The 55,205-nt window shown below is 41.7% G+C and carries 67 protein-coding genes, 4 tRNA genes and 1 pseudogene (1 of these 72 running past the window's edge); 52 read left to right on the top strand and 20 right to left on the bottom strand.

Translation table 11 applies throughout. The annotated features are described in order from the left end of the window. The 29 genes and pseudogenes from rplC to B9T33_RS06460 form a co-directional block, all read left to right on the top strand. Positions 1-297, top strand: the 3' end of a protein-coding gene (gene rplC, locus B9T33_RS06600; protein WP_086178148.1) for a 50S ribosomal protein L3. The gene continues 342 nt to the left of window position 1, outside the view; the window shows 297 of its 639 coding nt (coding positions 343-639); its start codon lies off the left edge, out of view; its stop codon occupies positions 295-297. Positions 298-308: 11 nt separating this feature from the next. Further along, the gene (gene rplD / locus B9T33_RS06595; protein ID WP_078189279.1) at positions 309-911 is read left to right on the top strand and encodes a 50S ribosomal protein L4; all 603 of its coding nucleotides are present in this window, start codon (positions 309-311) and stop codon (positions 909-911) included. After that, positions 908-1,228 carry a 50S ribosomal protein L23 gene (gene rplW, locus B9T33_RS06590; protein WP_067762916.1) on the top strand — a complete coding sequence of 107 codons (321 nt, stop codon included), beginning with the start codon at positions 908-910 and terminating at the stop codon, positions 1,226-1,228. The genes rplD and rplW overlap by 4 nt, the downstream gene beginning before the upstream one ends. A gap of 11 nt (positions 1,229-1,239) precedes the next feature. Next, complete coding sequence (gene rplB / locus B9T33_RS06585) at positions 1,240-2,064, top strand: 50S ribosomal protein L2 (protein ID WP_086178147.1); 825 nt, start codon at positions 1,240-1,242, stop codon at positions 2,062-2,064. Positions 2,065-2,083: 19 nt separating this feature from the next. Further along, on the top strand, positions 2,084-2,359 hold the full coding sequence (rpsS, locus tag B9T33_RS06580; RefSeq protein WP_004281508.1) for a 30S ribosomal protein S19: 276 nt from the start codon (positions 2,084-2,086) through the stop codon (positions 2,357-2,359). Positions 2,360-2,370: 11 nt separating this feature from the next. Continuing rightward, positions 2,371-2,700, top strand: a complete 330-nt coding sequence (gene rplV, locus B9T33_RS06575; protein WP_067762914.1) for a 50S ribosomal protein L22 — start codon at positions 2,371-2,373, stop codon at positions 2,698-2,700. A 1-nt stretch (position 2,701) separates the two neighbouring features. Further along, positions 2,702-3,518 (top strand): annotated as a pseudogene (gene rpsC, locus B9T33_RS06570) (30S ribosomal protein S3). Further along, complete coding sequence (rplP, locus tag B9T33_RS06565) at positions 3,458-3,871, top strand: 50S ribosomal protein L16 (protein WP_078189276.1); 414 nt, start codon at positions 3,458-3,460, stop codon at positions 3,869-3,871. Before rpsC ends, rplP begins: the two are co-directional and overlap by 61 nt. Then, positions 3,871-4,068 (top strand): 50S ribosomal protein L29, encoded by a 198-nt coding sequence (gene rpmC, locus B9T33_RS06560; RefSeq protein ID WP_004650482.1) that lies wholly within the window; start codon positions 3,871-3,873, stop codon positions 4,066-4,068. The genes rplP and rpmC overlap by 1 nt, the downstream gene beginning before the upstream one ends. After that, the gene (rpsQ, locus tag B9T33_RS06555) at positions 4,065-4,322 is read left to right on the top strand and encodes a 30S ribosomal protein S17 (RefSeq protein WP_086178145.1); all 258 of its coding nucleotides are present in this window, start codon (positions 4,065-4,067) and stop codon (positions 4,320-4,322) included. Before rpmC ends, rpsQ begins: the two co-directional genes overlap by 4 nt. A gap of 89 nt (positions 4,323-4,411) precedes the next feature. Next, the gene (rplN, locus tag B9T33_RS06550; RefSeq protein ID WP_004657680.1) at positions 4,412-4,780 is read left to right on the top strand and encodes a 50S ribosomal protein L14; all 369 of its coding nucleotides are present in this window, start codon (positions 4,412-4,414) and stop codon (positions 4,778-4,780) included. Positions 4,781-4,789: 9 nt separating this feature from the next. After that, positions 4,790-5,107 carry a 50S ribosomal protein L24 gene (gene rplX / locus B9T33_RS06545; RefSeq protein WP_078189274.1) on the top strand — a complete coding sequence of 106 codons (318 nt, stop codon included), beginning with the start codon at positions 4,790-4,792 and terminating at the stop codon, positions 5,105-5,107. Positions 5,108-5,122: 15 nt separating this feature from the next. Beyond that, the gene (gene rplE, locus B9T33_RS06540; RefSeq protein ID WP_086178144.1) at positions 5,123-5,659 is read left to right on the top strand and encodes a 50S ribosomal protein L5; all 537 of its coding nucleotides are present in this window, start codon (positions 5,123-5,125) and stop codon (positions 5,657-5,659) included. Between the two features lie 9 nt (positions 5,660-5,668). After that, positions 5,669-5,974 (top strand): 30S ribosomal protein S14, encoded by a 306-nt coding sequence (rpsN, locus tag B9T33_RS06535; RefSeq protein ID WP_067762906.1) that lies wholly within the window; start codon positions 5,669-5,671, stop codon positions 5,972-5,974. A gap of 12 nt (positions 5,975-5,986) precedes the next feature. After that, positions 5,987-6,382 (top strand): 30S ribosomal protein S8, encoded by a 396-nt coding sequence (gene rpsH / locus B9T33_RS06530; RefSeq protein ID WP_067762905.1) that lies wholly within the window; start codon positions 5,987-5,989, stop codon positions 6,380-6,382. A gap of 13 nt (positions 6,383-6,395) precedes the next feature. Further along, entirely contained in the window at positions 6,396-6,929 is a 534-nt protein-coding gene (gene rplF, locus B9T33_RS06525; protein ID WP_086178143.1) for a 50S ribosomal protein L6, read from the top strand. Positions 6,930-6,943: 14 nt separating this feature from the next. Then, positions 6,944-7,294 (top strand): 50S ribosomal protein L18, encoded by a 351-nt coding sequence (gene rplR / locus B9T33_RS06520; protein WP_086178142.1) that lies wholly within the window; start codon positions 6,944-6,946, stop codon positions 7,292-7,294. Positions 7,295-7,296: 2 nt separating this feature from the next. After that, a complete protein-coding gene (gene rpsE / locus B9T33_RS06515; RefSeq protein WP_067762902.1) occupies positions 7,297-7,794 on the top strand; it encodes a 30S ribosomal protein S5 in 498 nt (165 codons plus the stop codon). Positions 7,795-7,800: 6 nt separating this feature from the next. Continuing rightward, complete coding sequence (gene rpmD, locus B9T33_RS06510) at positions 7,801-7,977, top strand: 50S ribosomal protein L30 (RefSeq protein WP_004786899.1); 177 nt, start codon at positions 7,801-7,803, stop codon at positions 7,975-7,977. 3 nt (positions 7,978-7,980) lie between these two features. Next, positions 7,981-8,421, top strand: a complete 441-nt coding sequence (rplO, locus tag B9T33_RS06505) for a 50S ribosomal protein L15 (protein WP_086178141.1) — start codon at positions 7,981-7,983, stop codon at positions 8,419-8,421. Between the two features lie 45 nt (positions 8,422-8,466). After that, positions 8,467-9,786, top strand: coding sequence for a preprotein translocase subunit SecY (gene secY, locus B9T33_RS06500; protein ID WP_171263597.1), 1,320 nt, complete (start codon positions 8,467-8,469; stop codon positions 9,784-9,786). A gap of 20 nt (positions 9,787-9,806) precedes the next feature. After that, positions 9,807-9,923: a 50S ribosomal protein L36 gene (rpmJ, locus tag B9T33_RS06495; RefSeq protein ID WP_000867907.1), complete on the top strand. Its 117-nt coding sequence runs from the start codon at positions 9,807-9,809 to the stop codon at positions 9,921-9,923. Between the two features lie 106 nt (positions 9,924-10,029). Beyond that, positions 10,030-10,386, top strand: a complete 357-nt coding sequence (gene rpsM, locus B9T33_RS06490) for a 30S ribosomal protein S13 (protein ID WP_067762898.1) — start codon at positions 10,030-10,032, stop codon at positions 10,384-10,386. A 19-nt stretch (positions 10,387-10,405) separates the two neighbouring features. Next, the gene (gene rpsK / locus B9T33_RS06485) at positions 10,406-10,792 is read left to right on the top strand and encodes a 30S ribosomal protein S11 (RefSeq protein WP_001040166.1); all 387 of its coding nucleotides are present in this window, start codon (positions 10,406-10,408) and stop codon (positions 10,790-10,792) included. A gap of 12 nt (positions 10,793-10,804) precedes the next feature. Continuing rightward, complete coding sequence (gene rpsD / locus B9T33_RS06480) at positions 10,805-11,431, top strand: 30S ribosomal protein S4 (protein ID WP_067762897.1); 627 nt, start codon at positions 10,805-10,807, stop codon at positions 11,429-11,431. Between the two features lie 17 nt (positions 11,432-11,448). Then, positions 11,449-12,456, top strand: a complete 1,008-nt coding sequence (locus B9T33_RS06475; protein ID WP_004650465.1) for a DNA-directed RNA polymerase subunit alpha — start codon at positions 11,449-11,451, stop codon at positions 12,454-12,456. 18 nt (positions 12,457-12,474) lie between these two features. Beyond that, entirely contained in the window at positions 12,475-12,840 is a 366-nt protein-coding gene (gene rplQ / locus B9T33_RS06470) for a 50S ribosomal protein L17 (RefSeq protein WP_005012953.1), read from the top strand. Positions 12,841-13,046: 206 nt separating this feature from the next. Continuing rightward, a complete protein-coding gene (locus B9T33_RS06465) occupies positions 13,047-14,537 on the top strand; it encodes a flavin-containing monooxygenase (RefSeq protein WP_086178139.1) in 1,491 nt (496 codons plus the stop codon). 135 nt (positions 14,538-14,672) lie between these two features. Beyond that, entirely contained in the window at positions 14,673-15,467 is a 795-nt protein-coding gene (locus tag B9T33_RS06460) for an alpha/beta fold hydrolase (RefSeq protein ID WP_228145792.1), read from the top strand. A 50-nt stretch (positions 15,468-15,517) separates the two neighbouring features. Here the strand turns inward: B9T33_RS06460 and B9T33_RS06455 are convergent, their stop codons facing one another. Further along, positions 15,518-16,690 carry an acyl-CoA dehydrogenase family protein gene (locus B9T33_RS06455; RefSeq protein WP_086178137.1) on the bottom strand — a complete coding sequence of 391 codons (1,173 nt, stop codon included), beginning with the start codon at positions 16,688-16,690 and terminating at the stop codon, positions 15,518-15,520. Between the two features lie 182 nt (positions 16,691-16,872). Between B9T33_RS06455 and B9T33_RS06445 the strand changes: the two genes are divergently transcribed. The 5 genes from B9T33_RS06445 (at position 16,873) to B9T33_RS06425 (ending at position 22,098) form a co-directional block, all read left to right on the top strand. Then, positions 16,873-17,130 carry a succinate dehydrogenase assembly factor 2 gene (locus B9T33_RS06445; protein ID WP_086178135.1) on the top strand — a complete coding sequence of 86 codons (258 nt, stop codon included), beginning with the start codon at positions 16,873-16,875 and terminating at the stop codon, positions 17,128-17,130. Continuing rightward, the gene (locus tag B9T33_RS06440; protein ID WP_086178134.1) at positions 17,123-17,509 is read left to right on the top strand and encodes a hypothetical protein; all 387 of its coding nucleotides are present in this window, start codon (positions 17,123-17,125) and stop codon (positions 17,507-17,509) included. Before B9T33_RS06445 ends, B9T33_RS06440 begins: the two co-directional genes overlap by 8 nt. A 519-nt stretch (positions 17,510-18,028) precedes the next feature. Further along, positions 18,029-19,066: a hypothetical protein gene (locus B9T33_RS06435; RefSeq protein ID WP_086178133.1), complete on the top strand. Its 1,038-nt coding sequence runs from the start codon at positions 18,029-18,031 to the stop codon at positions 19,064-19,066. A 65-nt stretch (positions 19,067-19,131) separates the two neighbouring features. After that, positions 19,132-19,707, top strand: a complete 576-nt coding sequence (rrtA, locus tag B9T33_RS06430; RefSeq protein WP_086178132.1) for a rhombosortase — start codon at positions 19,132-19,134, stop codon at positions 19,705-19,707. Positions 19,708-19,896: 189 nt separating this feature from the next. Then, positions 19,897-22,098, top strand: a complete 2,202-nt coding sequence (locus tag B9T33_RS06425; RefSeq protein WP_086178131.1) for a TRAP transporter large permease subunit — start codon at positions 19,897-19,899, stop codon at positions 22,096-22,098. A 59-nt stretch (positions 22,099-22,157) separates the two neighbouring features. Here the strand turns inward: B9T33_RS06425 and B9T33_RS06420 are convergent, their stop codons facing one another. The 5 genes from B9T33_RS06420 to rnr all read right to left on the bottom strand — a co-directional run bounded on the left by B9T33_RS06420 (position 22,158) and on the right by rnr (position 28,443). After that, the gene (locus tag B9T33_RS06420) at positions 22,158-23,045 is read right to left on the bottom strand and encodes a DMT family transporter (protein ID WP_086178130.1); all 888 of its coding nucleotides are present in this window, start codon (positions 23,043-23,045) and stop codon (positions 22,158-22,160) included. 68 nt (positions 23,046-23,113) lie between these two features. Then, positions 23,114-23,551 (bottom strand): hypothetical protein, encoded by a 438-nt coding sequence (locus B9T33_RS06415; RefSeq protein ID WP_086178129.1) that lies wholly within the window; start codon positions 23,549-23,551, stop codon positions 23,114-23,116. A gap of 16 nt (positions 23,552-23,567) precedes the next feature. Further along, positions 23,568-23,777 carry a YheV family putative zinc ribbon protein gene (locus tag B9T33_RS06410; protein WP_171263595.1) on the bottom strand — a complete coding sequence of 70 codons (210 nt, stop codon included), beginning with the start codon at positions 23,775-23,777 and terminating at the stop codon, positions 23,568-23,570. Positions 23,778-23,817: 40 nt separating this feature from the next. Then, entirely contained in the window at positions 23,818-25,857 is a 2,040-nt protein-coding gene (locus B9T33_RS06405; RefSeq protein WP_086178308.1) for a M3 family metallopeptidase, read from the bottom strand. Between the two features lie 162 nt (positions 25,858-26,019). Then, complete coding sequence (gene rnr, locus B9T33_RS06400; RefSeq protein WP_213033192.1) at positions 26,020-28,443, bottom strand: ribonuclease R; 2,424 nt, start codon at positions 28,441-28,443, stop codon at positions 26,020-26,022. Positions 28,444-28,710: 267 nt separating this feature from the next. Here rnr and B9T33_RS06395 point away from each other — a divergent pair. From B9T33_RS06395 to B9T33_RS06380, 4 genes are all read left to right on the top strand, one after another. Continuing rightward, positions 28,711-28,800, top strand: a tRNA-Ser gene (locus tag B9T33_RS06395). 15 nt (positions 28,801-28,815) lie between these two features. Next, positions 28,816-28,892: transfer RNA gene (locus tag B9T33_RS06390), tRNA-Arg, on the top strand. Positions 28,893-28,938: 46 nt separating this feature from the next. Next, positions 28,939-29,015: transfer RNA gene (locus tag B9T33_RS06385), tRNA-Arg, on the top strand. A 432-nt stretch (positions 29,016-29,447) separates the two neighbouring features. After that, positions 29,448-29,524, top strand: a tRNA-Arg gene (locus B9T33_RS06380). Positions 29,525-29,617: 93 nt separating this feature from the next. Here B9T33_RS06380 and B9T33_RS06375 read toward each other — a convergent pair. After that, positions 29,618-30,886 carry an SRPBCC family protein gene (locus B9T33_RS06375; RefSeq protein ID WP_416202586.1) on the bottom strand — a complete coding sequence of 423 codons (1,269 nt, stop codon included), beginning with the start codon at positions 30,884-30,886 and terminating at the stop codon, positions 29,618-29,620. 199 nt (positions 30,887-31,085) lie between these two features. On the opposite strand from B9T33_RS06375, the gene B9T33_RS06370 reads away from it, so the two are divergent. Together B9T33_RS06370 and B9T33_RS06365 are read left to right on the top strand one after the other, a co-directional pair. Further along, on the top strand, positions 31,086-31,583 hold the full coding sequence (locus tag B9T33_RS06370; protein ID WP_086178125.1) for a YcxB family protein: 498 nt from the start codon (positions 31,086-31,088) through the stop codon (positions 31,581-31,583). 33 nt (positions 31,584-31,616) lie between these two features. Next, the gene (locus tag B9T33_RS06365) at positions 31,617-32,258 is read left to right on the top strand and encodes a fumarylacetoacetate hydrolase family protein (RefSeq protein WP_086178124.1); all 642 of its coding nucleotides are present in this window, start codon (positions 31,617-31,619) and stop codon (positions 32,256-32,258) included. A 77-nt stretch (positions 32,259-32,335) separates the two neighbouring features. On the opposite strand, the gene B9T33_RS06360 is transcribed toward B9T33_RS06365, so the two are convergent. Together B9T33_RS06360 and B9T33_RS06355 are read right to left on the bottom strand one after the other, a co-directional pair. Then, positions 32,336-33,172, bottom strand: a complete 837-nt coding sequence (locus tag B9T33_RS06360) for a tetratricopeptide repeat protein (protein WP_086178123.1) — start codon at positions 33,170-33,172, stop codon at positions 32,336-32,338. Between the two features lie 87 nt (positions 33,173-33,259). Then, entirely contained in the window at positions 33,260-34,075 is an 816-nt protein-coding gene (locus B9T33_RS06355) for an AraC family transcriptional regulator (RefSeq protein ID WP_086178122.1), read from the bottom strand. Positions 34,076-34,177: 102 nt separating this feature from the next. Here B9T33_RS06355 and B9T33_RS06350 point away from each other — a divergent pair, with 102 nt between their 5' ends. After that, positions 34,178-35,107 (top strand): DMT family transporter, encoded by a 930-nt coding sequence (locus B9T33_RS06350; RefSeq protein ID WP_213033190.1) that lies wholly within the window; start codon positions 34,178-34,180, stop codon positions 35,105-35,107. A 90-nt stretch (positions 35,108-35,197) separates the two neighbouring features. Beyond that, entirely contained in the window at positions 35,198-36,127 is a 930-nt protein-coding gene (locus B9T33_RS06345) for a DMT family transporter (RefSeq protein ID WP_086178121.1), read from the top strand. 140 nt (positions 36,128-36,267) lie between these two features. Here B9T33_RS06345 and B9T33_RS06340 read toward each other — a convergent pair whose 3' ends face one another. Continuing rightward, a complete protein-coding gene (locus B9T33_RS06340) occupies positions 36,268-37,515 on the bottom strand; it encodes a YihY family inner membrane protein (RefSeq protein ID WP_086178120.1) in 1,248 nt (415 codons plus the stop codon). A gap of 115 nt (positions 37,516-37,630) precedes the next feature. Here B9T33_RS06340 and wrbA point away from each other — a divergent pair, with 115 nt between their 5' ends. Then, positions 37,631-38,221 carry an NAD(P)H:quinone oxidoreductase gene (gene wrbA / locus B9T33_RS06335; RefSeq protein WP_086178119.1) on the top strand — a complete coding sequence of 197 codons (591 nt, stop codon included), beginning with the start codon at positions 37,631-37,633 and terminating at the stop codon, positions 38,219-38,221. Positions 38,222-38,352: 131 nt separating this feature from the next. Here the strand turns inward: wrbA and B9T33_RS06330 are convergent, their stop codons facing one another. From B9T33_RS06330 to B9T33_RS06315, 4 genes are all read right to left on the bottom strand, one after another. After that, entirely contained in the window at positions 38,353-38,772 is a 420-nt protein-coding gene (locus B9T33_RS06330) for a hypothetical protein (protein ID WP_086178118.1), read from the bottom strand. Positions 38,773-39,013: 241 nt separating this feature from the next. After that, positions 39,014-39,589 carry a xanthine phosphoribosyltransferase gene (locus tag B9T33_RS06325; RefSeq protein ID WP_086178117.1) on the bottom strand — a complete coding sequence of 192 codons (576 nt, stop codon included), beginning with the start codon at positions 39,587-39,589 and terminating at the stop codon, positions 39,014-39,016. Positions 39,590-39,680: 91 nt separating this feature from the next. Then, positions 39,681-40,394 carry a DUF3108 domain-containing protein gene (locus tag B9T33_RS06320; RefSeq protein WP_086178116.1) on the bottom strand — a complete coding sequence of 238 codons (714 nt, stop codon included), beginning with the start codon at positions 40,392-40,394 and terminating at the stop codon, positions 39,681-39,683. A 157-nt stretch (positions 40,395-40,551) separates the two neighbouring features. Next, positions 40,552-41,235 carry a hypothetical protein gene (locus B9T33_RS06315; protein ID WP_086178115.1) on the bottom strand — a complete coding sequence of 228 codons (684 nt, stop codon included), beginning with the start codon at positions 41,233-41,235 and terminating at the stop codon, positions 40,552-40,554. A 257-nt stretch (positions 41,236-41,492) separates the two neighbouring features. Here B9T33_RS06315 and B9T33_RS06310 point away from each other — a divergent pair, with 257 nt between their 5' ends. After that, positions 41,493-42,350: an energy transducer TonB gene (locus tag B9T33_RS06310; protein ID WP_086178306.1), complete on the top strand. Its 858-nt coding sequence runs from the start codon at positions 41,493-41,495 to the stop codon at positions 42,348-42,350. A 4-nt stretch (positions 42,351-42,354) separates the two neighbouring features. On the opposite strand, the gene B9T33_RS06305 is transcribed toward B9T33_RS06310, so the two are convergent. The 4 genes from B9T33_RS06305 to miaB all read right to left on the bottom strand — a co-directional run bounded on the left by B9T33_RS06305 (position 42,355) and on the right by miaB (position 45,803). Beyond that, positions 42,355-42,645, bottom strand: coding sequence for an antibiotic biosynthesis monooxygenase family protein (locus tag B9T33_RS06305; RefSeq protein WP_086178114.1), 291 nt, complete (start codon positions 42,643-42,645; stop codon positions 42,355-42,357). A 78-nt stretch (positions 42,646-42,723) separates the two neighbouring features. Beyond that, entirely contained in the window at positions 42,724-43,206 is a 483-nt protein-coding gene (gene ybeY / locus B9T33_RS06300; RefSeq protein ID WP_086178113.1) for an rRNA maturation RNase YbeY, read from the bottom strand. Between the two features lie 9 nt (positions 43,207-43,215). Continuing rightward, a complete protein-coding gene (locus B9T33_RS06295; RefSeq protein ID WP_086178112.1) occupies positions 43,216-44,307 on the bottom strand; it encodes a PhoH family protein in 1,092 nt (363 codons plus the stop codon). Between the two features lie 38 nt (positions 44,308-44,345). Continuing rightward, positions 44,346-45,803, bottom strand: a complete 1,458-nt coding sequence (gene miaB, locus B9T33_RS06290; RefSeq protein WP_086178111.1) for a tRNA (N6-isopentenyl adenosine(37)-C2)-methylthiotransferase MiaB — start codon at positions 45,801-45,803, stop codon at positions 44,346-44,348. Between the two features lie 374 nt (positions 45,804-46,177). On the opposite strand from miaB, the gene B9T33_RS06285 reads away from it, so the two are divergent. From B9T33_RS06285 to B9T33_RS06265, 5 genes are all read left to right on the top strand, one after another. Beyond that, positions 46,178-48,088, top strand: coding sequence for a lytic transglycosylase domain-containing protein (locus B9T33_RS06285; protein ID WP_228145797.1), 1,911 nt, complete (start codon positions 46,178-46,180; stop codon positions 48,086-48,088). A gap of 46 nt (positions 48,089-48,134) precedes the next feature. Beyond that, positions 48,135-48,788 (top strand): ribonuclease T2 family protein, encoded by a 654-nt coding sequence (locus tag B9T33_RS06280; protein WP_086178109.1) that lies wholly within the window; start codon positions 48,135-48,137, stop codon positions 48,786-48,788. Positions 48,789-48,958: 170 nt separating this feature from the next. After that, the gene (locus B9T33_RS06275; protein ID WP_086178108.1) at positions 48,959-49,945 is read left to right on the top strand and encodes a malate dehydrogenase; all 987 of its coding nucleotides are present in this window, start codon (positions 48,959-48,961) and stop codon (positions 49,943-49,945) included. A gap of 190 nt (positions 49,946-50,135) precedes the next feature. Next, positions 50,136-50,396, top strand: coding sequence for a DUF2789 family protein (locus B9T33_RS06270; RefSeq protein WP_086178107.1), 261 nt, complete (start codon positions 50,136-50,138; stop codon positions 50,394-50,396). 105 nt (positions 50,397-50,501) lie between these two features. Further along, entirely contained in the window at positions 50,502-50,759 is a 258-nt protein-coding gene (locus B9T33_RS06265; protein WP_086178106.1) for a DUF2789 family protein, read from the top strand. Positions 50,760-50,802: 43 nt separating this feature from the next. On the opposite strand, the gene B9T33_RS06260 is transcribed toward B9T33_RS06265, so the two are convergent. Next, on the bottom strand, positions 50,803-51,330 hold the full coding sequence (locus tag B9T33_RS06260) for a hypothetical protein (protein ID WP_086178105.1): 528 nt from the start codon (positions 51,328-51,330) through the stop codon (positions 50,803-50,805). Between the two features lie 71 nt (positions 51,331-51,401). After that, a complete protein-coding gene (locus tag B9T33_RS06255) occupies positions 51,402-52,004 on the bottom strand; it encodes a 2OG-Fe(II) oxygenase (protein WP_086178104.1) in 603 nt (200 codons plus the stop codon). Between the two features lie 116 nt (positions 52,005-52,120). On the opposite strand from B9T33_RS06255, the gene B9T33_RS06250 reads away from it, so the two are divergent. The 3 genes from B9T33_RS06250 to B9T33_RS06240 are packed head-to-tail and all read left to right on the top strand — an operon-like array spanning position 52,121 to position 54,961. Beyond that, on the top strand, positions 52,121-52,978 hold the full coding sequence (locus tag B9T33_RS06250; RefSeq protein WP_086178103.1) for a 23S rRNA (adenine(2030)-N(6))-methyltransferase RlmJ: 858 nt from the start codon (positions 52,121-52,123) through the stop codon (positions 52,976-52,978). Between the two features lie 41 nt (positions 52,979-53,019). Further along, positions 53,020-53,844 carry a CDP-diacylglycerol--serine O-phosphatidyltransferase gene (gene pssA / locus B9T33_RS06245; RefSeq protein ID WP_086178102.1) on the top strand — a complete coding sequence of 275 codons (825 nt, stop codon included), beginning with the start codon at positions 53,020-53,022 and terminating at the stop codon, positions 53,842-53,844. A 40-nt stretch (positions 53,845-53,884) separates the two neighbouring features. Beyond that, on the top strand, positions 53,885-54,961 hold the full coding sequence (locus B9T33_RS06240) for a DUF6670 family protein (protein WP_086178101.1): 1,077 nt from the start codon (positions 53,885-53,887) through the stop codon (positions 54,959-54,961). The last annotated feature ends 244 nt before the right edge of the window (positions 54,962-55,205 follow it).

The raw sequence follows: 55,205 nt of genomic DNA, 5'->3' as shown, positions 1-55,205 counted from the left end.
ACTTCTAAAGGTAAAGGTTTCCAGGGTGGTGTTAAGCGTTGGAACTTCCGTACGCAAGATGCTACACATGGTAACTCTGTATCTCACCGTGTTATCGGTTCTACAGGTCAAAACCAGACTCCTGGTCGCGTATTCAAAGGCAAAAAAATGCCTGGTCACTTAGGTGCGGATCGCGTAACTACACAGGGTCTTGAAATTGTATCTATCGACGTTGAACGTTCAGTTCTAGTTGTTAAGGGTGCAGTTCCTGGTGCTACTGGTGGCGACGTAACTGTTCGTCCTACTATCAAGGCCTGAGGGGAAATAAAGTGAATTTAAATACTGTTTCCGGCTCTGCTGTTGAGTTATCTGAAGTTGCGTTCGGTCGTGATTTTAATGAAGCTCTTGTACACCAAGTTGTTACAGCTTACTTAGCTGGTGGTCGTCAAGGTTCTAAAGCACAAAAATCACGTGCAGACGTTTCTGGCGGTGGTAAAAAACCTTTCCGTCAAAAAGGTACTGGCCGCGCTCGTGCTGGTTCTATTCGTAGCCCAATCTGGGTTGGCGGTGGTAAAACTTTTGCTGCTCGTCCACAAGACTGGTCTCAAAAAGTAAACCGTAAAATGTATCGCGGTGCTATGCAATGCATCCTAGCTGAACTTGTTCGTCAAGATCGTCTAGTTTTGGTTGAAGAGATTGCTGTTGCAGCTCCAAAAACTAAAGAATTGCTTGCTAAACTTAACGACTTGAATGCTCCTCGTGCATTAATCGTTACTGATGCTGTTGATGAGAACTTGTATCTTGCTGCTCGCAATATTCCACATGTAGATGTGGTTGATGCTGCTGCTATCGATCCTGTTAGCTTGATCGCGTTCGATAAAGTTGTTATGTCTGTTGCTGCTGCTAAGAAAATTGAGGTAGAACTCGGATGAACAACGAACGTATCTATCAAGTCCTACAAGGACCTGTATTCTCAGAAAAAGCACAAGTTTTAGGCGAAACTGCTGGTGTTCAAGTTTTTAAAGTTGCTCTAAGCGCTAACAAACTTGAAATCAAAAAAGCTGTTGAGCAACTATTTGGTGTGGAAGTTGTTAAAGTTAACACTACTATCACTAAAGGTAAGACTAAACGCTTTGGTAAAACATTAGGACGTCGTTCTGATGTTAAAAAAGCATACGTCACCCTGAAAGCTGGCCAAGATGTTGAAATGGCTGACTTGGGCGATACCGCTGAAAACGCAGCGGAATAAGGACGAAAATTATGCCGATTCAAAAATGTAAGCCAACGTCTCCAGGACGTCGCTTTGTAGAGAAAGTGGTACATAACCACCTTCACAAAGGCGCGCCATATGCACCGTTGGTTGAAGCTAAAAAACGTACTGGTGGTCGTAATAACAACGGTCACATTACAACTCGTCACGTTGGTGGTGGTCATAAACAGCACTACCGTCTCGTAGATTTCAAACGTAACAAAGACAGCATCCCTGCTGTAGTTGAGCGTATTGAATACGATCCTAACCGTACAGCTCATATTGCTTTATTGAAATATGCTGACGGTGAACGTCGCTATATTATTGCACCTAAAGGCCTTCGTGCTGGTGATCAAGTTCAGTCTGGTAACGATGCTCCAATCCGTCCAGGTAACTGCTTACCACTTCGCAACATGCCTATCGGTTCTACTCTTCACAACATCGAGCTTAAAATCGGTAAAGGCGCACAATTAGTACGTTCTGCTGGTACTTCTGCTCAATTGTTGGGTCGTGACGGTTCTTACGCAATCATTCGTCTTCGTTCAGGCGAAATGCGTAAAGTACACGTTGAATGCCGTGCTGTGTTAGGTGAAGTTTCTAACTCAGAAAGCAACCTTCGTTCACTTGGTAAAGCAGGTGCATCACGCTGGCGTGGCGTTCGTCCTACCGTACGTGGTATGGCGATGAACCCAGTAGACCATCCACATGGTGGTGGTGAAGGACGTAACAAAGGTATTCAACCTGTAAGTCCATGGGGTCAAAAAGCTAAAGGGTACAAAACACGTACCAACAAGCGTACGACTAAGATGATCATTCGCGACCGTCGCGTTAAGTAACAAGTAAAGGAATCTGACAATGCCTCGTTCTCTGAAAAAAGGCCCATTCGTCGATGCGCACTTGTTCGCTAAGGTTGAAGCGGCTATCGCGGCTAATAACCGTAAGCCGATCAAAACTTGGTCGCGTCGTTCGATGATCCTCCCGGATTTTGTTGGTCTAACAATTTCTGTACATAATGGCCGTAACCACGTTCCAGTGATCGTATCTGAGCACATGGTTGGTCATAAACTAGGTGAATTCGCGCCAACTCGTACCTATCGTGGTCACGGTGTTGACAAGAAGTCTAAACGTTAATAGGTGCTATGATGGAAGTAACTGCTAAATTACGCGGTGCCGCTATCTCGGCACAAAAAACTCGTTTGGTTGCAGATCTAATTCGCGGCAAATCTGTTGCGCATGCTCTAAATATCTTGAACTTCAGCAACAAAAAAGCTGCAGTTTTAGTTAAAAAAGCATTGGAATCTGCGATTGCAAACGCTGAACATAATAACAGTTTAGATGTAGACGACCTTAAAGTTTCTACGATCTACGTTGATGAAGGCACTAGCCTTAAACGTATTTTGCCACGTGCCAAAGGCCGTGCAGATCGTATTACTAAGCGTACTTGTCACATTACCGTTAAGGTAGGGGTTTGATATGGGTCAGAAGGTTCATCCAATCGGTATCCGCCTAGGTGTTGTGAAACGTCATAACGCTAACTGGTATGCGAATCCGAAACAATATGCTGAATACTTGCTTAAAGATCTTCAAGTTCGTGAGTTTTTAACTAAAAAACTTAAGAATGCGATGATCAGCAATATTCTTATCGAACGCCCTACAGGCGCTGCTAAAATTACGATTAGCACTGCGCGTCCTGGTATCGTGATCGGTAAAAAAGGCGAAGACATTGAGAAATTACAACGCGAATTGACATCTATTATGGGTGTTCCTGCGCAAGTAAGCATCAACGAAATCGATCGCCCAGATTTAGACGCTCGTTTAGTTGCTGAAGCAATCGCTTCTCAATTAGAAAAACGTGTAATGTTCCGTCGTGCTATGAAGCGTGCGGTTCAAAACTCTATGCGTGCTGGTGCTAAAGGTATCAAGGTTGAAGTTTCAGGCCGTCTAGGTGGTGCTGAGATTGCTCGTACAGAATGGTATCGTGAAGGTCGTGTACCTCTACATACTCTTCGTGCTGACATCGACTATGCTACTATGCGTGCTGAGACTACTTACGGTACGATTGGTGTTAAAGTTTGGGTATTCCGCGGTGAGATCCTTGGTGGCATGAAACAAGTCATGAACCCAGCTCCTGCTGAAGAACGTCCAGCTAAACGCGGTCGTGGTCGTGGTGAAGGTCAAGAGCGTCGTGGTCGTCGCAATGATCGTTCTGCTGAAAAAGGAGAATAATCCATGTTACAACCTAAACGTACTAAATTCCGTAAAGTGCAAAAAGGCCGTAACACTGGTCTAGCACATCGCGGTAGCTCAGTATCTTTCGGTACTATTGCACTTAAATCAATTGAACGTGGTCAAATGACTGCGCGTCAAATTGAAGCAGCGCGTCGTACAATCAGCCGTCGTATTAAACGTGGTGGTAAGATCTTTATCCGTGTTTTCCCAGACAAACCAATTACTGAAAAACCATTAGAAGTTCGTATGGGTAAAGGTAAAGGTTCTGTGGAATACTGGGTTTGCCAAATCAAACCAGGTAAAGTCTTGTACGAAATTGATGGTGTTAACGAAGAACTTGCTCGCGAAGCGTTTACGCTTGCTGCTGCAAAACTTCCGTTTAAAACCACTATCGTGACTCGGACGGTAATGTAATGAAAACTAAAGATCTACGTGAAAAGTCGGTTGAAGAGTTGACAGCTTTGCTTGATGAGCAACAGCTAAACCAATTCCGTCTTCGTATGGCAAAAGCAACTGGTCAATTGGGTAAATCGCACGAAGTTGCACTTACTCGTAAAACTATTGCTCGTATTAAGACACTCCTAACCGAAAAACAGGGGAACGGACAATGAGTGAACAAACAGTTCGCACGTTAACCGGTAAAGTAGTTAGCGACAAGATGGACAAGTCTATCGTTGTTCTTATCGAACGCCGCGTTCAACACCCGTTGTATGGCAAATCAATCCGCCGTTCAACTAAATTACACGCTCATGATGAAAACAATGTTGCTAAAGTTGGCGACCTAGTAAGCATCAAAGAAAGCCGCCCAATTTCTAAAACTAAGTCTTGGACATTAGTTGAAGTTGTTGAAGCTGCTGCTGAGTAATTAAACGTTCTTGCATCATCGGTCAATTTCGAGTACTCTTTGAGCCTTTCGAAATTGCGACCGGTGATGCTCGGTTTTGGAGTAGGGCAATGATTCAAACCGAAAGTATGCTCGACGTAGCAGACAACAGTGGTGCTCGCCGCGTACAATGTATTAAAGTACTTGGTGGTTCACATCGTCGTTATGCTTCTGTTGGCGACATTATTAAAGTTACTGTAAAAGAAGCTATTCCACGCGCACGTGTTAAAAAAGGTGACGTGATGAATGCTGTTGTTGTACGTACAAAATTCGGCATCCGTCGTCCAGATGGTTCTGTTATTCGTTTCGATGATAACGCAGCTGTTATTTTGAACAACAACAAAGCGCCGATTGCAACTCGTATTTTCGGACCAGTGACTCGTGAACTTCGTACTGAACAGTTCATGAAAATTATTTCACTGGCTCCTGAAGTTCTATAAGAGGCAATCATGGCTAAGATTAAAAAAGGCGATCAAGTAATTGTGATCGCAGGTAAAGAAAAAGGCAAACAAGGTACTGTTTTGTCTGTTTCTAATGACCGTGTTAAGGTTGAAGGCCTTAACTTGGTAACGAAGCATCAAAAGCCTAACCGAGCTACTGGCGCTGAAGGCGGCATCGTAACTCAGGAAGCTGAGCTTCATATCTCTAATGTGGCAATTTTTAATGCTACAACCCAAAAGGCTGACCGTGTTGGTTACCAAGTGATTGAAGGCGTGAAAACTCGCGTATTCAAATCTAATGGTGAATCAGTGGCGGTAGCGAAGTAATAGGTTGACTAGGCAATGGCCAGACTTAAAACGCGTTACAACGACGAACTTAAGGCTCAATTAAAAGAACAATTGGGCGTTAAGAATGTGATGGAAATCCCTCGCATTACTAAAATCACCATCAACATGGGTGTTGGTGCTGCATCAGCGGACAAGAAATTGTTAGACGGCGCTCTTGCTGATATGCAAGCAATTGCTGGTCAAAAACCAGTACTTACTTTAGCTCGTAAATCTATCGCTGGTTTCAAAATCCGTGATGGTTGGCCAATCGGCTGTAAAGTTACTTTACGCGGCGAACGTATGTACGAATTCTTAGACCGTCTGATCTCTATCGCGATCCCTCGTATCCGTGACTTCCGTGGTTTCTCAGCGAAATCATTTGATGGTCGTGGTAACTACTCAATGGGTCTTAAGGAACAAATCATGTTCCCTGAAATCGATTTTGATAAGATTGATCGTATTCGTGGTATGGATATTACCATCACTACGACTGCTCGCACCGATGACGAAGGCCGTGCGCTTATGCGTTCTTTCGGCTTCCCGTTCAAATAAGAGGTCGATATGGCTAAGAAAGGCATGATTAATCGCGAATTGAAACGCGAAGCTACTGTTGCTAAATACGCTGCGAAACGTGCTGAATTAAAAGCAATTATCGCAAACGTAAATGCATCAGACGAAGAACGTTTCGAAGCGATGATGAAATTTCAAGCATTACCACGTAATGCGTCTCCAGTACGTCTACGTAACCGTTGTGGTTTAACGGGTCGTCCTCATGGTTACTTCCGTAAGTTCGGTTTAAGCCGTAACAAATTACGTGAAACAGTAATGCAAGGTGATGTACCGGGCGTTGTTAAGGCAAGCTGGTAAGGAGCACTATAAATGAGTATGCAAGATACCGTTGCCGACATGCTAACACGTGTTCGTAACGCACAAATGGCGAAGAAACAAACTGTTTCTATGCCAAACTCAAAGTTGAAAGTTGCGATTGCTAACGTACTTCAACAAGAAGGTTATATCGCTGATGTAGCTGTTGCTGACAATGAAGGCAAAGCGACTTTAACGATTACTTTAAAATATTTCGAAGGCAAACCAGTTATCGAAACTGTGAAACGCGTAAGCCGTCCAGGTCTACGTCAGTATCGCGGTAAAGATGCACTTCCTAGCGTTAAGCAAGGTTTGGGTGTTGCAATTGTTTCTACAAGCAAAGGCATCATGACTGATCGCGCTGCACGTGCTGCAGGCATCGGTGGTGAAGTTATTGCTTTTGTTTCTTAATAGGTGATTCCTCATGTCTCGTGTGGCTAAAGCCCCAGTAACTGTACCTAATGGTGTTACAGTTACTCAGAACGGCCGGCAGGTCGAAGTGAAAGGCAGCAAAGGTACATTGTCTTTCAACCTGCATGCGCTGGTCGAGCTAAAACAGGAAGACGGTACTCTAGTTATTGCTCCTAAAGCTGAATCTAAAGATGCTTGGATGCAAGCTGGTACTGCTCGCGCTGTTCTTAACAACCTTGTAAAAGGTGTTAACGAAGGTTTCGAACGTAAGCTACAGCTTATCGGTGTTGGTTATAAAGCTGCGGTTAAAGGTAACATTGTTAACCTTAACCTTGGTTTCTCACACCCGATCGATTACAACCTTCCTGAAGGTGTAACTGCAGAAACTCCTACTGCAACTGAAATTATCCTTAAATCAGCTGATAAAGCTAAATTAGGTCAAGTTGCAGCAGAAATCCGTGGTTACCGTCCGCCAGAGCCTTATAAAGGTAAAGGTGTTCGTTATTCTGACGAAGTTGTACTTCGTAAAGAAGCTAAGAAGAAATAAGGCGCGAGGTTCTTATGAACGAAAAGAAACAATCCCGTTTGCGTCGTGCGAAAAGCACACGCTTGCACATCCGTGCATTGGGTGCGACTCGTTTGTGTGTAAACCGCACTCCGCGTCACATCTATGCTCAAGTTATCTCTGCAGATGGTGGCAAAGTATTAGCGCAAGCTTCTACTTTAGACGCTACTCTACGTGCTGGTACTACTGGTAACGTTGATTCAGCTCAGAAAGTTGGTGCTTTAATTGCAGAACGTGCTAAAGCGGCTGGTGTAACTAAAGTTGCATTCGACCGTTCTGGTTTCAAATATCATGGTCGTATCAAAGCCTTGGCTGATGCTGCTCGTGAAAACGGCTTGGAGTTCTAATCATGGCTAAAGTTGAACAAAACGAAGGTCTTGTTGAAAAGCTGGTTGCCGTTGATCGTGTAGCCAAAGTTGTTAAGGGTGGTCGTATCTTCTCTTTCACAGCATTAACTGTTGTGGGTGATGGTAATGGTCGCGTAGGTTTTGGTCGTGGTAAAGCACGTGAAGTTCCAGCTGCTATTTCTAAAGCACTTGAAGCTGCTCGTCGCAACATGATTACTGTTGACCTTGTTGACGGTACTGTTCAGCATCCTATCAATGCTCGTCACGGTGCAAGCCGCGTTTACATGCAACCTGCTTCTGAAGGTACTGGTGTAATTGCTGGTGGCGCTATGCGTGCAGTTTTAGAAGCTGTAGGTGTACGTAACGTATTAACTAAGTGTTATGGTTCTACTAACGCTGCTAACGTAGTAAACGCAACTTTTAACGGTTTGCGTGATATGACTTCTCCTGAGAAAGTTGCTGCGAAACGTGGTTTATCAGTAGCACAAATTCAAGGGTAATCAATCATGAAAACGATTAAAGTTACCCAGACTAAATCTGCATCGCACCGCTTGAAAAATCACAAGCTTAGCCTTAAAGGTTTAGGTCTGCGTCGTATTGGTCATACTGTTGAAGTGCAAGATACGCCTTCTAACCGTGGTATGATCAACCAAGTTTACTATATGGTTAGTGTAGAGGAATAAGCCATGACTCTGCGTTTAAATACAATTGCACCTGCAGAAGGTGCTAAGCGTGACAACCTTCGTTTAGGCCGTGGTATCGGTTCTGGTGTTGGTAAGACTGGTGGCCGTGGTGTCAAAGGTCAAAAATCACGTAAGAGCGGTGGCGTACGTCCAGGTTTCGAAGGTGGTCAAACTGCGTTATATCGTCGTTTGCCTAAATTCGGCTTCACTAGCCAACTCGCTTTGAAAACTGCTGAAGTACGTTTATCTGAGCTTGCTAAAGTTGAAGGCGACATCGTGTCTCTTGAAACTTTAAAAGCTGCGAATGTTGTACGTAAAGATATGACTCGTGCTCGTATCGTACTTTCTGGTGAAATTACTCGTGCATTCACTGTTCAAGGTGTTGCATTGACTAAAGGCGCTAAAGCTGCTGTTGAAGCTGCTGGCGGTAAAGTCGAGGAGTAATCCCCAGTGTCTATGACTCCTAGTTCGACAGGTCATGTTAACATGATGAAAGGCCAACCATTTCATGTGAAATATCGTGAAATTATTCGCCGAATGATGTTCCTCATCGGGGCGTTGTTGGTTTTTCGACTGGGAGCACATATTCCAGTACCGGGCATTAACAATGCCGCACTAGAGAATCTGTTCAATGCAAACTCAGGTACTATCCTGGGTTTGTTTAACATGTTCTCGGGTGGTGCATTAGAGCGTATGTCAATTCTTGCTCTTGGGATCATGCCATATATCTCTGCGTCGATTATCGTGCAGTTGATGTCAACAGTTGTTCCTTCGCTGGAAGCTTTAAAGAAAGAAGGCGAACAGGGTAAGCGTAAGATCAATCAATATACGCGCCAAGGCACATTGTTCCTTGCACTTGTGCAAGCGATCGGGATGTGTGCAGGTCTGATTAGTCAAAATATTACATTGACTAGTGGACTTGCTTTTTACGTTCCGGCAGTAACTTCATTGGTTGCTGGTACAATGTTCTTAATGTGGTTGGGTGAGCAAATTACCGAGCGTGGGGTGGGGAATGGTATTTCCATGATCATCTTCGCAGGTATTGTTGCAGGTTTGCCGAATTTAGCTTTGCAATCCTTAACTTCTGTAGATAATGGTCAATCAAGTTTGATTGGTTTAGCAATTTTTGCGCTATTATCTGTAGCAGTATTAGCAGCAATCGTGTTTATTGAGAAAGCGCAACGTCGTATTCCAGTGAACTATGCTCAAAAACAACAAGGTCGTCGTGTATTTACAGCACAGCAGTCTCATTTGCCATTAAAAATTAATATGGCGGGTGTGATTCCTGCAATTTTTGCCAGTTCATTGCTTTTGTTCCCAGCGAGCTTAGGTCAATGGGTCGGTAGTGCAGATCCTGAAGCTGGTATTGTGAAACGCAGCCTACAAGATTTGGCGCTCGTATTGTCGCCTGGTCAACCGATGTATTTGGTGTTATTTGGCGCACTTATTATTTTCTTCTGTTATTTCTATACAGCGCTAGTTTTTAGTCCTAAAGAAGTTTCAGAGAATTTAAAACGCAGTGGTGCATATGTACCAGGTATTCGTCCTGGTGAGCAAACTGCACGCTATTTAGATCATATTTTGAATCGTTTGACTTTTATTGGCGCGATTTACATCACAATCATCTGTTTAATGCCGATGATTCTACAAAGCTCATTTGGTATTCCATTTAGCTTAGGTGGTACGTCTTTACTGATCGTAGTGGTAGTTGTGATGGACTTTATGGCTCAGCTTCAAGCTCATCTCACATCGCATCAATATGACAATCAATCGTTAATGCGTAAAACGACTGCTCATCCGAAAGGATAAGCGCACTTAGAGGTTTCATTATGAAAGTTCAAGCTTCTGTAAAGAAAATTTGTGGTAGCTGTAAAGTTATCCGTCGTAATGGGGTTATTCGCGTAATTTGCAGCGCAGAACCTCGTCATAAGCAGCGTCAAGGTTAATCTGATCAAGACCTGTTGATTTCAGTAGGCTAATTAGGTTATTATCCGCCCCTCAAGATTTTGTCGGGCGGTTGATTATCTTAACTGCCTTTTTGGAGAAAATTGAATGGCTCGTATTGCCGGTGTAAACATTCCGGATAACAAGCATGCTGTTATCTCTCTAACGTATATCTTTGGTATTGGTCGCCACACTGCAAAAGCTATTTTAGCTGCTGTAGGTATTGCACCAACTACTAAGATCCGTGAACTAGATGACGCTCAGCTTGATGCGATTCGTGCAGAAATTACTAAGGTTCCAACCGAAGGTGATTTACGTCGCGAAATTTCCATGAACATTAAACGTTTAATGGATTTAGGCTGCTACCGCGGTCTTCGTCATCGTCGCAGCTTGCCTGTCCGTGGTCAACGCACCAAAACTAACGCACGTACCCGTAAAGGTCCGCGCAAACCGATTAAGAAATAAGATTTCTGGAAGCTAAAAGATGGCTAAAGATACTCGCACACGCAAGAAGGTCACTCGTACCGTCTCTGAAGGTGTTGCACACATTCACGCTTCTTTTAATAACACCATTGTGACTATTACCGATCGTCAAGGTAATGCACTGGCTTGGGCCACTTCAGGTGGACAAGGCTTCCGTGGATCACGTAAATCAACACCGTTTGCTGCTCAGGTAGCTGCTGAAGTTGCTGGTAAAGCTGCTTTAGATTACGGTTTGAAAAACTTGGACGTCCTTGTTAAAGGTCCTGGTCCAGGTCGTGAATCTGCGGTCCGTGCTTTAGGTGCAGTGGGTTATAAAATTAATAGCATTACCGATGTGACTCCAATCCCTCACAACGGTTGCCGTCCACCTAAAAAACGTCGCGTGTAAGGAGAAACATTCATGGCTCGTTATATTGGTCCAAAATGCAAACTCTCTCGCCGCGAAGGGACAGACCTGCAACTTAAATCAGGCGTTAAACCGTTTGATGTTAAGACAAAAAAACATGCTAAAGCTCCTGGCCAACATGGCGGGGCTCGTGGTAGCAAACAATCTGAGTACTCACTACAATTACGTGAAAAACAAAAAGTACGTCGTATGTACGGTGTTTTAGAACGTCAATTTAGTAATTACTATAAAGAAGCTGCTCGTGTTAAAGGCGCAACAGGTGAAAACTTGTTGAAACTTCTTGAAAGCCGTCTAGATAACGTTGTTTATCGCATGGGTTTTGGTTCTACACGTGCAGAAGCTCGTCAGCTTGTATCTCACCGTTCAATCACTTTAAATGGTCGTCGTGTTAACATCGCGTCTATCCAAGTTAAAGCGGGTGACGTGATTGCAGTTCACGAAGGTGCTAAACAACAATTGCGTATTAAAAACGCAGTTGAGTTAGCGACTCAACGTGGCATTCCAGCTTGGATTGAAATTGATCATTCTAAATTGGAAGGTACGTTTAAAGCTGCACCAGATCGTTCTGATTTACCTGCTGAAATCAACGAAAGCTTGATTGTAGAATTGTATTCTAAATAATCCTTGAGGTAGCAATAATGACGCGTACTGCAAATGAGTTTCTAACTCCGCAAGCGATTAAGGTCGAAGCGGCAAGCGGGACCTCGGCAAAAGTTATTCTAGAACCATTAGAGCGTGGCTTTGGTCATACTCTTGGTAATGCTTTACGTCGTATCCTTTTGTCTTCTTTACCTGGCGCTGCCGTGGTTGAAGTAGAGATTGAAGGTGTCGAGCACGAGTACAGTACTTTGGAAGGCTTGCAGCAGGACATCGTCGAGCTCTTGCTGAACCTGAAAGGATTGTCTATTAAGCTGTTCGATCAAAATGAAGCTTATCTGACATTGGAAAAACAAGGTCCTGGTGACGTTACAGCCGCTGACCTTCGTTTACCACACAATGTTGAAGTGGTTAACCCTGAACACTTGATCGGTACTTTAAGTGCTTCAGGCTCATTAAAAATGCGCCTGAAAGTTTCTCAAGGCCGTGGCTATGAAACTTCTGATTCACGTTTCCCAGAAGGCGAAACTCGCCCAGTGGGTCGTTTACAATTAGATGCTTCTTATAGCCCGATCAAACGTGTGTCTTACACAGTGGAAAACGCTCGTGTAGAACAACGTACTGACCTTGATAAATTGATCATTGATCTTGAAACCAACGGTACTGTCGATCCTGAAGAAGCAATCCGCAAAGCGGCAACAATCTTGCAACAACAAATTGCAATCTTTGTTGATCTTCAGAAAGATCAAGCACCTGTTGCTCAAGAGCCTCGTGAAGAAGTTGATCCGATTTTGCTTCGTCCAGTAGATGATCTAGAGCTTACTGTTCGTTCTGCTAACTGTTTGAAAGCAGAAAATATTTACTACATCGGTGATCTTGTTCAACGTACTGAAGTTGAGTTGTTAAAAACTCCTAACTTAGGTAAAAAATCGTTGACTGAGATTAAAGATGTTCTGGCATCGAAAGGCTTGCAATTGGGCATGCGTTTAGAGAACTGGCCACCGGCTAGCCTCCGCATGGACGATCGCTTCGCTTATCGTAGCCGTTAATTAAGTAGGACTATCACCATGCGTCATCGTAATAGTGGTGTGAAATTAGGCCGTACAAGCAGTCATCGTAAAGCGATGTTCCAAAACATGGCGAATTCTTTGTTCGAACATGAGTTAATTAAAACTACTGTTCCTAAAGCAAAAGAGTTACGTCGTGTTGCTGAGCCTTTAATCACTTTAGCTAAAGTCGATTCTGTAGCAAACCGTCGTTTAGCGTTTGCTCGTACTCGTTCAGCTGCAACTGTAGGTAAATTATTTACAGTTCTTGGCCCTCGTTACAAAGAACGTAACGGCGGCTATCTACGTGTTCTTAAAGCGGGCTTCCGTGCAGGTGATGCTGCACCGATGGCTTACGTTGAGCTAGTAGATCGCGAAGTTAACTAATTTCGTGTAGAGCAGCATACGTTGTTCAAAAAAGACCGGTTTTTAACCGGTCTTTTTTATTGCCTGTATCTAATAAATTGTTAGACAATAATTTTTATTGTCCTTAAAAGACAAAAAAATCACATCTTTTTGCACAAACTTGACATTACTCATTGTCAAAAATATGTTTTAATAAATATAAATTAAATGCAGGTTAAAAGAACAAAATGGAAAAGCAGGTTGATATTCTAATCGTCGGTGCTGGTATCTCGGGTGTAGGTTTAGCTGCACATTTATCTAAACAATGCCCAAATCGCTCGTTTGAGATTATTGAGCGTCGTGAAAGTTTTGGTGGTACTTGGGATCTCTTTAAATATCCGGGTATTCGATCTGACTCAGATATGTCGACGTTTGGTTTTAATTTTAAACCTTGGAAAAAGGCCAGTGTTCTTGCCGATGGTTCTTCAATTAAAGGCTATTTATCAGAAGTGATCGAGGAATTTAATTTAAAGCAAAAAATTCACTTCCAACATCGTGTACTCAGCGCAAATTATGATTCAGACACACGTAAATGGTCGGTTGTCATTGAAGATGCTCATAAGAAACAGCAAACATGGATCGCTAATTTTGTCTTTGGTTGTACGGGTTACTACAATTATGATCTGGGCTTCCAACCTGAGTTTCAGAATCAATCAGATTTTAAAGGCACATTCATCCATCCACAGCATTGGCCTGAAAACTTCAATTATGCAGGAAAAAAAGTCGTCATTATTGGCAGTGGTGCGACCGCGATTACATTGGTTCCTGCGATGGCAAAGGGTGGAGCTGCTCATGTGACCATGCTGCAACGCTCACCAACCTACATTGCGTCTATTCCATCTGTTGATATGATTTATGACAAGATGCGTAAAGTGCTGCCTGAAGATCTCGCCTATAAATTAACACGTGCACGTAATATTGGTGTGCAACGTGCGGTATATGCAGTTGCGCAAAAGCAACCCAAACTTTTACGTAAGTTCTTATTGAAGTCGATTGAAATGCAGCTGAAAGGTAAAGTGGATATGAAACACTTTACACCAGACTACAATCCATGGGATCAACGTTTATGTGTGGTACCAGATGGCGATTTATTTAAAATTTTACGTGAAGGCCGTGCTTCGGTTGAAACAGATCAAATTGACAAATTCACTGCAACAGGTATTCAACTTAAATCGAGTAAGCATTTAGATGCGGATATTATTGTGTCAGCGACTGGTTTGAATATTCAAATTTTGGGTGGTATTCAGGCGACGATTGATGGCGAGCCGTTGAATACATCTAAACACATGCTCTACCGTGGTGTGATGGTCAGTGATGTACCAAACATGGCAATGATTATTGGCTATATCAATGCGTCGTGGACGTTGAAAGTTGATATTGCTTCTGAATATATTTGTAAGTTACTCAACTATATGGATAGCCAAGGTTATAACCAAGTGATTCCACAAGGCGATGCAACAGAATTGATGGATGACACGGTGATGGGAAGTTTAACTTCGGGTTATATCGCGCGTGCCGCTGATGTGATGCCGAAACAAGGTAAACATGCACCATGGAAAGTGAGCAACAACTATTTGGCTGATCGTAAAGAACTTAAACATGCGTCATTTGAGGATAGTGTTTTAAAATTTGAAAAAAAGTCAGACCAGCCATTGGTTAAGCCACGATTAGTGTCTTAATTTTTCGGTAAGTGGAATAAGGGAGCTGAGTTGCTCCCTTTTTTTGTGAACATGGCGTCTAGTCTTCGGTACTTTATTTCATGCTTCATCTATTAGATGATATTCCTTAAGAATCATTTAAACTGAAGGAATACTGTGGACAATATTCAGGGAAATAGTACGTTTATAGAGATGCAAGGTCTAAAGGTTTATGTCAAGACATGGCAACCTGAAAAAATAAATCCAGATTTGGCACCGATCATACTCATGCATGACTCGCTGGGGAGTGTGGATTTATGGCGTGATTTTCCACAACAATTAGCAGCTGCTACGGGGCGGAGTATCTATGCATATGATCGTTTGGGTTTTGGGCAATCCAGTGCCCATCCAGACACATTAAAAATTGATTTTGTGCAAACCGAAGCACGTCAGATATTTAAAGCAGTCTTGGAACATTTTAATCTCCATCACTTTATTATTATGGGGCACAGTGTTGGTGGCGGGATGTCGGTTGTGATTGCTGCCGCTTACCCTGAACAATGTGTTGGCTTAATTACCATTGCTGCACAATATGAAGTGGAAGAACTCACTTTAGCGGGCATCCGTGAGGCTAAGGTTGGCTTTGAGCAGGCTGGACAAATTGAACGTTTGGCACGCTATCATGGTGATAAGGCACAGTGGGTACTTAATGCATGGACGGAAACATGGCTATCTCCTGAATTTCGTGATTGGAATTTATCTGAACATGTGGGTGGGGTTAATTGTCCAAGTTTAGTCATTCATGGAGCCTTAGATGAATATGCAACGAGTGCACAACCGCAGAAAATATTTCAAAGCGTTCATGGGCAGGCTGAGTTACAAATCTTAGAAGGATTGCATCATATGCCGCATAAAGAACAGCCTGAATTAGTATCGGCTTTAATTGCTGACTTTGTGCAGGACTTGAAATAAAGATAGTGTGTATAAAAAGCCCATCTTCGGATGGGCTTTATTTTTTTAGGTTATAAAGAGCGGGAGATGAGCTCTTTCATAATTTCATTGGTTCCAGCATATATACGGTTGGCACGGTTATCAATATAAGCGCGTGCAATCGGATATTCCAACATATAGCCATAACCACCATGCAGTTGTAAGCATTCATCGACAACTTTTGAGAACATCTCTGAAATTTTGTATTTTGCAGCAGCTGCTGCGTCAATCCCTAATTGTTCAGAAAGTTGCAGTTCCATACAGCGATCAAGATAGACCCGACAAAAATCAATTTCTGTGCGTAATTCAGCCAGTTTAAAGCGGGTATTTTGGAAATTCGATATGCTTTTACCGAAGGCTTTACGATCTTTGGTGTATTGAACAGTATGGGCAAAAGCAGCTTCTGCACCCGCTTGGCAAATGATTGCGACGAGCATCCTTTCCCAAGCCAGTTCTTTCATCAACATCATAAAGCCCATACCTTCCATCCCAAGTAAATTGGATTTGGGTACACGGACGTTATCAAAGAACAATTCGCAAGTATCTTGACCCTTCATGCCAATTTTATTCAAGGGTTTGCCTTTACTAAAACCTGCACGATCAGCCTCAACCATAATTAATGATAAATTGGCAGAACCTTTGTCACTATTGCCGGTCTTACAGACCACAATGGCCATGTCACACAGGTAGCCATTGGTAATAAAAATCTTTGAGCCGTTAATGATGTAGTCATCACCATCACTCACCGCAGAAGTACGTACAGCTTGCAAATCTGAGCCAGTCCCCGGTTCAGTCATGGCAATGGCAGTCACTGCTTCTCCAGAGGCCATTTTAGGCAACCAATATTGTTTTTGCGCTTCATTGCCAAAATTATTGATGTAGTTTGCGACGATGTCGGAATGTAAAGAAAAGCCAGTGGAAGAGTCCATTGCATAGGCCTGTTCCTCAATTAGTATCATGCTGTATAGTCGGTCGACGCCATAGCCCCCATAGGCTTCAGGCATGGTTGGGCAGAGCAGTCCCATTGCCCCTGCTTTATTCCATAAGTCTCGGTCTACATGTTGTTGTGATTCATATTTTTCAATATTAGGCACGACTTCTTTTTCATAAAATTTTCGTACAGTTTCCCGAAAAGCATCATGTTCTGCATTAAACAAATGACGTGGAAGCATATTATTGAGTGGGCGAATCGCTCCAGATTGCATGTTTGAATTTCCTATATTTTTTATAACTTTGAATCAAAGTATAAGAATCATTCTTAGGCTGCAATGTGCAGAATATTCAAAAGCTGAAAGATTACTGAAGGATTTGGTCAATGCTGTTAAAACTTTTCACGAAGGATGGCAGGATAAGGTAAACTATAGCGGTTCAAAGATTGGGGAATACAATGACTGACGACATCAGCTTAGAAGAGCGTAAAGTAATTTATCGCGCGCGCCGTGGTTTAAAAGAGATCGATGTATATTTTGATCCCTATGTTAAAAATCATTATTTACAAGCCGATGCAGCTGAAAAAGACATGTTTGCTGAACTGGTTGCAGCAGAAGACCCAGATTTACTGGATTGGTTTATGGAAGTGAGTGAACCACCTCGTTCTGAATTAAAGACATTTATTCAAAAATTAAAATTTTACGTACATGGATAATCGTCAATTCAAACTGAAACGTAGTGTTATGTCACATGCGTTTCAGTTTTTTATTTTTGCAGTCCTCATGACCTTGTTGTATCAAGTCGTTTCACCCATGATTTGGGGAATCTTCTTTGGCTTAGGTCTCGTTGTTTATCTATTATTTTTCCGCAGAGTATTGCATGTATCGAGCTTGGAATATTTAGATGGACAGGACTGGAGCCTACACCGTCTGCACCAACCCGTACAACGTGTCCAAATCAGCCATATTTTTGATCATCAATTGTATATCGTGGTGTATTTCATGCATGCACGTGCCAAACCTGTGATCATTTGGCGCGATCAGTTGTCTTTGAAACAGTGGAAATCACTTAAAGTATTGGCAAAAATGATCTAATTGTCAGACAGCTCATATTTATTTTATTTATTTAAATCTTTTAATTTCAGTATATTGTGTATATGCATATATTCTATTGTCCGACAATTTTATAATTTATTGGCAAAATATTTAAATTGTCGGACAATTTTTTTGGTGTGATGTTTTTTATCCCTATATATTAGCTTTACCCACAGCGTATTGAGGAAATCATCATGACGATGCCAACCTGGATGTTTCTGGTAATAGCAATTGTACTTGCAATTGTTGTAGGACGACTCGGAACAGTGCTGAAGGAACAGATATCACACAAATAAGCAATTTTTTGCTTTCACAGTTAATAAGTAGCATGTGCCGAACCGTCGCTATGCTACTTTTTTTTGCCCAAAATTTAGTCTTTAAGAAAAATCAGTCAATTGCATGGCGATTGAATCGTGGCACAGTGTGACTCTTAAATTAGAGCAAATACTCTTTAATTCAATTTTTGCTTCTGATATGTTTGTCGTGATGGACATAAACAAAATTATAGAGGACAGGAAAATGTCGAGCGTCCAAAAAATATGCCAGGGTGTGGCAGTTGTAGCAATAACAAGTACATTATTTGCGGGTTGTTCGCAGGTTGTAAAAACAGGTGCAAATGTAGCACTCGGATTTACGGAAAAGCATATTGTTCCGCCAATTTTGGCAATGGAAGATGCCGAAATGGTCTGTAATTCAGGGACCTCTCTGACACCAGCCATTATGGCGACCAAAGATATGGGCGCAGACCCAACACGTGTTGCAGTCTTAATGTATTCAGCTGCTGGGATTTGTGCAGAGCAAAAAGCATTAGATGCTGAATTACGTTATTTACGTGCTTCAAAATTAAACCAAGTCACTGAAGCACAGGATGCGCGCATTGAACAAAAGCGTTGGGCTGCTTTAGCGGCGCAGCGCCAATATACGGGTTATCAATTATTCCAAGATCGCTATGAGAAGAAATATAAAAAAGAGTTAGGTGAAGGCTGTCCAAAAATGAGCAGTGACATTGATCAAACTGTTTATATGCTAGGCATGCTCAGTGGTTTGCAAGCCATGACCAACGATATTAACTCAGGTGGTGCAGTCAATGTGCCGAAAGATATTGCTGCGATTGTGGAACGTGGCATGGTTTGTCTGAATAACGAAAAATTCTGGGGCGCGCCAAATGCGACTCGCGCAGTCATTTGGACCTTATTACCGGGTGCTGGTGACGGTAAGCCTGATCCTTATCAAACCCTGAAACAATCGACTCAAATTGGTGAGCAAAAAGGTGTACGTTTATCTCATGCTTTATATGCAGTAGCGGCGCAAGCGAGTGGCGATGATGCCAAGATCCGAGATGCACTGCGTACCTTTGCACAAGCACGTACCGATGAGAAACCCGTCAATCCACAGTTCAAACTGATTGATAGTATGGCAGAAAGTATGGTTAAGGGGATTTCTGATCGTTACTGGACAGAGCATACAGGTGTGCGTACAGGGGATGATGGTATGGCGCATTTCTGGGATGAAAATGCCAATAGTTCAGAATTAGATGATCTATTTGAAGGCGAATAAAACTATAGTCAGATAAATAGTCCAAGCCCTTCAACTTCATCAAGTGTTTTAGTAAGGAGAGCAAAATGAAAAATCAGTTTTTGATGAAAAAAATTGTTTTTTTAGCGGTTTTTGTCTCTCTTTGCGCCTGTCTTCAAGTCTTTAAAGATAGTTTTATTTATTGGCGTGAAGATTTATTTGGTGAATTTTGGCGGCTTTGGACAGCACATTGGGTGCACGTGGGATGGATTCATTTTGCGCTCAATATGTTGGCATTTATCTGCTTACCGTTTATTTTTCCACGTGCTGCCGTTTGGCATTTCACTGCAATTCTACTTATTCTTTCACCCCTAATTAGCCTCAGTTTTTACTTTTTCCTACCAGATATTGAAGCCTATGCCGGTCTATCAGGGGTGTTGCATGGCGCATACGTCACTGTAGCTTGTGTACATCTTATGTATAAGCGAGAGCGTAATTTTGCTGCCTTAGTTCTGTTTTTAATTTTAGCAAAATTAGTATGGGAAAATACCGTAGGTAGTACAGGAACAGCAGAACTAATTGGGAGTCCTGTATTGGTCGAAGCGCATTTACTTGGCGTGATTTGGGGAATTGTGATTGCGGTTTTCTATGTCGTGGGATGTTATGTCTTTGATCGAGAATGAGTGATTTGTGATTGGGTTGACAAAAAAAACAGAAAAGAAAATACATATTGTCATTTTTATTTTGGCCAGATTCATGCAAATTTAAACGTAATAATAAAACAGTGTGGTAAGAGGAAGGACGTTCTCGAACCAGAAAGGACAGGATGCTTGTGTTTAGCCAGCATTCGAAAATAAAAAATAGGAAGACTCATGCAAAATGATGAACGCAACAGATCAGGTATTGTTGGTCTGTTAAGTTATGTCTGGACAGAATGGATTTCGACTCTAGTCGTGTTGATCTTGCTTCTGCTTACATTGATTATCGGTACAGGGGAAATGATCCATGGTCAGCTTCTACGTACAGGTGAGCGTTTGTATGGCAATGAAAGTATTGGGATGCAGTATTCATTTTTACGTGTAGAACCGACCCAGCCAGATTGTGACCGTCATCCAGATGTGGATGCGCTGGTTCAAACTCAAATGAAAGCCAATGCTGCTGATGAATTTGCCGATATTTTTGGTACGGCATCGGAGTCAGATGTACGTACTTCTGTGATGGCAGGAGTGCAGCAGTGTGAAGAAAAATATCTATTTTATGATAAAGCCAAAAAATACTTAGATGAACATCCAAGTATTCGCACATATCGAACCATTGAAACCACATTCTTCGGAATCTTTAAGTTTGGTTCTGAAAACCGTGTGCTTATTTTATTGTTAATGGTCTTGGTATCAGCAATTACAGCTTCAGTTAAATTCCACCATATTGGTTTGCGTGCACCCACGACGCGTTTAGACTATAAAGTCTATGCGCTATTCATGGCGATTGGTAATGGCTTACTGACATTCTCTGTATATAGTCAATTTAACTCGGTCTTGAATTCTGGGGTGAAATCGACCACAGAAACCTTAGCCGTATATTGGTTATGGTTGGCACTGTTTGGCTGTGTGATGTTGATCAGTATCTATCAATTCTTTAAGCCACCTGCTGCCAAAGAACCGGGTTCAGGTAATATCGGTCTGGCTTTACTCAGTGTGCCACTGTATGCCTTCATGGCAATTATCACAGGTGTCGCATTTACCTTCTTTATGGATTATCCAATGGGTCAGGGGATTTACCTCGGACAATTGGTTGAGTTCTCAGGGATTTTCTTAAATCTTGCACTGTTTATTTGGGCCGGTATGTTGTTGACCCAAACTCGTGTCATGGATTTGTTCTTGGGTATTTTACGTCCTTGGAATTTAGCACCTGAAACTTTGACTTGGCTCATTCTAATTGCTGCTGCGATTCCAACAGCGTATACCGGTGCTTCGGGTATTTTTGTTGTGGCTGCGGGTGCGATTATTTATAAAGAGGTCTGGAACTCAGGTTCTCGTCGTCAATTTGCACTCGCTGTATCTGCAATGTCAGGTTCCTTAGGTGTGGTGATTCGCCCATGTCTATTGATTATCTTGATTTCAATGCTCGACAGTCGTCATGTGACGTCGGATGAGCTGTTTGACCATGGTATTTATGTTTTCTGGTTAACGGCATTTTTGTTCTTAGGGATTTCATTATTCCTTGCAGAAACACGCTTCCGTGTGGCATCGCCAAAAGTTGCTGTACCGGGAATGTTGAAAGCGTTTATTCCAGTGATTCCATATATCGTGCTGACTTTATTGGTCATCGCATTCTATAAATATGGTTTAGATACACAAATGGATGAGTTCACCGCACCGGTGGTGTTACCGATCATCCTGATTGTTTACATCATGTTTGACCGTTGGTTTGCAGATCGCTTTAGTCCGCAAGCCGTTGATGCGCATGAACAGCTTTCAATTCAACATGAGCAAAGTTCAGAGTTTATGCGGAGTCATGGTGGGCATGGTGCCAACCGTCGTGGTTTTGGTAGTTCAATTTGGTTTGCTTCGTCAGAAACTGTTGGTCATATCGGTGCGTTAATTATTTTGATGGCGCTATCTGCAAGTGTCGGCGGTCTGATTGAACGTACAGAAATCGTTGAATTGTTACCGACACATCTAGGCAATATCTATATTTCATTGGCCTTTATCGCATTGTTATTGGCGATTATTGGTATGACCACAGATCCATTTGGTGCAGTGATCCTCGTGGCGGCAACCATCGCACCAGTGGCGTATGAAAATGGTATTCACCCAATTCACTTCTGGATGATTGTCTTGGTGGCATTTGAATTAGGTTATGTATCACCTCCAGTTGCCTTGAACCACTTACTGACACGGCTATCCGTCGGGGATGAAGAAGTGCGGGCAGCAGACGCGGAAGCAAAAGAGAAATACACAAACTTCTACTATCGTTATGAACGCTGGATTCTGCCAATCTTGGTGTTGTTCCCAGCACTGGTGATCGTGACTTATGCCCCATACATACTGAAATTGTTTGGCTGGTATCAGTAATCTCTGAAAGTAAAAAAGCACCTTCGGGTGCTTTTTTATGGACACATGAAACGGATTATTTATTCGCTCTTTTCTCTTTTAAATTTATTTTGAAGGAGTGGGCTACAGAGCAAAATGGCAATAAAAATAAAGATAAAACCAACTAAGCTATAAGCGTCTGGTGTTTCATGCCAAAGTAGAAAACCCCAAATACCAGCGAAAATAATCGCAACATAATTGACTGGACCAATCTGTCCGGCTGGTGCGAGTTTATAGGCATTGGACATGAAAATTTGACTGATGTTGGCCAACAGTCCCGCACTGATTAAAAAGGCAAGTTCTTGCAGGGCGTAGGGGCGCCAAAGCCAAAACATCGGAACCATGGAAATGAGTGCGCCAAAAAAGCAGAAATAAAAAACAATACGCTCAGGTGGCTCAGTCGATGTCAGTGCACGAACAGTCACAAATGCCATCGCAGCTAAAAAGCTCGCGGTGAGTCCAATGAGGGAGAGTTGGTTAAACATACCTGCATCAGGTTTCGCGACAAATAAGACCCCAAATAAACCGACCACTGCTGCAATCAGCATACTTGGCGTCATTTTTTCTTTTAAAAATAACCAAGCAATCAGTGGAATAAAAATGGGCGAAGAGTAGGTAAATACCATGGCATTGGATAATTTTAGATGGGCAATGGCATAGAAGAAGCCATACATGGCAATGAGTCCAACCACAGAACGCCATGTATGCATCCAGATTTTTTCGGTTTTAAAAAACGCAGTGCCTTTTTTGAAGATAAAGGGCAAAAAAATAAAGAGTCCGACGACATTTCGAAAAAAGACGATGGTGGGATTGTCGACAGTATGGGATGCATAGCGAATGCAAACACCCATGATCGAAAACAGCAGGGCAGAGAGCATCAATAAGCCAATGGCTTTAGGAATGTTATGTGTTGTAGTGGTTGAAGACATAAAATAAAGGCCAGAAGATCCGATGATATTCTAGCCTAAATAATCTCAAGATGTGATAAAGCTACGGCTTATTTGCCTTGCTGAGCCAATTGAGCTTCGAGCAATTTAATCTGTTCTTCTTTCAGGTTGATAAGTTTATCAGCATCGCCATGTTGCTGTTTCAATGAGGTTTCTTGCTCATTCAATTGCTGTTGAATATCATCCAACTTGGCTATTTCCTCTTTGGCTAAAGAGGCATTTTCAGGGACAGGTGCATCCAACAGATCATCTTCAACCAGTTTTATAGTTTCAGTTTCCATAGCAGGGGCAGAGCTTTCTAATTCAGTGCTAACAGGTGTTGCTACAGCAGGTTTTGCCGGAGCGGCAGCCAGTTCTTCCTGATGTTCGGTATTTGTTTCAGCGCTACTACTCAACCATTGATACGCAAGAAATACTGCGATCAATACAGTTAAGCCCCCAATGATTCCCACTAAAAGTTTGGGATTATTTCTTTGATCTACTGTCATTATTTGACCTTAATTTTTATTTAGGCTGGCGTGGCTTAAATTGAATAACACCGACATCGTCTGGCACAGCAGGCTGTTCAGGTTGATCGACATGAGTTGGTCGATTTTCACTGTAGCCACAATCAATGCATTCAATCCATTCGTCGTCACCAGAGGTCAGCATGACAACCCGATCCATGGCCTGGCATTTAGGACATTTTGCGCCTGCAATGAATCGTCGTTTAATGGTCATCATACTTACCTTGAATCTAACTAAGGCCCTTAGTTTAAGCGTTTTTAGATGCGTTCGTCCAACCCTGATGACGAAGCAAAGCATCTATTTTTGGCTCGCGTCCACGGAAATTGATAAATGCATCAAGTGCTGTATCTTTTCCGCCAACTGCTAGAATAAATTGTCTAAACGACTTGCCAGTCGCGGTATTAAAAATCCCTTCATTTTCGAAACGATCGAAGGCATCACTGGCTAAAACTTCCGCCCATTTGTATGAATAATAACCAGCAGCATAGCCGCCTGCGAAAATATGACTGAATCCATGTTGGAATCGGTTGTCGCTGGTGGTTGGTGCAACTGCATATTTTTGACGAATGTCATCGAGGGTATGCTGAATACCCGCAGCATCTAAAGCGGGATTGGCTTTATGGATATTTAAGTCAAACATAGCAAATTCAATTTGACGTAAGGTTTGCATACCTGATTGGAAGAAGCGTGCATCTTGTAATGCTTTGAGTAGTTCAGCGGGTAAGCTTTGTTTTGATTCAGTATGCTCACTCAGTAAATCTAAACTTTCCTTATCCCATGTCCAGAACTCCATAAATTGACTCGGTAGCTCGACTGCATCCCAAGCCACACCATGTGTGCCTGCGACAGCAATATTATCCACTTCAGTCAGCATATGATGTAGACCATGTCCAAATTCATGGAACAACGTGGTCACTTCGTCATGGGTGAGCAGTGCAGGTTGATCGCCTACAGGTGGTGTAAAGTTACACACCATATAGCAAATTGGTTTTTGTAAGCCATGGCTGGTTTGCATGCGTGAACGGAATCCACTCATCCATGCACCGCCACGCTTACCACTGCGTGCATAAAGGTCGAAATAGAAACCGCCAATGACTGTGCCTTGATCTTCCAGTTCAAAATAATGCGCATCTGGATGCCAAAGGGGTGCTTCGCGTTCTACGATTTGAATGCCATAGAGGCGATTTACAATGCTAAATAAGCCTTGAATAATTTTGGGTGCAGGGAAATAGGGTTTCAGGTCTTCTTGCGATAAATTGAATTGCTGAACTTTGAGTTTTTCTGAATAAAAGGTGGTGTCCCAAGGTTTTAATTCGTTCACCCCATCAAGTGCTGCAATGGCCTTGAGTTCTGCAATTTCTTTTTCCGCAGGTGCACGAGCATGTTCTGCGAGTTCAATCAGGAACTGATCAACGGTTTCAACATTGGGTGCCATTTTGCTGGCCAATGACAATTCGGCATAGTTGTTGAAGCCAAGTAAACTTGCCATTTCCTGACGAAGTTTTAGAATTTCTTCCATGACTGCGGTATTGTCAAATTCAGTCAGATCGGATTGGTCTGAAGCACGAGTGGTATAGGCTGTATACAGCGCCTCACGAACATCACGATCTTCTGCATAAGTCATAATGGCGATGTAAGATGGAAAATCTAGCGTTGCCACGGCCTGATCTAATTCGCGTTGTTGACCATACTGTTTAAGCAGATCAATACTGCCTTGTGGTAAACCTTTAAGCTGAGCCTCAGTTAAGGGTTTGAAATAGGCTTGGGTCGCATCCAGCACATGATTGGAAAAATCTGAAGAAAGCTGTGAAAGGCGAGCAGAAATTTCAGCATAGCGTTTTTTGGCTTCGCCCTCTAAAGCAACACCCGAAAGTTTAAAATCACGTAAGGCCAATTTAATCGCACTTTGCTGTGCGGCAGGGAGTGTGCTCAACAAGCTGTTGTCATAGACATGTTGATAGGTTTGATACAGCGCAGTGTGTTGCCCAAGTTGAGTGTAGTATTCGCTTAAACTCGGCAATAGGGATTGATACAGTTCACGGGTTTCTGCATTGTTCATTACTGCATTTAAATGTGACAGTACACCCCATGCTTCACTCATACTATTTTCGAGGGTATCAACCTGTTCGAGTATATTGAGCTGCTGTTGAATTGAGTCTGGAACTTCTGTCAGCTCATTCAAAAACTGTTGCCCTTGCTGAATCGCAGTTTGAATTTTTTCTTTGAGTTGGTCCAAGGTGATTTGATCAAACTGTGGAACGGGAAGCGTTGCCTTTTCTAAAGTCATCATTTTTACTGCATCAATATTCTGTGTTAACTATAGAAGTAAGGCTTTGTATTGGGGAAATCAAGGCTCAGTAATTTTTAATTGTTTTATTTCTAGATATTCTGTAGTACCTGTATTTATAAAGTTGAAAAAAAGAGCGCCGAAGCGCTCTTGATTTAAACCTTAATCCGCAGCTGATTTAGCATTGGATTTTTTCTTTTTCGGTTTAGATTTTTTCTTCACTTTATCTTTAGCCTTTGCTTCAGATTTGCTTGCAGATTTTTTAGCAGGCTTTTTGCTGAAAGAACTGGGCTTCGCTTTGCCTTTTTTGCGTCGTATGGGCTGTTCTCCATCTTCGCTGGCAGTGGCTTTGTTGCGCTCTGCAAAAACTTCTTCTTTAGCACCAGTTTTAGCCACACGTGGGGCACGGCTGCGAATAGCACGACCAGCATGACTCAGTTGTTGGATCAATTCGAAGTCGATTTTGCGTTCTTCTAAATTGACACCTGCAACCTTAATTTTAACTTCATCGCCTAAGCTAAAGACTTGACCACGTGATTGACCAATGAGGCTTTGGCTTGGTTGGTCATAGACAAAGAAATCATCACCTAACTGGCTGACATGAATCATGCCATCGACATACAAATCTTTAAGTGTCACGAATAAGCCGAACTCAGCCGTTGCACTAATTGTACCGACAAATTCTTCACCCAAATGCTGCTGCATATAGTGACATTTCAACCATGTGGTAACAGAACGTGATGCTTCATCAGCACGACGTTCAGTGGCAGAGAAGTGTTCACCCGCATCATCTAAAGATGCACCAGAAATTGGATACGGTTTTTTCTTTAACTGTGCTTTGATGGCACGGTGCAACAATAAGTCAGGGTAGCGACGAATTGGCGAGGTAAAGTGTGTATACGCTTCATAGGCCAAACCAAAGTGACCTGCGTTATTGGCACCATAATAAGCTTGCATCATTGAACGCAATAACACGGCATGAATACTTGGTGCATCAATACGGTCTTTGGTTGCATCAATGACCGCTTGATAGTCGGCCTGAGTTGGCTGTTCTGGGAATGGTAAGCCCAATAATTTAACGAAATCACGAACTTTTTGAATACGTGAAAACTCTGGTGGCTCATGCACACGGTAGAGCATAGGAATTTCATTTTTTAATGCATATTCAGCCGCCGCAACGTTTGCCAATAACATACATTCTTCAATCAACTTATGCGCATCATTTCGGTTGCGTGGCAGGATTTCATTAATACCGCCAAGTTCGTCAAAAGTCATGTAAGTTTCAACGGTTTCAAATTCCATTGCATGACGTTCAGCACGTAAGCCTTTGAGCACTTGATACAACTGGAACAGGGTATTCACTGATTTACGCACATCGCGATCTTCAGGAATCGCCTGACTATTTCCATCGAAATATTCAGCCACTTGGGTATAGGTCAAGCGTGCTTTAGAGTGCATAACACCCGGATAAAATTCAAACTTGGTCACACGGCCCGCGCGAGACAAATTCAAATCACAGACCATACATAAACGGTCAAGATGTGGGTTCAATGAACACAAACCATTGGAAAGTGCTTCAGGCAGCATCGGCAAAACGAAGTGTGGGAAATACACAGAAGTCCCGCGTTCTTGTGCTTCATCATCCAGCGGCTTACCCGGACGTACATAATGACTCACATCAGCAATCGCCACGACGACGCGATAACCACCACCGGGACGTTTTTCAGCATAAACTGCATCATCAAAGTCACGGGCATCTTCACCATCAATGGTGACTAAAGCTAAATCACGTAAATCAACACGGCCTTCACGGTCTTGTTCGGATGGCTCTTTAAAACTGTCTGCTTCTTTTAGTACAGCTTCAGGGAATTCGTAGGGTAAACCAAATTCCAAAATCGTTTGTGGAATAATGATTTCGGTATCGGCTTTATCTGCCATTGATTGAACGATATGACCCGTTGCAAATTCATCTTTGGTTGGATAGTCATCAATTGCTACACGAACTGAATCACCCAATTTAACTTTGGCGTGTTCAATCAGCTCTTTTTCTAAAGTAATCGGCTGATGGGCATTCGGATTGGCAGGCTGAATAAAGTATTCACCTTCATATTCTGAAACTTTACCAATAATTTCTTTCACACGGTGCTGAAGCACCTCTGTCACAAAGCCCCAAGCTTTACCTTTACGGTCTACTGACGTTTGACGGACTTTGACACGGTCACCATTAAACACCTGACGAAGTTCACGTTCAGGCAGTAATAAGTCATCTTCACCGCTAATGTTGGCTGTACCCAAACCTTTCGAGTTGATGTAAACCGTTGCTTCATGAGTGGGTTGTTCAGTTGCAAGCTGGAACTTAAAGCCATCTTTCATCAACTGACCATCACGAACCATCGCAATCAGACGATGACTCAGCGCATCAATACTTTTTTGATCGGCAATTTCAAAATGCTCCACAAAATCGGCATGCGATAGGGGAGTTTTGAGTTGTTCAATCGTCTCCTGGATCAGAGTACGACTCGGAATTGGATTTTCATAACGTTCGGCTTCAGCTTTCGCTTCAGGATCGACCCAGTTTTTCATAATGTATTTGGCTTCAAATCAGAAGATTAGGATTAGCATAAGTCATGCACGCAGATACTGCACGCAATTGATTGCAATAAAGTGTTTTAAGTCGATATTTTACGATGTTTATGCAGTAAAAGTCTGAATGGGATAGCCTGAAATGCGCGATTTATCCGAAGAAATTTGAGAAATCGTTTAAAAAATATCTAATTGAGCAAAAAAATGAAAAAAATATAAAGACTGCGCTTGCAGTAGTACCCTGATCTTTGTATTATGGCGGCACGTTACGGTGAGATGGGTGAGTGGCTGAAACCACATCCCTGCTAAGGATGCATACGGGCAACTGTATCGAGGGTTCGAATCCCTCTCTCACCGCCACGATTTACTTATGTCGCGCTCATAGCTCAGCTGGATAGAGCACTTGGCTACGAACTAAGGGGTCGGGAGTTCGAATCTCTCTGAGCGCACCAATAAGTAAATCTGAAAAACGTAGTCTTTTAAGACGACACAAGTTACGCGCTCATAGCTCAGCTGGATAGAGCACTTGGCTACGAACTAAGGGGTCGGGAGTTCGAATCTCTCTGAGCGCACCAACTTGAACAAATTACCGCACATGTTGCGGTTTTTTTGTGCCTGTAATTTATAGACTGATTGACCTGCTTCACGGAAAGTGTTTTGCTCACCTGATCATTGGTCTTGGTTATTATTGAATCACCCATTGCGCCTTGGTTTTTATGCCTAAACCAACGGCTTAAGAAAAAATTAAAAACTGTAGGATTTAGAATCTACGCTGAGTAAATATTTCAAGCAGAATTTAAACATCACGGTGAAAACGGACAAAGCGTGAATTAATGACGTTGTTGTCGTGAATTTTATAGACTGAATAGTGATGGAAATTTTAAATCTGCCGAACAATTCAACGAATTACAAAGATATGTCTAAATACTAGACACTCAGTCTGATTTATACAAATAAACGCTTAACAAAAAATAATAATCACGTATAATGAGCCTCATCAAGACGTCGCGCTCATAGCTCAGCTGGATAGAGCACTTGGCTACGAACTAAGGGGTCGGGAGTTCGAATCTCTCTGAGCGCACCAACTTGATCAAGATTGAGAAAACCGCACATGTTGCGGTTTTTTTGTGTCCAAAATATAGTTAAAAACAATAAATTAAATCTTTATTCAGTTTATTTAACTCAATTTTTCTTTAATTTTTAAGGCTAATACGGTGTTAGCACCGAGTGCTGGCAGTATATCGTGATAGGGCATACTGCGCATGGCGCGTAATAAGAATGGTGCTTTATCGTGTATTTTCACTGCGCTGGTCAATTGCAGCAGTGAACCCTGCTGTAAAGGGCGTATATGCATTGAACCACGGACAAATTTTAGATCTCCACCTGTCGCGGTGTATTGATTTTGCAGTAGGTCAGGATAGTCAAAGCGCATTTTGAAGTCGAAAGGAATACTAATGACTCCTAGCCCAACTGAAATTTTGTAATTCGCATCGAGTAAATGCTGATTGAGCTTTTGAACTTGCACTTCCTTCACTTGTTTTGGAAATAAACTTTGAAATGAAGCGGCATTTATCCAATTTTGCAGGTTGGACGGGCTATGAGGGTAGTACTGATAGCTGGTACTAAAACGCATCAACTCATGATTTTGTCCAAAAGGGACACGCTGTGCCGTGACAATATAAGACACAGGCTCTTTGGTGGTTTTACTGAGCAGGATAATTTTTTCAATTTGATTCGCACTCAGCTTGAGGTCTGGCAATTGGCCATGGTCTAATGTTTCGCTACTGAAGGTTTTAAAACGACGCTGTAAGGATTCTATTAAAAACCCATTGGTACCCGCAGGAATTCCCAGTTTGGCATCTGGTAATGCGTTTAAAATTTTACTGAATAAAAAACCTTTAGGATGATTCAGGTCACCCCACTGCGTTACTGTGATCAGGGTTTGATTGGGACTTAATTCAAACCATTCTAATTTTCCAACGCCATAGGGTACAGGTGCATCAATCACTAAACTGGTGATGCTATTGCCCTGTATTTGATGCTGCATCACGACATTTTCTTTGAAATTTAATACTGGAATTGGGGTGGGAATGTGAATGTTATATTTCACTTGGCTCACCGCACCATTTTGTTCTAATACCTCTGCTGACTTTAAGGTGGGAAATAAGCCTGCATAGTTGGAATAATTGCTGAGGAGTCTTGAGACGTTTTTACTTTGCGTTGGTACGACCACTGCAGCACTATAATATTTACCCGCAATTTTTTGACCGTATTTCATGGTTGGCAAATTTATATTTTGCGTCGGGTGAGCAAAAATAATAATTTGATCGCCAGTTAAGTCTGCAAGTGCTTTGGGGTTACCCTGAAAAGCATCTAAAGCACTGGGGATTTGAGGTTGCCATTGAATTAGTCGTGCCCAACTGGGTGATGCATAGAGTCCGCTCATGCACATCAGCACCAAGATTATTTTTTTTATCTGCATGTCACATCCTGCGTATGCAATATTTTTGGTTTGCAGTGTTTTAACGTATTTTTAAAATAAAGGGAAGTTTGGAAGTGTTACAAGCGGGTGCTAAAAAGCGTGAAGCAGGATTGCATTGTGGTGTAGTATTTAGCGCAATCCTTTTTTAATTTTTCATAAGCTTATGTCTGAGACTCTACCTGCATTATCGCTGCGCTATTTTTTAAATCTTGAAGAATCACAGGATGGTTTTGCACTGGCAACCTTTGGCAAAAAGCAATTTACTCGCTTTTTAACCCCTGCGATTAGCATCGGGATTATCATTTGGGGCTTTTATTTAGGTCTCAGTGGTGCTGGTGCATATTATGTTGGCTTGGGTATTTTCTTCTTATTGCTACAAGGTTTAATGCGCTACTGGTTTTTACCGATGATGTTTAAACGCCAATTCGTTAAATATCAATTGGGTAAAAGTGAGCAAGGCATTGAACTGTTTCAAGACTATGCAGAAATTTATGCCAATGGTCGTAAAAATACCTTTAATTATGCAGAAGTCGCGAATTTTGCTGAAGGTAAATTGACCTATATGATCGAGTTAAAAAGCAAAACAGTGATCATTGTGCCTAAAAGTGCCTTCAAAAATACGGCAGATCAAAGCATTTTTGAAAATACCTTTAAACATTAAGCTTAAAGTCGTCCATTCATACGAGGGAGTAGTATGCAATCACGTCCATCTAAAATTGTTTGCGTAGGCCGTAGCTATGCCGATCATGCCCGAGAATTGGGTAATGCAATACCGGATAGCCCTGTATTGTTTATCAAGCCACCGAGTTCGCTCACTGCGCTAGATGAAGGCATTTCATGGAATATGGCACTTGGCAGTTGTCATTATGAATGCGAACTCAGTCTGCGTATTGACCGACCTTTAAAAGGTGAAACTGATCCCATCAAAGCGCTTGAAGCAGTCGGTGCTGTGACTTTAGGTTTGGATTTAACCTTACGTGATCAGCAGGATGCGCTGAAGAAAAAAGGTCAGCCGTGGGAACGTTCAAAAGCATATGACGGATCATGCATATTGGCAGACTGGGTGTCTGTTGATGAGGTGGTGATCGATTGGAATGATGTCCATTACACACTGCATGTGAATGATGAGCTACGCCAAGCAGGTGATACCTCGCATTTGATTTTTGATATTGGCTATTTATTGGCAGATATCAGCCAAGCATTTAGCTTAGAAGCAGGTGATGTAGTGATGACAGGAACACCAGCGGGTGTCGCTGCATTACAAACTGGCGAACAATTAAAAATGACGCTCAAAGGCAAAAAACAGGACTATGTGTGGACGACCTTTGTGAAGTAAGAACAAGCTCATTTAAGATTTTAAAAGACTGCCGAAAGGTGGTCTTTTTAATGCAATAAATTTAAAAGTTAATACTATTAGTGCAAAGATGCAGAATCAGTACCAGCTTGATGAATATTGACATGCTCTCTTGTATTGGTTTGACGGGCAGAATTGCTGTCAGATGCTTTACCAAACATATCGTCATATTCATCAGGCGTTAAATATAGGGTTTTATCTTTTTTAATCAAATGTTTGTTACTGATATAGTCGCCAGAAATATTCCATGTACGCGGTGTTTTTACAGCCCTGCTATTTATATGGTATAGATAAGCATTCTCAATTTTGCTAGAAAAGTTAGGGTAAGGTTTTACTCCGCCGTAAATGGTATTTGGGTATTTATGATGAGGCATCACTGTGCCACGTTTTAAACGTTCTTTATAGATATACTCTGCTAGTACATTATGTTGCTCTGCTGATTTTTTATACCATTTCATGGCTAAATATGGATCTTCAATCCTGCCTATTCCCATATCGTACATCCAGGCTAAAGCATATTGAGCTTGGGAATCACTTGCTAATGCTTGTTGATAAATCCAATTGGCTAGCAAGGTATTGCCATTATCTAGTAAATCAGACAGAAATACATCTGCGTTATGGTTTCCAGCTAATGCAAGCTGTCTTAATTGTTGAAAAGCATTTGCATTACCTTGTAAGGCAGCTTGCTTATACCAATATAGGCTTTGTTCTAAATTTTTTTCCGTGCCTGTACCTTCAAGGTATAAGTCGCCGACTTTCATTTGCGCCATGACATCGCCAGATTCTGCGGTTTTTAAAGTCGCTTTAAATTCGCGCTCTTCTTTGGAACTGCAACCAGTCAGAAAAACGATGCAGAGACAGAGGCTTAAAATTGAATTTTTATAATTTCGCTGCATTGTATTTATGATTCTAAATATTTGATTTGATCATATAAGTTTTTACATCTTCGTCAATCACCCTATAGCTCAAAAAAATTCATTAATTTAGCCATTTAGCCCCATTTTTCGAAATTGGTCTGGAGTACAGAGCATCCATTTTTTAAACATATTAATAAATGCAGAAGCATTGGCATAACCCAGTTCGAGCGCAATACTTTCAATTTTTTCACCGCTTTGTAGCATGGACATGGCTTTGGTGACTTTTAAACGCTGTCGCCACTCGTGCAGTGACATGCCGAGTTCTTTTTGACAGTAACGTGCCAAGGTGCGTTCGGTCATATTGATTTGCTGTGCAAGCTCAGCCAAAGGACTTTGATCGGCAGGATGTTGATGCAAATAATCCAATAGCTGCTTGAGAGCAGGGTGCTCCGAATGCGGTAAATAGCTGCTGACCAATTTCGCTTGCTGTAACTGATCTAAAATCACCTGCAACAATCGCTGATATTCAGGCGACTGTTCTGCAATCTGTGTGTGTTCATGCAGTTGTCTTAGATGGCTGAAAAGCGCTGCGACTAAGGATGAGCTAAGTAAAATCCCTGGCTGTGTTGGCAAGTGATGACATAGCGATTCATGCACATATAAGGTTCCATGTGAAACAGCCGTGCGGTTTAAGCCACTATGCTCCAAATTGGGTGGCAACCAAATGCCATAAGGTGGCGGTGTAATATAATCCACTTGATTAATATTGACTTCCATTACGCCATTAAAAGCATAGATAAACTCCCCCCACGCATGTCCATGTAAGGGATATACCGACAAAGCAGGGTCGTTACGAAAACTGATCCAAAGCGGTGCTTGAATCACATCATTGGTCGGCAACTGTTTCAGTGCTGTTTGATCAGAACGGTTTTTATGGCGCATATAAAAATTGCCTGAATAAGAAGATCACTTGTCTAGATTGAAGTATATATTTTAATACAGACAGATTTATAGTGAAGTTTATTCTATTCAAGAGTCAAAACCGTGGAACAGCGTAAAACGCTAGATGCTCAAGCATCTGGCCTGATGATTATTTTGTGCATGATTTGGGGCATACAGCAGGTCGTGCTGAAGTTGGCTGCTGCTGATATTGCGCCCATCATGCAAATTGCTATTCGTTCAGGCTTAGCAGCGCTGCTACTTTTCCCATTCATTCGCCTCCCTCATGGTGTGCATCTGTATCAACGAGCATATTTATTGCCGGGTATTTGGCTGGCTTTCTTATTTTCTGCTGAATTTATCTTGGTGGCAGAAGCACTGCGCTATACCACGGCATCGCATACCGTCGTACTGCTTTATACCGCCCCAATTTTTGTGGCGTTGGGATTGCATTGGAAATTGCCTGCGGAAAAACTAACCGCTATTCAATGGGGTGGAATATTTCTTGCCTTTGCAGGTATTGTTCTGTCCTTTATGGGGCGAGATGTTGAACCTGCTGCAACGCAGGCCTTGATGGGGGACGCAATGGCACTGTTGGCAGGTGTCATGTGGGCATTGACCACTATTTCCTTACGTTTAACCAAATTGTCTGATGCTGCACCGACGCAAACCTTGTTTTATCAATTGGTTGGCGGCTGTATATTTCTATTACCTGTTGCATGGCTGACAGGACAAACCAGCATTCATTGGACATGGGTATCCATCAGCAGTATGGCATTTCATGTGTTGATCATGTCGCTGTTAAGTCTGATGTTATGGTTTTGGTTGCTGCGTAAATATCTCGCCAATGGTCTGGGTGTGTTCTCATTTTTAACCCCCATTTTCGGCATGATCTTCGGCGTGGTCTTTCTCGGTGAACAGATTGAAATTAATTTTATTATCGGTACAGCACTGGTATTGGCAGGGGTAATGATTGTCACACTCCATGTTTGGATTAAACGCGTTTGGCAGGGGCTGATTCTGTCTAAGCTTTAATTGGCAACTATGCGGATCTAAATGCATCCATGTTAGGTATTTTTAGGTGCAAATGCTAAGGTACGGCAACACAAATTTAAGGATGAGCTTGTGCAAGCACGACAGGCGCTAGATGCCAAAGCATCGACTATCATGTTTTTCCTCTGCATTTTCTGGGGGCTGCAACAAATAGTAGTTAAATTGGCAGCTGCGGATATTGCTCCTATTATGCAAATGGCCTTGCGTTCAGGGCTTTCGGCCTTAATGGTTTTTCCGCTGATTAAGCTGGCAGCAGGTCAATCGTTATTCAGCCGACAATACTGGTTTTCAGGTAGTCTGGTTGCAGTATTGTTTGCTGCTGAGTTTTGTTTGGTTGGTGAGGCACTACGTTTTACCTCGGCTTCGCATACCGTGGTGCTGCTCTATACCGCACCAATTTTTGTGGCATTGGGTCTGCATTGGAAACTGCCAGCAGAACGCTTAACGCTGAAGCAGTGGGGCGGTATTTTTATCGCGTTTTTAGGCATTGTGGTGACCTTCGCTGGACGGGGTTCCAGCCCTCAAGATCTGAGTTCGATAGTGTTGGGCGATGTTCTTGCGCTGGGAGCGGGCATCCTTTGGGCGACGACGACCATTGCCGTTAGACTGACCAATTTATCGGAAGCACCTGCCACCCAAACCTTGTTTTATCAGTTAGTGGGCGGTTTTGTACTGCTTTTCCCGATGGCATTTGTTTTGGGACAAGGTCATATTCAATGGACAGCCGTCACTTTTGCCAGCTTAGTGTTTCATGCGGTGCTGATTTCATTTGCCAGTTATCTGATTTGGTTTTGGCTATTAAAACGCTATTTGGCTTCGCGTTTAGGGGTTTTCTCGTTTTTAACCCCGCTGTTTGGCATTCTGTTTGGTGTGTTGATTTTGAATGAACCTTTAGAACGAAATTTTGTGATCGGAACGGTGATGGTGATGGCAGGAGTATTGGTCGTTAGCTTGTCTGGCCGCTTAGCTAAAAAAGTGACGACTCAAGATAAGTTGGCATAAGACTTGGGCTGAAATTAACGCCAATCTGAATCAGCATTGCAAAAAGAAAGGCCATATTGTTATGGCCTTTCTACTGCATTCACTGAATTTAAAGTTTTTTCGATAACGGATGATTCTTAATGGGTGATGATTTTCCTAGATTATTTCTCTTCAAAAATTTTAGACAGTGGAATGGAGAGTTTGGCAGCAAGATAATCATCTGCTTCAGACAGTTGAGGTCCAATTTTTTCCATCCAGATATCATCTGGAAGCGCTTTGTTGAGATCCTGACGTTTAGGCAGCGGATAAGGCAATTGGCTGTAAAAGCTCCAAAAATCAACTTGAGCTAAGTCCCGAACCAATACATATTGATCATCATCGGTACGTTTAACTAAAGATTGCTTTTCAAATAAGACTAAATACGTCGGTAGACGGCCAATTTCATCACGACCTAAAGCCTCAAGCGCTTCTTCCTCTGAGACACTTTGTCCAATTTTTTGTTTTTTATAAAATAGTTCCAATAAATCTAACAGCATAATCACTGTATGGCGCTTTTGGTCTTTGCCAGAATTAAATGCAGTCAGGGCATAACTGATTTCGACACCTATCAAGATAATATTCCAAGATAGGAAGATCCAAAGTAGGAAAATTGGAACGGCAGCAAATGCCCCATAGATGATTTGATAGCTGGTGAAATTTGACATAACCACGCCAAACAAGTTTTTCAGCAATTCAAATACCACGGCACTAAACACACCTGCAACGAGTGCTGCCTTGATGGGCACACTTCGATTAGGAATGGTCCAATACAGGATGAAAAAGCCTAAAATGGTCAATGCAAATGACAACATCCACAGTAAAAAAGCACCATCCAATTCATAACCAGCAAAGTTATTACTTAAAATATTCATCGAAGCCAATGCAGATGATAATGCAAAGGCACTACCAAGTAAGATCGGACCGAGTGAAATAATGGTCCAATAGCGCATAAAACCGATAATGCCGCCACGAGTCTCACGTACACGCCAAATTCGGTTAAATACCGTTTCAATGCTGGTCAGCATCATCACAGTGGTAATAAATAGAAAGAGCACACCAATCACAGTTAAATTACTGGATTTATCCGTAAAGGCATTCAGTGCTTTATCAAAAGCAATGGTGGTTTTTGGTAAAAAATTACTATAAATCAGCTGTTGTAATTGCTGGCGCGCAGGTTCAAGCGCATTGATAGATGAGATAATCACCAAAAAGACCGTCAACATGGGCACTACTGCAAACAGGGTGGTATAGGTCAATGAACCTGCTTGTTCACGGCAACGGTCAGCTTCAAAACGTCGAATGACAAATAAAATAAACTGAAACCAATTTTTGTCATAAAAAGGAAGTTTTCTTAAATAGGCTTCTATCATGCGTTCAAGTCTCTATTTTTTTAATCATCTTTTCTCGATTTTCATGGACTAGCTTAACCAAAAAAATGAAAAAATACCGTATAGTTTTCTCTTTTCATATTATTTATTCAAAATTATGCAGCCTTACGTCCTTGTTCTTTATTACAGCAAATATGGTTCAACCAAAGAAATGGCGCATTTGATTGCCAATGGTGTCGAAGCGGCAGGCGTTGCCGTGAAAATCAGAACGGTGCCCAATATTGCAACAGTGGTAAAAGAAGCTGAAGCCAGTATTCCTGCCGAAGGTGATATTTACTGTACTTTAGATGAACTTGCAAACTGTTCTGGCTTGGCACTGGGTTCGCCAACACGTTTTGGCAATATGGCCTCAGAAATGAAATACTTTTTAGATCAAACGACAGCACTTTGGCTGAATGGGGCATTGCATGGTAAACCTGCCTGTGTCTTTACAGCTTCAGGTTCGATGCATGGCGGGCAGGAGAGTACATTGCTAACCATGCTGCCGCCATTATTTCATCACGGCATGATGATTATGGGTTTAAGTAACGCACATCCTGCATTGTCGAATACCAAAACAGGGGGCACACCGTATGGTGCCAGTCATGTCAGTGGTCCAAGACATGACCAAAGCTTAAGCCAAGACGAGCGTGCACTCTGTGAAAATCAAGGCAAACGTTTAGCTGAAGTGGTGAACAAGTTGCTCTAAGGGGCGGATTTAATGAACTTGAAAATGTCTAAGCAACTCACGATCTAATGACGGCTGATTTACTTTGGCTAATGGCTTTTTCGTTGGCTGAACGCAGAAATAAATAAGAGCGCAATTGCGCTCTTAAATTTTTAATCTTGATCTGATGGTCTGGCTGCATCTTCAGGTTGTTGTTCTAATTCAAAACGTTGTTTGCAGTCTAGGCATTGATAATCCAAAAAGATGTTTTGATCGACAATGACACCAGCTTTTTTACCAAAACGATGACCTAAAAAACCACCTGTAATGCCGACACTAATTGCACCTACAAATGTGCCAATGGTTCCGCCCATAATGACACCTAAAGGTCCTGCAGTAACGCCACCAATCGCAGCACCAATTGATGCACCAGAAGCCGCACCACCGACAGTCCCTGCCGCAGTCCCTGCACCACTTAACAATACCCCACCAATTTTTTGTAAGTTTTGTTCGTGGTTACGTTTTTCCACATGGGTTGAACCACATTTTGGACATTGTACTGCGTGTTCTGTGAGTTGATTTTCTGTATTCATAACATCCTGTAGCCTTAAAAATAGTGGCCGATTTTGTATTGCAGCATAAATCAATATTAGGGATGAAATGTAGACTAAAGTGATCAATAACTGCATTTACGCTGAATTTTAATGGTTTTTTGGCTTACAAGTTTTGTTTGCTTGTAACTAAGCAGCTAAAAAGTGCGGTCTATGTCACCTTAATAGCAAATTTTTAGCAAAAAAAAGAACACCGAAGTGTTCTTTTCGTTGCTTTGCCGTATTAGTCACGAACAAATTCAACAGCGCCATTTGCAAGTGATTTTACACGAGCCAATGATTCAACACGGTAGCCTTTTTCAAGCAAAATGTCGCGACCAGGTTGGAATGATTTTTCAATCACGATCCCAATACCTAATACTTCAGCAGATGCTTGGTGAATTAAGTCAGCAAGACCAAGAGCGGCTTGACCATTTGCTAAGAAATCATCAATGACTAAAACTTTGTCGCTAGCATCGATGTGTTTCTTTGAAATCGCAATTGTGCTTTCAGTTTGTTTAGTGAAAGAGAACACTTTAGAGCGGTATAGATCATCTTTTAAGGTTAAAGATTGATATTTACGCGCAAAAATCACAGGAACACCAAGTTCAAGACCAGCCATCACTGCAGGTGCAATACCTGAAGCTTCAATGGTAATGATTTTTGTAATGCCAGCATCTTTAAAAAGACGGGCAAATTCTTGACCAATGAGCTGCATCATAACAGGGTCAATTTGGTGGTTCAGGAAAGAATCGACTTTCAGAACTTCTTCAGAGAGAACGATACCTTCAGCTAAGATTTTCTGTTCCAGAGCGTGCACGGGAGAATCCTCGAGGGGGCAGGTGCTTTTAAAAGCAAAAGCGTATTTTAAAAAGCACCGAGAAAAATGCAAGCGAAATTGATCAAATCAATTAACTTGTTGCACCTTTATAGCCCGTTAACAATAAACCGTAAGAGGTTTTATTGTCTTGATGTGACACTTTCACGGGTAAGTAGTCTAATTTTGGTGCGAGCCAGAATGTGGTTTGACGGCCTGGTTTGTCGTGACGCATAACAACTTTAACCGTGTCAAAAGTACCGTAATTGGTTTTAACGGTTTCAGTACCTTGTTTTACAAATTTACGGGCTTCAACTTCTTTAGCATCGGCAATGTAATAATTCGATTTTAAACCACCACTTTTCAAATCTTCTCGGATTTGTAATTCGGCATTTAACTCATCCAGTACACCAGATTTCCATGCAAATGAACGCGCTTTATCATCTTTTTTGGTGTTAATGGTTTTAGCACCTGCATTAAAGTTGATGTTCATGGTGTTGTTGTGCACCAGAATTTTACTGCTACGGCTAAAACTATTGGAATGGATTTGGTTGCCACTTAAGCTGAATCGACTGGTTTCAGTGGCTGATGCCATAGCACCTGCTTTTGCAGCAAAAACATAGGTCCAGTTATTACCTGTTTGTTTTAAAGTACGGGTTGCAGAACCCATATTTTTACCGTTGTAATTAAACTGATAGCTTGCCTGAAATGGACTCATGGCAAATGACTGACTTGAGAAACCAGTCAAAAGCAGTGCAGTTGATACCCCAGCAGCAAGACCTAAATTTTTCAAAACTGAATGTGCCATAAGTATGGTTTTCCTATTCAATGAAAATGACAGATCAATAATCTGCCCGATATGATTATTATGGAGTTGGATTGTGGAGAATGAAGTCAAAAATCCGTGCCATATGTATATTTTGTGTAGTTTTTTGCATGCAATGTATGCTAAGTCATAGAAATGCTTAACTTTCTTTTTGCTTTATAGGCGTAACTTGATCATCTTGTAAATCTTCATCATTCCAGTCTTCTATGCGTTCTTGCGACATTTTAGTAAACAATGCTGTTAAATTGACATTGCCAACAACGACCAATTCGGCTTCACGTAAAACTGCATGATTGACATGTACTTTACCTAAGGTATCGATAATCGAACGGCTTTTACCTAACCATCGATTTAAATCTAAATGCAGTAAATCATCTTTGACTTTAATGACGTTGAGTTTTTCCAAGATCATGCCGAGAGGGTCTTGATTCAACACTTTTTGGTAAAACCATAAAGCAACACGGACCCCAAGTTTGTAAAGTACGTTTGGATATTTGGCTTCGATCACTTGTGTATCGCTAATTTGTTCAAAAACGATGAGCTGGGTCTGCTTGTTGAGTTCCATTTGAACCAGTTTTAAATCGACCGATAAAGTCAGTAACATGCCGTTATAGTCAAGTGTGGCATAAAGTCGTAACCAGTCATCGTGAAGGTCTGCATGCAAGTCTTTGAGCATTTTCACATTATCAGTCACAAAGCGCTGAAACGTCGCATTTAAAAACACTTGAGACATTGGGAATTCACGCTCATCCTCAATAAAACCTTCTGCTTTTTGGTACACTTGGCGGATTCGTTTAGAGATATTGGAAATGAGCGTTTGCATATGCAGTGCATCCTGGCAAATTTTTTTTTGACGGAGTGTATCTTGTCGATTTCTATAAAAAACACAAGGTTTTGATCTTGCAGTTTATCAAAATAAATTGCACCATTTTCAGGATTTTAATCGTGCATTGTCTATGTGTTGATGGATTTCTCGTTTTCATCAAAAAATGAAAACACGGTTTATTTTATACTGTTTTATGCAGTTTGGGGAATGCGGCAAATTGTCGGTTTAATGTGATGCTGAAAAAAATAACGTTCATGCCGCTAGTAAAAGACTGGTGGAAAGATCCCATATTTGCAACTGCTGTGGCATTTGCAGCTTTGTTGCATCTGGCCTTTTTAACCATGCAATTTGCCATGCCTCAAGAGGGCGAATATAACACCAAAGAAATAGCGGTCTCTTTGCGTCCAGCAACGGATAAAGTGGAAAATGCCGACTTTTTAGCGCAAGCGGATCAACAAGGTTCAGGTAAATTTCGCGAATCACATCGAATGTCGAGTGACATGCCTGCACCAACTATTGAACAGAAAGCAGGTGAGCAAAAAAATGAAGCTTTAGAGCAATTGCAGCAAAAGAAAGAGCTGAGCTTTGAAGATAAAGTGCTGATGACGACACTCAGTTGGCAAAAGCAAGCAGAAGAAAATAGTCGTAAAAAAGCCGTAGAAGAATTAAATAGTCAATTCCAAGCCAAAGCGGCAATGGTGGCAAGTATTGAGGCGCAATATTTACAACGCCAGCAAAACTTTAGCCGTCAGCAAAAAATTAAAACCATTGATGGCATTCAAGCCAAGCAAGATGTTTCTGCGGCTTATATGGAAAAATTTCGCCAAAAAGTTGAATTTTATGGCAATCGTTATTATCCAGAAGCTGCGAAGCAACAACAGCTTCGTGGCGAAGTGCGTTTGATGGTGATCTTAAACAGTAGTGGCGGTATTCGTGCTATTCGCCTTATTGAAGGCTCAGGTTCGAGTATGCTGGATGAGGCTGCGAAGACTTCTGTTCGTAAAGCTGCACCATTCGGTCAGTTTGATGCCAAAATGAAAGATATCTCTGAACTTCGTATTGTGCGAACTTGGCGCTTTGACCCAGCCGAAGCTGAGTTTGAAGTACGATAAAATTTTAGTTGCGATATTGTCTTAAAATTTCACAAATTTCGACACTGAAATGAGCATACCATTTGGTTTTACCATGTTGCTGGGCGACTTGATGCTCAGCATCGTGGTGCCATGCTTGGATATCTGCCAAGCTATTCCAATAGGACAGGGCAATTTCTTTTTGGCCTTCAGTCCAAGCTTCAAAATGTTGACAATTAAATCGACCTAATGCTTTTTCACGCAGCATATTGGCTGTTTGGAAATATTGTTCATCCAAATTTCTAATTTTGGCTTTGAAGATCACCACATATTTCATATTTTCTCATTTTAATATGATGTTTGCTATTTTATTGGAATAAAAAAGCGAGCTGAAGCTCGCTTTTGAATGGTAGACTTAATCTCGTTCTAGATAAGGATTGTCAAAACCTAGCTTCGCTAAAATTTCAATTTCCAGCGCTTCCATCTCTTCCGCATCTTCATCCGAAGTTTCATGGTCATAGCCCATGAGATGTAAAGTGCCATGAACGAGCATGTGAGTAAAATGAGTTAGTGGAACTTTCTCTTGCTCAATAGCCTCAGCTAAAACCACTGGAATGCAAATGACCAAGTCCCCAATGGGAAACGAGTCCAAAATGGCAGCCATTTCATCTGGAATGTCACTTGGAAAAGACAGCACATTGGTTGGTTTGTCTTTACCACGATATTCCAAATTCAATTTATGGCTTTCATCATTGTCTACACAGGCTATGCCAATTTCACAATCACTTTGTGTATCGATATGACGTAAAGCAGTTTCCACCACTTTCTTGATATGCGCTCGTTTCACCACCAATTCAGGTGACTGAAAATTTTGCTGCAAGGAGAGATTAAGTTTCAAAATGAATCCTTAAATATTTTCGTCTTGATGCTGCTCATCAGCTTTTGCATCATTGTCCGCAACTAAGGCATCCTGACGCGCTTTGCGTTCAGCACGTTGTTCTGCCGTTAGGCGATGTTGTTCGCTGTCCCAACCTTCGTAAGCTTCAACAATTTTCTGAACCAATTGATGTCGCACAACGTCACGAGAGTGGAAGCGAGTAATATGGATTTCTTTGATCTTTTCAATCACGCGTAAAGCATGTGCCAGACCAGATTGCTGACCACGCGGTAAATCGACCTGTGTGATATCACCGGTAATAACCGCACGTGAACCAAAACCTAAACGAGTCAGGAACATTTTCATCTGCTCAGGTGTGGTGTTCTGCGCTTCATCCAAAATCACAAAGGAATGATTGAGGGTACGTCCACGCATATAGGCAAGCGGGGCAACTTCAATCACTTGACGTTCAATCAGTTTGGCCACTTTTTCAAAGCCCAGCATTTCATACAAAGCGTCATAGAGCGGGCGTAAGTAAGGGTCAATTTTTTGGCTTAAATCACCGGGTAAGAACCCCAGCTTTTCACCCGCTTCCACAGCAGGGCGAACCAAAAGAATACGCTGAATTTCATTACGCTCTAGCATATCAACCGCAGCGGCAACAGCTAAATAGGTTTTACCTGTACCCGCAGGGCCAATACCAAATGAAATATCACTTTGCAAAATACGCTGAACATAGCGTTTTTGGTTGGTGCCGCGAGGGTTAATTCGACCTTTACGGGTTTGTAGATAGACATTGTCTAAACCCGTATGTTCATTTTCAGAAAAGTCTTCTTGAATTTCACGGTCAGTCTGACTGCCCTGAATCATCATGTGTAAGATATCCGCACTAATTTGTGGATTGGTTTCGGACTCTTCATACAGACGGTGAAGGAGGCTTTCGGCTCTCTCAACCGCATCGATTTCCCCATCGACAAAAAATGCATCTGCACGATGGGAAATTTTGACATCTAAACGTTGTTCAATTTGTTTGAGATGACCGTTATAAGCACCGAGCATGCTTTGTAAACGGTCAAGTGGAATACCAGCAAAAGTTACAGTACGTCGAATCGCTGCAGTCAAGAGAATTCCTTTAAATTGGTCTGACGATTAAGCTTACATTACGCCACGTCAGGCTCAAGATTCAAGAGTTCACCGTAAACAAACTTCAAAGTTTTAATGTCAGTCACTTCAATCTCAGCAAAACGACCGACCCATGCTGGATCGCCAATAAAACTGACTAGACGAGTATTGTCAGCCGTACCAATTAATAGGTTTGGATCTTTGTCAGAAACCGACTCAACCAAGACACGTTGAATTGTGCCGAGCATGGCATCTGTCTTATCAATGCTTGATTGCTTAATCCATTGTTGAACTTTTGCCAGACGCTCTTTTTTCACATCTTCAGACGTCGTATCTTCAAGTTCAGACGCAGGCGTACCCGGACGTTTTGAATAGATGAAGCTATAAGAATGGTCGAAGTCCATATCTTTAATGAATTGATAGGTTTCTTCGAAGTTCTCATCGGTTTCGCCCGGGAAGCCAATGATAAAGTCTGAAGACAAATGCATATCTGGACGAACTTTACGTAACTTCGCGATTTTATCGATGTACACATCAATGGTGTGATTACGCTTCATCGCTTGCAGTACATCGTTTGAACCGCTTTGTACTGGTAAATGCAAATGCGACACCATTTGAGGTAAGTCACGATAGCATTGAATCAGGTCATCATTAAATTCAAGTGGGTGAGAAGTCGTGTAACGAATACGGCCAATGCCCGGAATTTCTGCCACTAAACGCAATAAGTCGGCAAAGGTGCAAATATCGCCTTCGAAGGTTTCACCGCGGTAGCCATTTACGTTTTGACCGAGCAATGAAATTTCACGTACACCTTTTTCTGCCAAAGTGGCAATTTCTGCTAACACGTCATCGAGCGGACGAGATACTTCTTCACCACGTGTATAAGGCACAACGCAGAATGAGCAATATTTTGAGCAGCCTTCCATGATTGAAACGAAGGCTTTGTAACCTTCAACACGCGGTTCAGGTAAAAAGTCGAATTTTTCAATATCAGGGAATGAAATATCCACCAATTGGATTTTTTCTTTTTTCGGTTTTACTGCTTGTTCAGTGTGTTGATCCAACATTTGCGGTAGACGGTGCAACGTTTGTGGGCCAAACACCATATCAACATAAGGCGCACGCTTTTGAATGTTGTCACCTTCTTGAGAAGCTACACATCCACCGACACCAATCACAAGGTCAGGATTTTTTTCTTTCAGTTTGCGCCAGCGACCAAGTTCAGAGAATACTTTTTCTTGAGCTTTTTCACGAATTGAGCAGGTATTCATCAACAGGATATCTGCTTCTTTCGGGTCATTGGTGAGCACATAACCGTGTGAATCACCTAAAAGATCACCCATGCGTTGACTGTCATACTCATTCATCTGACACCCTTGCGTTTCGATGTACAGTTTTTTAACTGATGCATCGTTGGCTGGGGTGTGCTGTGGCTGGGTTACAGTGTTTTCTGAGGCAGCTTGGGCACTATTCGGGATGAAGGTTTGAACCGTCATGTAGGCTCCTAATGGAATTTGGACAAAATCAATAAACACTACGTGGCTAAACGACAAATCAAAAAATTGAAATGCGTGGCTGCGAAGGTTAAAAAGGGGATTTTAAGAATGGGATGTATTTTAGCAGTAATTGACAGAAAACTTACAGCTTAAAATTACCACTGCTTGATATTGATTTATGGAGCAAAAATGTTTGAAAATTAATATTGGCTAATCATAAGATTACATAACAGAACACAATGCTGAATTTAGAATTATTAAACTAATCTCTAAATAAAGTTTGCTGTACTGAAACTGGATAGAATGACATGAATGAAGGCAAGTGGATGTTAAATAAGAAGTTAAAACCAAAAAATTACTCTAAATTGCTTGCTATGAGTGTAGCTCTGTCTGGGATTTCTGTTGCTGCGCAAGCGGCAGATGAACAATTTAATGATGCTTTACGTGCAGCGAATGCCGGTAATATTTCATTATTAGAAGAATACCAATCGGCAATGCAAAATGATGTTTTGGGTTATTACCCAGAATATTGGCGATTAAATAATAATCTTGCCTCGCAACCTGCCAATGCAATTACCAGTTTTGCACAGCGCTATCCTCAATCTGCGATGGCAGAAAAATTAGCGGCAGACTATGTCGAAGAAAAAGTAAAACAAGCGGACTTCGCTACTGCACAACCAGTACTTCAATACGTTACCAATCCGGACCGTGCTGAAACCTGTGCTGTCGCACAGGTACGTGCAAAATCTGGCGATCCGTTAGTTTATGCTGAGTTTAGTGATGTTTGGCTGACAACAAATTCACAACCTGACTCGTGTACAGGCTTGGGACGTTTGATGCTCTCCAGTCCATTAATGACACAAGATGATCGGCATCAACGCATGTGGGGACAGTTGCGAGCAGGTCAGTCTGGGCAAGCGATTGCGACTGCGCAAACCATTGGTGTGAATATTAATCTTGCACAGTTGAATAGCATCCAAGCCAATCCACTGAATTATTTATGGTCGGCACCGAAAGCGACAGCAGAAGATCACGCCTATTTAATTTATGCGATGGGGCGTTTGGCTGATACTGACCTAAATGGGGCAATGGCATCCGTGAAACGTGCTGCGGAAGGTACACCTGAAAGTGTGCAAAAAGCCTTGTATCGCAGTGTTGGCTACATTGGTGGCACAACAGTCATGAAAAATAACTTCAATCGTGAAGTTTTGAACTATTTAGATTTAAGTTATGGCTTGCCCTTTAGCTCTGAAGAAGCAGAGATTTATGCGCGTCAAGCTATTCGCTTTGGCGCTTGGGAAAGTGTGATACGTGCCATTGATGCAATGAATGTGTCACAAAAACAAGAAGACCGCTGGCAATATTGGTTGGCACGTGCATCAGAGCAACGAGGCGACTCATCTTCAAAACGTGCAGCGCAAGATATTTACCGTAAATTGGCAGTGGGTGACGACTACCATAATTTGTTAGCACGTGACAAAATTGGTCAGTCTTATAACAATATTCCGTCAAATACGCAGCCTACTTCACAAGATGCGCAGCGATTAAGTCAAGATATACATTTTAATCGTGCTTTTGCATTGCGCCGTATCAATGCATCTGACAGTTATATCAACCGCGAATGGAACTGGGCTGTACGTCAAGCTTATCTTAAACATGATGATGGCATGATTCTTGCCGCAGCTAAGCGTGCAACTGACATGGGTTGGTATGACCGAGCAATTTACGCAGCAGATCGAACCACCAAACAACACAACTATACTTTACGTTATGCCATGCCTCATCAGAGCTATGTGGTCAGTCATAGTCTTAATGCGGGGATTGATCCAGCTTGGGCGTATGGCCTAATGCGTCAAGAAAGTCGTTTTGTTACTAGCGCACGTTCGCATGTTGGGGCAGGTGGTTTAATGCAGATCATGCCAGATACAGCCAAGTTGGTGGCACGTCAAATGGGAGAAAGCTATAACCCTGCGGCACTTTCAGATATGAACACCAATATCCGTTACGGGACTTATTATTTATCAATGATTCAGCGTCAGTTAAGTGATAGTCCAGTTTTAGCCACTGCAGGATATAACGCAGGACCAAACCGAGCACGTCGTTGGCAGCCTGAATATCAGCCGATTGCAGCAGATCAGTACACAGAATCCATTCCGTTAACTGAAACACGTGACTATGTAAAACATGTGATGACCAATGCTACGCATTATGGTTTATTGCTCGGGCAAGGTCCGCAATCGATTGAAAAACGGATGCAAATGATTCCATTACGTAATGCTCAATAATGCATTGCGTGAGATGTAGTTAAGGTTAATTAAACGGGTCATATGAATGCCGAAAAAAAATAGTCATGCCATGAAGATGCTGATTTCGTTGCTTGCGGGCAGCGGTGCGGGTCTGGCTATGTCTATGGCGTCGGCAAACCCTGTGGTCATAGGTTACGTAATGGATGTACAGATGGTTCCAGCGGTTTGTGCTTATGACCCATTAAAAAATAAGAAGCGTAAATGTTTAGAAGGTTATTCACTTAATATTACGGGTTTATATCCTGAAACAAATGGAAGAGATTGCTCAACGCAAAGTTCAGCTAAGCTTTCACCTTTACAGGCCAAAGTTGTAGCGCGCATCATGCCTGATGAAAATGCTCGGGTTGCACTTTGGCAAAATATTGGTGGCTGCGTTCCGATGAATGCAAGCCAGTATTTTCGGACCATCATCAATCACGCAGATAAACTCAAAATTCCTGAAGAGCTCACCAGTCAAGATACCCGTGTCATGCAAGCAAATGTTTTACGTAACAAAATGCTAAAAATGAATAGTGGATTATTATCACAAAGTATTGAGTTTAATTGTATGCAAACTCGCGCAGGGAGTATGCTGACCGAAATTAAAATCTGCTATAAAAATAATGGTCAATACAAAAGTTGCCCTGTAAATGTGGTGAGTAATTGTCCAGCAAATTTCACAATTAAAGGTTCTTTCTAAAGTTTTTTTAGCATTTTATTTATATTTCCTATCATACTTTTGTTGAAATTCATTCTCTTTTGCATGCATCACGTTAATGATTGGAGTACAATCTTTGCCGTTTATGATTATTAAGATTAGATAGAACAGCTATTTAATCATTATGACCTTCCTCAATTGGAGATAATTACATGAAACAAGCAGTTCGTGTTGCCGTTACTGGCGCAGCTGGTCAAATCGGTTATAGCTTATTATTCCGTATCGCAAGCGGTGAAATGTTGGGTAAAGACCAACCAGTTATCCTTCAATTATTAGAAATTCCAGTTGAGAAAGCTCAACAAGCGCTTAAAGGCGTAATGATGGAACTTGATGACTGCGCATTCCCTCTTTTAGAAGGTATGGTCGGTACTGATGATCCTAAAGTTGCATTCAAAGATGCTGACTACGCTCTTCTTGTTGGTTCACGTCCACGTGGTCCAGGCATGGAACGTGCTGACCTTCTTAAAGTAAACGGTGAAATCTTCATTGGTCAAGGTAAAGCGCTTAACGAAGTTGCTAGCCGTGACGTTAAAGTTCTTGTTGTAGGTAACCCTGCAAACACTAACGCTTACATCGCAATGAAATCTGCTACAGATCTTCCAGCGAAAAACTTCACAGCGATGCTTCGTCTTGACCACAACCGTGCGTTGACTCAACTTGCTCAAAAAGCTGGTGTTGCAGTTTCTGACATCAAAACAATGACAGTTTGGGGTAACCACTCTCCTACAATGTATGCTGACTACCGTTTTGCTACAGTAAACGGCGAAAGCTTAAAAGACAAAATCAACGATGCTGCTTGGAACAAAGACGTGTTCCTTCCAACTGTTGGTAAACGTGGTGCTGCGATCATCGAAGCACGTGGTTTGTCTTCTGCTGCTTCTGCTGCAAACGCTGCAATCGACCACATGCGCGATTGGGCTCTTGGCACAAACGGCGAATGGGTAACTATGGGTATTCCTTCTGACGGTTCTTATGGTATCCCTGAAGGCGTAATGTTCGGTTTCCCTGTAACTTGCGAAAATGGCGAATACAAAATCGTTCAAGGTCTTGAAATCGATGAATTCAGCCGTGAACGTATCAACTTCACTCTTAACGAGTTAGAAGAAGAACGTGCAGCAGTTGCTGACATGGTTAAATAATTTGATCGAATTCGATTAAGTTAGAAAAAGCACTCCATTTGGGGTGCTTTTTTTATCGTTAAATTTAAAACTGCTGAATGGAAAATGAACAAAAAATAACATGTTGAGATTGAGTTCATACTGACAAATCGGATGGAACAGATAACTATAAAAGAAGGAGAAATGTCAGCTTGATTTGAGGAGAACAGACATGTTTGACCAACAACCGACCTTAGAGCTGTTTTTTGAACAATTGGGGCTGGACGGCAGTTCAGATGCGATCGATCAATTTATTGAAACCCATCAAATTACGATGGATGTGCCTTTACATGAGGCACCATTTTGGAGTAAATCACAACGAGATTTTATCATCAGTCATTGGAAAAAAGATGATGATTGGGCCATGGTGGTCGATATTCTCAATGAACAATTGCATAAAGAACATAAGCTCTCTGGCTCATGCAAAATTTAAATACAATTTGAAACAACAAACCTAGCATCAGTGCTAGGTTTTTTTATCAACTTCATATAAGTTAATTAAATAATAAATGACAGATTAGTTGATAAGGAGGGCGAGATGCTCAATCAAAATACACCATCCTTAGCGTTATTGTTTTCCCAATTGGGGTTGGCAAGTAGTCCTGCTGCGATCGAGCTATATATTCGAACACATCAACTGTCTGCCAGTGAAAATTTGCATGATGCGCCATTTTGGAATAAAGCGCAGCGTGATTTCTTAATCAGCCATCTGGTTCAAGATGATGATTGGGCAATTTGGATTGATGAGCTTAATCAGCAGCTGCATATGGATGCATATAAACTTCAGCCCGCTTAAATAGACCAGCTAAAAAAAACACCTCAAATGAGGTGTTTTTTATTTAGTGCATTTTGCTTTGACATAATTTGCTAAACCATTCTTCTTGGCGGTATGCCGTGAAAGACGGATGTTCGAGTAGCGTGGTCATATCGAATTCATCGGTTTTGCAATATTTGGTTAACCAATGTCTTGTCATTGCAGGCTCTTGCTTCACCGCAGACGCATACGCTAAATAGAAATAAATACCACCATGTTCTGCTTTAGACATGGGTTTCATAATTTGTTGCGTAATTAAGGCATAACGCTGCTCTCGAGTTGTTTCGAAAAACACCATGTATGCTTTTGCTAAATGTAACGATAAGTTGATATACAACTCCATTGGCATTTCATCAAACTCAAGCCGACCTTGCTCAAGCAGTACAATTGCTTCTTGAAGGAAATGCACTTTTTCTTGATTATTTTTACTGATTTCGACCAGTTGTAGGCGAAGGTCAGCACGGTCCAGTGCCAAAGACGGTGTATTGCCCTGCAAAAACAGTTGATCAGTTTCCCCAATACGTTGAATGATTTGTTTGCTGCTCTGACGCATCGGATACATCCTCATCTATGAATGACACATATATGAGGATACAAAATAATTTTTAAAGGAAAAAGGTAAAATTACCAAATGTTATTGTCGTTTCGTAACCACGCCGTGATCGACAAACGCTGACGCTTAGCTTGAAGGACTTCATGTAATAAGTCACTTTGAAATAGGGCAATACGGTTAGGTTTAGGTTGTATGATATGCCATTGGTCATTTTTATCTTGTAGGCGTAATTCGCCGCCCCAATCTTCTTGCCAATTTTCATGTAGATAATAGACTGCAGAAATCACACGACCATTTTTACCTTGTGGATTGTCACGATGTAAGGCATAAAACTCACCAGCGTTATAACAGGCAAAATGAGCTTCAACTTCATGAATACCTGCATAAAAAGCACGATTGAATTGTTCTGCGAGTGCATTTAAAGATTGGACATGTTCTTGAGCGACTTCTAAATCTTCATTGATCCATAAAATATGGTCGCTTCGAATTTTACTGATCACACCATTTTGAATGGCTGCGTCTCTAAATTTAGTTAAATTTGACATACATTCTTCAACGAGTGCATGTATATACTCAGCCGAATAGGCGTCATCGATCAGGGTAAAACCGTGTTGATCTAAATCATCTAGGATTTGATCAACCGGCCAAGACTTTGGGAGAAGCATAGCATCCATATATTGAACCCCGAAAAAGAGCAGAAAAAAGGTGACGTATTCTAGAGCAAGAATAGCATCTGAATGAAACAATTTTTCATGCTAAAATATGCGTTGATATCAGGAATTAATGAAACATGAATTACCGTCACCATTTCCATGCAGGCAACTTTGCCGACGTCATGAAGCATGTATTGTTGCTTCAGTTGTTAAGTCGACTCAATGCTAAAGATAAACCTTATCGCTATGTAGATACGCATGGTGGCGCAGGTAAATATGACCTGTCTACTTCTGAAGCACAGAAGTCGGGTGAATTTTTGAATGGTATTCATCGTCTCATCAAACTTGATGATTCTATTAAACGCAATGCACCTGAAGGTGTTCAACAATACCTAAAAGTTGTTGAAAAAATGCGTGAGAACTTTGGTAAGGGTGCTTATCCCGGTTCACCTTGGTTTGCACTTGAAGGGATGCGCGAAACGGACAAAGCAACGATTTTCGAAATGCAACGTGATGTTTTTCAACAATTACGCCATAACATTTTCGATAAACGTGCAGGTTTGCATGAACGTGATGCTTATGAAGGTCTGTTGGGTGTCATTCCACCAAAAGAAAAACGTGGCTTGGTGATGATTGACCCACCTTACGAATTAGAACGTAAGGATTTCCCACAACTTGTAGAATTATTGGTAGCAGCCTATAAAAAATGGCCGACAGGTGTTTTTGCGGTTTGGTACCCAATTAAAGATCGTGCCATGATTGAACGTTTCGAAAAGAAAATGTACAAGACGGGCATTCGTCGTCAATTGGTCTGTGAAATTTGTGTATGGCCTGATGACACTCCAGTGGGACTCAATGGTTGTGGTCTCTTGGTGATTAATCCACCTTGGAAATTCTCTGAAGATGCAGATGAAGCGTTACAATGGTTATTCCCGCATCTTCGTATGAACGAAAATGGTGGACATGCTGCTGTACGTTGGTTGGTTGGCGAATAATTTATTTAAAAAAGAAAATAGGTCACAGTTAGGATCAAAGAATGACAAATACAAGTAAACCTGAACGGGAAATTTCTTCGAAAGATGAAAATGCTTTTGATGGCATTACATTCGAGGTAGAAGAAGAGGAGCATACCCATGAAGGGCATAAAGTGAAGCGTCGTGGGATCTATCTGTGGCCGAACCTGATTACAACGGCGGCGTTGTTATCAGGCTTCTATTCTATTATTGCCAGTATGAATGGTGAATATCAGCAAGCGATTTATGCCATTTTCCTTGCAGCTTTGTTTGATGGTTTGGATGGTCGTGTGGCACGTGCCATTGGCGCACAAAGTCCCTTTGGTGAGCAATTCGACTCCTTATCTGACTTGTTGGCCTTTGGTGTCGCTCCTGCCATTTTGATGTACAGCTGGAGTTTGCATGACTTAGGTCGTATCGGTCTGGCGGCATGTTTTGTTTACACGGCTTGTGCAGCATTTCGTTTAGCACGCTTTAACGTACAAATTGGCGTAGTCGATAAGCGTTACTTTATTGGTGTGGCGAGCCCACTTGCTGCGGTGATGATTATTTCATTGGTGTGGGTGGGTATGGACATCCCCGAAGTTTTTGATCTGCGCGAAAAAGGTATACAAATCTTAAATGCTGTAGTGATTGCTGCTGTGGGCTTATTAATGATTTCCAATGTGAAATATTATTCATTTAAAACAGTAGATCGTCGTCGAGTGCCATTTGCAGTACTACCAATTATCGTCTTTGTTTTAGCTGCTGTAACCTACAATATTCCAATGGGAATTTTAATTCTTTCAGTGATTTATGCTTTTTCTGGTTTTGTAACAACCTTAATGGCAAAGAAGGCTGAAGCATGATTTAATCATGGCGTAATAACATGAAAAAGAGGGGCTTGATATGCAGATATTTCAAGATTTCTTGGATCAATCTAAACGATTGAATCAAGCCCCAAAATTGAATAAGAAAAACATACAACTTCAGGGACCGAATCAACTCTATAACGCAGTTTACTATGGTCTCAGTGTTCCCAGTCTTCCTGCGCCTTTACATTATCTTAATTTTATCAGTTGGCTCGGTCAGCCTAAAATTCCAGTATTTCAAAATACCTACGCCATAAAAACCACTGTACTCGATACGGCAACTGTTATGTCGAGCACTAGCGCTCATATGGTGGGGCAACTCCAACAATATTCATTGCAAAATGACTGTCAGCTCAAGCCATCTGAAATTCAGTTTGGTCATAAGGAATCAATTATCGGGCTTAAAGATACATTTAGTATCCAACGTGAGGATAATGAGCTGAGTTTTAAGTTGGAAATTCAAGCGACGGAAATGAAATCATGCTTGGCTAAACTCAGGCTAGGATTGGCTGAGTATTGGTCTGTGATGTGTCATTGCGAAGGGCAGATTAAATATCAAAACCAAATTTATGAGATAGATCAATTAGCAGCGTTGTCTTATGCGCAATTTAGTAAATTCCCTTATTTGCCATTGGCATTTTTTACCCAGCAGATAATTAACTTAAGTCAGCAGCGGCAAATCATTTTGGTTCAAACTCGAGATCGTTATAACAATATTTTAAGTTCACGTTTATATCTTCGGGATTTTAAAAATAAGCATGTGTTAATGATTGATCAAAATGTACATTTTAAAATTCAACGAGTTTATCCGGTAGTGAAAACGCCAAATTTGCAAAAAATGTATTTGCCTCGTGAATTTGAATGGATTTGCCAGAATGATGATATCCAAATTTATATTCAGGCGCAGAGTCGTGGGGATTTTAAATTTGGTTTGGGTGCTGGCTATGCGGGGAGCTTTCATTATCAAATCAAAATCAATGATGAGTTTGAAAATGGGGATGGTGGCTATTGTGAATACATTGATTGCCGTCCTTTAAACTGGCAAGAAAAAAATCATAAAGATAAATTAAACGATAAATTAGGTAATGCTGTTCCTTTTATGCTCAAAAAATAGAAAAAAAGCCCGTTTTAGTAGAATAAATAAACAAACGAAGCGATATTTATAAAAAACATGAAAAAGGGTGTTGCAACGGATGTGAAATGCTGTAGAATGCACATCCATCGGCGGTGATGAAGATTAAAACTTCTGATAAAACAGCAACTTAGCACGAAGTGTTTAGATTGGGTTTTGTTAAGAAAGTTTAAAATAATTTGATTTGCTAGTTGACTTTCTGAAAAGAAAGCGTAATATAGCCGAC

The sequence above is a fragment of the Acinetobacter sp. ANC 5054 genome, from assembly GCF_002135295.1.
Classification (GTDB): domain Bacteria; phylum Pseudomonadota; class Gammaproteobacteria; order Pseudomonadales; family Moraxellaceae; genus Acinetobacter.
Note: the sequence above shows the minus strand (reverse complement) of the source record. Positions and strands in the feature narration are given on the sequence as shown.

Bases quoted from the DNA above. Each gene is read 5' to 3' on its own strand.
- rplO (WP_086178141.1), top strand. From the start codon at position 7,981: ATGACTCTGCGTTTAAATACAATTGCACCTGCAGAAGGTGCTAAGCGT.
- B9T33_RS06250 (WP_086178103.1), top strand. From the start codon at position 52,121: ATGAATTACCGTCACCATTTCCATGCAGGCAACTTTGCCGACGTCATG.
- B9T33_RS06435 (WP_086178133.1), top strand. From the start codon at position 18,029: ATGTCGAGCGTCCAAAAAATATGCCAGGGTGTGGCAGTTGTAGCAATA.
- rpsK (WP_001040166.1), top strand. From the start codon at position 10,406: ATGGCTAAAGATACTCGCACACGCAAGAAGGTCACTCGTACCGTCTCT.
- B9T33_RS06305 (WP_086178114.1), bottom strand. From the start codon at position 42,645: ATGAAATATGTGGTGATCTTCAAAGCCAAAATTAGAAATTTGGATGAA.
- B9T33_RS06455 (WP_086178137.1), bottom strand. From the start codon at position 16,690: ATGCAATCTGGAGCGATTCGCCCACTCAATAATATGCTTCCACGTCAT.
- rpsQ (WP_086178145.1), top strand. From the start codon at position 4,065: ATGAGTGAACAAACAGTTCGCACGTTAACCGGTAAAGTAGTTAGCGAC.
- B9T33_RS06475 (WP_004650465.1), top strand. From the start codon at position 11,449: ATGACGCGTACTGCAAATGAGTTTCTAACTCCGCAAGCGATTAAGGTC.
- rrtA (WP_086178132.1), top strand. From the start codon at position 19,132: ATGAAAAATCAGTTTTTGATGAAAAAAATTGTTTTTTTAGCGGTTTTT.
- rplB (WP_086178147.1), top strand. From the start codon at position 1,240: ATGCCGATTCAAAAATGTAAGCCAACGTCTCCAGGACGTCGCTTTGTA.
- B9T33_RS06405 (WP_086178308.1), bottom strand. From the start codon at position 25,857: ATGACTTTAGAAAAGGCAACGCTTCCCGTTCCACAGTTTGATCAAATC.
- B9T33_RS06415 (WP_086178129.1), bottom strand. From the start codon at position 23,551: ATGACAGTAGATCAAAGAAATAATCCCAAACTTTTAGTGGGAATCATT.
- pssA (WP_086178102.1), top strand. From the start codon at position 53,020: ATGACAAATACAAGTAAACCTGAACGGGAAATTTCTTCGAAAGATGAA.
- rplR (WP_086178142.1), top strand. From the start codon at position 6,944: ATGAACGAAAAGAAACAATCCCGTTTGCGTCGTGCGAAAAGCACACGC.
- rpmC (WP_004650482.1), top strand. From the start codon at position 3,871: ATGAAAACTAAAGATCTACGTGAAAAGTCGGTTGAAGAGTTGACAGCT.
- B9T33_RS06280 (WP_086178109.1), top strand. From the start codon at position 48,135: ATGCCGAAAAAAAATAGTCATGCCATGAAGATGCTGATTTCGTTGCTT.
- B9T33_RS06465 (WP_086178139.1), top strand. From the start codon at position 13,047: ATGGAAAAGCAGGTTGATATTCTAATCGTCGGTGCTGGTATCTCGGGT.
- rpmD (WP_004786899.1), top strand. From the start codon at position 7,801: ATGAAAACGATTAAAGTTACCCAGACTAAATCTGCATCGCACCGCTTG.
- miaB (WP_086178111.1), bottom strand. From the start codon at position 45,803: ATGACGGTTCAAACCTTCATCCCGAATAGTGCCCAAGCTGCCTCAGAA.
- rplN (WP_004657680.1), top strand. From the start codon at position 4,412: ATGATTCAAACCGAAAGTATGCTCGACGTAGCAGACAACAGTGGTGCT.
- B9T33_RS06315 (WP_086178115.1), bottom strand. From the start codon at position 41,235: ATGCAAACGCTCATTTCCAATATCTCTAAACGAATCCGCCAAGTGTAC.
- rplE (WP_086178144.1), top strand. From the start codon at position 5,123: ATGGCCAGACTTAAAACGCGTTACAACGACGAACTTAAGGCTCAATTA.
- B9T33_RS06420 (WP_086178130.1), bottom strand. From the start codon at position 23,045: ATGTCTTCAACCACTACAACACATAACATTCCTAAAGCCATTGGCTTA.
- B9T33_RS06370 (WP_086178125.1), top strand. From the start codon at position 31,086: ATGTCTGAGACTCTACCTGCATTATCGCTGCGCTATTTTTTAAATCTT.
- B9T33_RS06360 (WP_086178123.1), bottom strand. From the start codon at position 33,172: ATGCAGCGAAATTATAAAAATTCAATTTTAAGCCTCTGTCTCTGCATC.
- B9T33_RS06445 (WP_086178135.1), top strand. From the start codon at position 16,873: ATGACTGACGACATCAGCTTAGAAGAGCGTAAAGTAATTTATCGCGCG.
- B9T33_RS06275 (WP_086178108.1), top strand. From the start codon at position 48,959: ATGAAACAAGCAGTTCGTGTTGCCGTTACTGGCGCAGCTGGTCAAATC.
- B9T33_RS06340 (WP_086178120.1), bottom strand. From the start codon at position 37,515: ATGATAGAAGCCTATTTAAGAAAACTTCCTTTTTATGACAAAAATTGG.
- B9T33_RS06310 (WP_086178306.1), top strand. From the start codon at position 41,493: ATGCCGCTAGTAAAAGACTGGTGGAAAGATCCCATATTTGCAACTGCT.
- rplP (WP_078189276.1), top strand. From the start codon at position 3,458: ATGTTACAACCTAAACGTACTAAATTCCGTAAAGTGCAAAAAGGCCGT.
- rpsM (WP_067762898.1), top strand. From the start codon at position 10,030: ATGGCTCGTATTGCCGGTGTAAACATTCCGGATAACAAGCATGCTGTT.
- rpmJ (WP_000867907.1), top strand. From the start codon at position 9,807: ATGAAAGTTCAAGCTTCTGTAAAGAAAATTTGTGGTAGCTGTAAAGTT.
- B9T33_RS06320 (WP_086178116.1), bottom strand. From the start codon at position 40,394: ATGGCACATTCAGTTTTGAAAAATTTAGGTCTTGCTGCTGGGGTATCA.
- B9T33_RS06425 (WP_086178131.1), top strand. From the start codon at position 19,897: ATGCAAAATGATGAACGCAACAGATCAGGTATTGTTGGTCTGTTAAGT.
- rplX (WP_078189274.1), top strand. From the start codon at position 4,790: ATGGCTAAGATTAAAAAAGGCGATCAAGTAATTGTGATCGCAGGTAAA.
- rpsH (WP_067762905.1), top strand. From the start codon at position 5,987: ATGAGTATGCAAGATACCGTTGCCGACATGCTAACACGTGTTCGTAAC.
- rplQ (WP_005012953.1), top strand. From the start codon at position 12,475: ATGCGTCATCGTAATAGTGGTGTGAAATTAGGCCGTACAAGCAGTCAT.
- rplV (WP_067762914.1), top strand. From the start codon at position 2,371: ATGGAAGTAACTGCTAAATTACGCGGTGCCGCTATCTCGGCACAAAAA.
- B9T33_RS06270 (WP_086178107.1), top strand. From the start codon at position 50,136: ATGTTTGACCAACAACCGACCTTAGAGCTGTTTTTTGAACAATTGGGG.
- wrbA (WP_086178119.1), top strand. From the start codon at position 37,631: ATGCAGCCTTACGTCCTTGTTCTTTATTACAGCAAATATGGTTCAACC.
- rpsN (WP_067762906.1), top strand. From the start codon at position 5,669: ATGGCTAAGAAAGGCATGATTAATCGCGAATTGAAACGCGAAGCTACT.
- B9T33_RS06375 (WP_416202586.1), bottom strand. From the start codon at position 30,886: ATGAGCGGACTCTATGCATCACCCAGTTGGGCACGACTAATTCAATGG.
- rpsD (WP_067762897.1), top strand. From the start codon at position 10,805: ATGGCTCGTTATATTGGTCCAAAATGCAAACTCTCTCGCCGCGAAGGG.
- B9T33_RS06355 (WP_086178122.1), bottom strand. From the start codon at position 34,075: ATGCGCCATAAAAACCGTTCTGATCAAACAGCACTGAAACAGTTGCCG.
- B9T33_RS06265 (WP_086178106.1), top strand. From the start codon at position 50,502: ATGCTCAATCAAAATACACCATCCTTAGCGTTATTGTTTTCCCAATTG.
- rplW (WP_067762916.1), top strand. From the start codon at position 908: ATGAACAACGAACGTATCTATCAAGTCCTACAAGGACCTGTATTCTCA.
- B9T33_RS06255 (WP_086178104.1), bottom strand. From the start codon at position 52,004: ATGGATGCTATGCTTCTCCCAAAGTCTTGGCCGGTTGATCAAATCCTA.
- rpsS (WP_004281508.1), top strand. From the start codon at position 2,084: ATGCCTCGTTCTCTGAAAAAAGGCCCATTCGTCGATGCGCACTTGTTC.
- B9T33_RS06440 (WP_086178134.1), top strand. From the start codon at position 17,123: ATGGATAATCGTCAATTCAAACTGAAACGTAGTGTTATGTCACATGCG.
- rplF (WP_086178143.1), top strand. From the start codon at position 6,396: ATGTCTCGTGTGGCTAAAGCCCCAGTAACTGTACCTAATGGTGTTACA.
- B9T33_RS06285 (WP_228145797.1), top strand. From the start codon at position 46,178: ATGAGTGTAGCTCTGTCTGGGATTTCTGTTGCTGCGCAAGCGGCAGAT.
- secY (WP_171263597.1), top strand. From the start codon at position 8,467: ATGAAAGGCCAACCATTTCATGTGAAATATCGTGAAATTATTCGCCGA.
- B9T33_RS06260 (WP_086178105.1), bottom strand. From the start codon at position 51,330: ATGCGTCAGAGCAGCAAACAAATCATTCAACGTATTGGGGAAACTGAT.
- B9T33_RS06240 (WP_086178101.1), top strand. From the start codon at position 53,885: ATGCAGATATTTCAAGATTTCTTGGATCAATCTAAACGATTGAATCAA.
- rpsE (WP_067762902.1), top strand. From the start codon at position 7,297: ATGGCTAAAGTTGAACAAAACGAAGGTCTTGTTGAAAAGCTGGTTGCC.
- B9T33_RS06365 (WP_086178124.1), top strand. From the start codon at position 31,617: ATGCAATCACGTCCATCTAAAATTGTTTGCGTAGGCCGTAGCTATGCC.
- B9T33_RS06330 (WP_086178118.1), bottom strand. From the start codon at position 38,772: ATGAATACAGAAAATCAACTCACAGAACACGCAGTACAATGTCCAAAA.